The sequence below is a fragment of the Caballeronia sp. LZ034LL genome (assembly GCF_031451215.1).
In the GTDB taxonomy this organism is placed as follows: Bacteria; Pseudomonadota; Gammaproteobacteria; order Burkholderiales; family Burkholderiaceae; genus Caballeronia.
Window position 1 is genome coordinate 1,957,886 of sequence record NZ_JARUXR010000001.1, and the last position, 56,022, is coordinate 2,013,907.

Here is a 56,022-nt window from a genome sequence, read left to right on the forward strand (position 1 = left end):
ATCGTCGCCAGCCTCGTGGCCACGGCAGCCATGACGGGCCTCTTCCCCAAGGCAACCAGCAATTCGGCGCAGAATCCGCAGACCCAATCGGCCGCGGTCGCGCAGCAGCCTGTGGTCGATTCGGCCGCGCCCAGCCCGGCGCAGCAATCGGCCGCGGCACAGCAGCAGGCTGCCGAGCAACAGGCCGCGCAGCAACAAGCCGCACAGCAAGCAGCGCAGCAGCGAGCCGCTCAACAAGCCGCCCAGCAACAACCGCAACCCGCTCAACCGTCCTACGCGCAGCAACCGCCGCAACATCCGGCCTATTGCTCGACGTGCGGCACCGTCGAAGCCATCTCGGCCGTCAAGCACGAAGGCCATGGTACGGGGATTGGCGCGGTTGGCGGCGCGGTGGCGGGCGGTGTCGTCGGCAACCAGTTCGGGCGCGGCGGCGGCCGCACCGCGATGACTCTGCTCGGCGCCCTCGGCGGCGGTCTGGCCGGCAACTCGGTCGAGAAGCACGTTCGCAGCGAAACCGATTATTCGGTCCGCGTGCGCATGGAGAATGGTCACACGCGCTATTTCACCTACAAGAACGCGCCGCCGTTTGGCCAGGGTCAGCGCGTGCGAGTCGAGAACGGCACACTGGTCGCGGGTTGATCGCAATGGATTGAGCGAACCATCGCCAGAAATGCAAAAGGCGGCAAACCTCACGGTTGCCGCCTTTTTGCTTGAAGACGCAGAAACTTCTAATGATCCCGCTGCGAACTGCGCGCCGGATTCTGCCGCCCACGCATCGCGAGATAGCCCCACCAGATGTAACCCGAAAAGCCATACAGCACGAACAGGCAGAACAACATCACCGGAGGATCCGACGACACCAGCACGAACGCCACCACCACCAGCAGCACGCCTGCAAACGGCACGCGATAGCGCACGTCGAGCGCCTTGCCGCTGTAGAACGGCGCATTCGACACCATCGTGACGCCTGCATAGATGGTGAGCGCGAACGCCACCCACGGCAGCCACACGAGCTTCAGCGGCACCCGGTTATCGGTGGCGAGCCACACGAAACCGGCGATCAGCGCCGCCGCCGCGGGAGACGGCAAGCCCTGGAAGTAGCGCTTGTCGACGACGCCGACATTCGTATTGAAGCGCGCGAGCCGCAGCGCCGCGCCCGAGCAGTACACGAACGCCGCGAGCCAGCCCCAGCGGCCGAGATCCTTCAGCACCCACTCATACATCACGAGCGCCGGCGCGACGCCGAACGACACCATGTCGGAAAGACTGTCGAACTGCTCGCCGAACGCACTCTGCGTGTGCGTCATGCGGGCGACGCGGCCGTCCATGCCGTCGAGCACCATCGCGACGAAAATGGCGATGGCCGCAATCTCGAAGCGCACGTTCATCGCCTGCACGACGGCGAAGAAGCCGCAGAACAGCGCGGCCGTGGTGAAGGCGTTCGGCAGCAGGTAGATGCCGCGCTTCTTGAGGAACTGCTGCCGCTTGGCGCGGCGCGTCTCGACGACGCCCACGTCCTGCACGGCCTTGTTGCGGCGGAACGCGCGCGGCGAAGCGCCGTTCACGCGGTTACGGCGCGGTTTGAATGCCGCCATGGAACCTCCGCGTTATTCCGCGAACTCGGCGAGAATCGTCGACGAGGCCGAAACCTTTTCGCCGATCGACACGCGCGGACGGCTTCCCACCGGCAGATAGACATCGACCCGCGAGCCGAAGCGGATGAAACCGTAGCGCTGACCGCGCGTGAGCGGTTCGCCGACATGCACGTAGCACAGGATACGGCGCGCGATCAGACCGGCGATCTGCACCGACGTCACCGTGTGGCCCGCAGCCGTCTGCAGCACGACGGCATTGCGCTCGTTCTCGGTGGAGGCCTTGTCGACGGCCGCGTTCAGATACGCGCCCGGGAAGTACTGCACCTTGGTGATAGCGCCGTCCACCGGCGAGCGTTGCGAATGCACGTTGAACACGTTCATGAACACGCTGATCTTGAGCGCTTCGCGGCCGGCATACGGATCATGCGTGGTTTCGACCGCGACAATGCGGCCGTCGGCCGGACACAGCACGGCGTTGGCTTGCGAGGGAATGGGACGCGCCGGATCGCGGAAGAACTGGACGACGAAAATCACGATCAGCCAGAAGATCCAGGCGAAGCCCAAGCCGCCCATCGCCTGCACGAGGATGGCGACGACAGCCGCAATGGCGATGAACGGCCAGCCTTCGCGGGCGATGATCGGATGAGGATAGTTCATGAACGGGTTCTGTGTTTTTTAAAACCGTAGGATAACAAAAGCCGCCCGGCGCCAAGGGCGTCCGGACGGCTTTTGATGCAGCAAGAAGCGTGACTGACGAAAGACCTTAGTTCTTCGACTGGTCGACCAGCTTGTTCTTCGCGATCCACGGCATCATTGCGCGCAGCTTTGCACCAACCTGTTCGATCTGGTGCTCGGCCGTGATGCGGCGGCGCGATTGCAGCGTCGGCGCGCCGGCGCGGTTCTCGATGATGAAGCTCTTCGCGTACTCGCCGGTCTGGATGTCCTTCAGGACTTCCTTCATCACCTTCTTCGTGTCTTCGGTGATGATGCGCGGACCCGTCACGTACTCGCCATACTCGGCGTTGTTCGAGATCGAGTAGTTCATGTTCGCGATGCCGCCTTCGTAGATCAGGTCGACGATCAGCTTCAGCTCGTGCAGGCACTCGAAGTACGCCATTTCCGGCGCGTAGCCCGCTTCCACCAGCGTTTCGAAACCGGCCTTGATCAGGTCGACCGTACCGCCGCACAGAACCGCTTGCTCGCCGAACAGGTCGGTTTCGGTTTCTTCACGGAAGTTCGTTTCGATGATGCCGGCACGGCCGCCGCCGTTGGCCGCCGCGTACGACAGCGCGACATCGCGTGCCGAACCCGACTTGTCCTGCGCCACGGCGATCAGGTGCGGCACGCCGCCGCCTTGCTGGTACGTGCCGCGCACGGTGTGGCCCGGGGCCTTCGGCGCGATCATGATGACGTCGAGGTCCGCGCGCGGGATCACCTGACCGTAGTGCACGTTGAAGCCGTGCGCGAAGGCCAGCGCCGCGCCTTCCTTGGCGTTGGCGTGCACTTCGTTCTTGTACACCTCGGCGATCTGCTCGTCGGGCAGGAGCATCATGACGACGTCCGCGCCCTTCACGGCTTCGCCCACTTCCTTCACCTTGAGGCCGGCGTTCTCGGCCTTGCTCCACGATGCGCCGCCCTTGCGCAGGCCGACCGTCACGTTCACGCCGCTTTCCTTCAGGTTCAGCGCGTGTGCATGGCCTTGCGAGCCATAACCGATGATGGTGACTTGCTTGCCCTTGATGAGGGAGAGGTCGGCGTCCTTGTCGTAGAAAACTTTCATGGTGGTTCCTTGAGTCCTGATGATGCGTTGAAATAGGTTGCGCTACGTGTGCTGCTGAAGAGATGAACCGCGCCGTTACACTTTGAGGATGCGCTCGCCCCGGCCGATGCCGGAGCTGCCCGTGCGAACCGTTTCGAGGATCGCCGTGGCGTCGAGCGCCTGGATGAACGCGTCGAGCTTGTCGGACGCGCCGGTCAGTTCCATCGTGTAGGTCTTCTCGGTCACGTCGATGATGCGGCCGCGGAAAATGTCCGCCATGCGCTTCATCTCTTCGCGTTCCTTGCCGACCGCCCTGACCTTGATGAGCATCAGCTCGCGCTCGATGTGGGCGCCCTCTGTCAGGTCGACCACTTTCACCACCTCGATCAGGCGGTTCAGGTGCTTCGTGATTTGTTCGATCACGTCGTCCGAGCCAATCGAAACGATGGTCAGCCGCGACAGCGAGCTGTCTTCGGTCGGCGCCACCGTCAGCGTTTCGATGTTATAGCCGCGTGCCGAAAACAGTCCCACGACGCGCGATAACGCGCCCGGTTCGTTTTCCAGCAAAACGGAGATGATGTGTTTCATGTTCGTGTTTCCCGATGTGTTTCCAGAATGGCGCCTGCCCGAAAAACCCGCGCGCGGCGCATGTCCTTTGTGAAGACAGGCGCGCACGAGCCTCGCGAGGCAAACCCGCGTTAAAGATCCTCAGACCCGAGCAGCATTTCCGTGATGCCTTTGCCGGCTTGCACCATCGGGAATACGTTTTCGGTGGGATCGGTCTGGAAGTCGAGAAATACGGTGCGATCCTTGAGACGCAGCGCTTCCTTCAGCGCCGGCTCGACGTCCGCCGTCTTTTCGACACGGATGCCGACGTGGCCGAACGCTTCGGCCAGCTTCACGAAGTCAGGCAGCGCGTCCATGTACGAACTGGAGTAGCGCTTCTTGTATTCGATCTGCTGCCACTGGCGCACCATGCCGAGATAGCGGTTGTTCAGCGAGATGATCTTGACGGGCGTGTTGTACTGCTTGCACGTCGAGAGCTCCTGGATGCACATCTGGATGGAGCCTTCGCCGGTGATGCAGACCACTTCGTCGTCCGGATAGGCCATCTTCACGCCCATCGCCGCCGGCAGGCCGAAGCCCATGGTGCCCAGGCCGCCCGAGTTGATCCAGCGGCGCGGCTTGTTGAACGGATAGAACTGCGCGGCCCACATCTGATGCTGGCCGACGTCCGAGCACACGAAGGCATTGCCGTCGGTGAGTTCCCAGAGTTTCTCGACCACGTACTGCGGCTTGATGACGTCGCTCTTGCGGTCGTAGGCGAGGCAGTCCTTCGCGCGCCAGCCTTCGATCTCGTCCCACCACGTCTTGAGCGCCGCCGTGTCCGGGCCGTGCTCGGCGTGCTGCAGCTGCTCGATGAGATCCTTCAGCACTTCCTTCACGTCGCCGACGATGGGAATGTCCACCTTCACGCGCTTCGAAATGGATGACGGATCGACGTCGATATGGATGATCTTGCGCGGCGAGGACGCGAAATGCTTCGGGTCGCCGATCACGCGGTCGTCGAAACGCGCACCGATGGCGATCAGCACGTCGCAGTTCTGCATCGCCATGTTGGCTTCGTACGTGCCGTGCATGCCGAGCATGCCGAGGAACTTCTTGTCCGACGCACGGTAGCCGCCGAGGCCCATCAGCGTGTTGGTGACGGGATAGCCGAGCAGGTCGGCGAACTGGTTCAGTTCGCGCGACGCGTCGGCCAGGATGATGCCGCCGCCGGTGTAGATGTACGGGCGCTTCGCCGACAGCAGCAATTGCACTGCCTTGCGAATCTGGCCCGAATGGCCCTTGGTGACCGGATTGTACGAACGCAGCGAGACGCTCTTGACCGGCTCGTACTTGCACGGCGCCTTCGACACGTCCTTCGGAATGTCGATCAGCACCGGGCCGGGACGGCCGGTACGGGCGATGTAGAACGCTTTCTTGACGGTTTCGGCCAGGTCGCGCACGTCCTTCACGAGGAAGTTGTGCTTCACGCACGGACGCGTGATGCCGACGGTGTCGCATTCCTGGAAAGCGTCGAGGCCGATGGCCGCGGTGGGCACCTGGCCGCTGATGACGACGAGCGGAATGGAATCCATGTAGGCCGTGGCGATGCCGGTGACGGCATTGGTGACGCCCGGGCCGGAGGTCACGAGGCACACGCCGACTTTGCCGGTGGAACGCGAATACGCGTCGGCGGCATGGACGGCGGCCTGCTCGTGGCGCACGAGGATGTGCTGGATCTGGTCCTGCTTGTACAGCTCGTCGTAGATGTAGAGTACCGAGCCGCCGGGATAGCCCCAGATGAATTCGACGTTTTCATCGGCCAGGGCGCGCATGAGCACGGTGCCGCCGATGGAGTCAGCTTCTGTGGAGGGGGTCGTATCCGACGTGGAGAATTCCGCGCTGGGCATGTTCATTCATCACCTTTCGAATTTTCGGCAAAAAATTGATCGGGTGCTCTCTACCGGGCTTATGGCTCGGGTTCAAGCGGCGCGTCTAGGTTTGACAGGCGTGCTTCTTGGGCTCGCCTCAAAGCAGACATTTCACTGGATGATGCGAGTCAGAAAATGTAACAGCGCCGCAACGGGCGGGTCAAGTAAAAAGTTTCCGCTTCGGCCGCGCGCTTGCGAAAATCTTTCAAGCCGCTGCATGCCGCGGTCATCGCACTGACGATTGTTCCGGCCGCACGCGCAAACCACCGGCCGAGCGTCAGGAACCGCAACAAAACATCCCCAAAGCTCCGGATTCCACGAAAATTTGCTAGCATTCGCAGGTTTTCCCAGAACTCCACGATCCCTCACCGACGCAACCCGGACGCAACTGCAGACGCAGATTCGTTGCCCCGGGTCCCAACGGATGGCCTCAGACAAGGAACTCGCCGACTTCCTGGCGGGCGTCGAAAGACGCGCGTTCAAGCAGACCGTGTACACCGTTCGCGATGACGACGCGGCGCTGGACATCGTCCAGGAGGCGATGATCAAGCTGGCCGAAAAGTACGGCGACCGGCCACCCTCCGAGCTTCCGCTTTTATTCCAGCGTATTCTCCAGAATGCGACGCACGATCATTTTCGTCGCCAGAAGGTGCGCAACACCTGGGTCAGCCTTTTTTCGTCCTTCGGCAACGCCGACGACGACGAATTCGACCCGCTCGAAACCTTCGAATCCGGAGACGGCGCGGTCGGCAGCGAAAGCAGCGAGAACCAGCTGGAGCGCGAGCAGGTCCTCAATCTGATCGACGCCGAGATCCAGAAACTGCCCGCACGTCAACGAGAAGCTTTTCTCATGCGTTACTGGGAGGATATGGATGTCGCCGAGACGGCCGCCGCGATGGGTTGCTCCGAGGGCAGCGTGAAGACACATTGCTCCCGCGCTACGCACGCTCTCGCTCAAGCCCTGAAAGCCAAAGGGATCACGCTATGAGTTCCGCACTTGAAACGAAGGAAAACGAGTTCGCGCTGAAGATTGCGCGCGCACTCGACGAAAACACCGCCGGTCTTCCCGCCGCCACGGTCGACCGGCTGCGGGACGCCCGCCGCGCGGCGATCGCCCGCAAGAAGCCCGAGAAAGTGGCCGTGGCCATCAGCGCACCCGCGTTCACGCCGGCCTTGGCCGGCGCGGGCGCCACGCTGACCACCGGCGGCTCCGGCGAGGAACGCCGCACGCGCGGCCTGTTCGCGCGGCTGGGCGGCCTGGGTCTGGCGTGGCCGCTGGCGGCCCTGATCATCGGCATTGCCGGCATCGCGTACTGGGAAGACCAGCAGCGCCGCGCGGAACTGGCCGAGATCGACGCCGCCATGATGAGCGACAGCCTGCCCATCGACGCCTATCTGGATCACGGCTTCAACGCATACCTGACGCGCAATCACTAAGCACTGAACCAGCAGCACTGAACCAAGCGGGGGAATTTTCGGGTGAGTTACAAGCGCGGTCTCGCGATTGTCTTTGGTTGCGCGATTGCGGGACTGGTCGCGTTCGCCGCAACCTATCCGCGCTTCTACTCCGCCACTCCCGCCGCGCCTTCCGCCGCCGCCGCGCCGGTCGGCGGTTCGGCTACCTCGCCGGACGGCAGCGCCGCTGCGCCCGCCTCCACCAGCCCGCTTTCCTGGAATCACCTGACCGACGCGCAACGCGTCGCGCTCGCGCCGTTCGCCACGCAGTGGGACTCCTTCTCCGACGAACGCAAGCAGAAGTGGCTCAAGATCGCCTCGCGCTTTCATCGCATGTCGCCGGATGCGCAGAAGCATCTGCATCAGCGCATGGAAGAATGGGTGCGCCTCACGCCCGACCAGCGCAAGGTCGCGCGTGAAAACTACCAGGTGTCGAAATCGGTGCCGCTGGAGAAGCGCGAAAAGGCCTGGGACGCTTACCAGAAGCTGTCCGAGGAGCAGAAGAAGAAGCTGGCGGCGAGCGAGCGCACGCGCCGCGGCAACGTCGTTTCCGCGCCGCCCACCGGCAAGACCGAAGTGAAGGACATCAACCGGATCGTCACCGCGCGCGAACAGGGTCATGCTGGCGCTCATCCGGAAGGCGGTTCGGCCGCGGCCCCCGGCACGGCAGCGCCCGCGTCCGGCGCGCCGATCTCGCCGGCCATTCCGAACGCCGCGAGCATCGCACCGGCCACGCCCATTCCGGTATCGCCGCAACAGGCGCCTTCGATGTACAACGGCTCGTGAGCGGCTCATGAGCGCCCCACCTGTGATCCCCGCCGCCGACCCGTTGCGCGCGCCCACGCTGCGCCGCCGGCTCGCCACGATGCTCTACGAGAGCGTCATCCTGTTCGGCGTGGTGTTCATCGCCGGCTATCTGTTCAGCACGCTCACGCAGCAACGCAACGGCCTCACGCATCACAACTGGCTGATGGCGTGGATCGGCATCGTGCTCGCCGCGTATTTCGTGTACTTCTGGACCCACGGCGGCCAGACGCTGCCGATGAAAACCTGGCGCCTCAAGCTCGTCGATACGCACGGTCAGCCCCTTCGTCCCGGCCGTGCCTTCGCGCGCTACGTGCTCGCCTGGCTCTGGTTCCTGCCGCCGCTCGCGCTGCATCCGCTCTTCTCCCTCGCCGTGCCCCAGACGCTCGCGGTCTTCGCCGCGTGGATCGTGCTGTGGGCCGCCGCCGTGCGCCTCGATCCGGCGCGTCAGTTCCTGCATGACCGGCTCGCCGGCACGCGCATCGTCACGGCCCAGGCCGTTGTCAAGTAATAAGAACTTCTCGTGACTGTCACGGCTCGGTAATGGCCGCATGGCGCAATGCGCATACCGAAACCCGATGCGCGAGCCTATGGCCTACCACTCGTCTGTCCGCCCGGCAATCGAGCCTCCTTTTGAACTGACGTCGTCTCCTTTCCGCTTCGGCAACGGCGAGCTGCGCGCCGGACCCACGCTGCGCTCCGAATCCACCGACTCACCGCCAGCCGCACCGGCGGGCGCATCGAACCCCGTCGATCCGCGCACCCTCGCGACCGCGCACGACGGCGACGGCGACGACTCCGCCGACGAACCCCAACGCTATCGCACCATCTGGCTGTCGGACATCCATCTCGGCTCCGGCGGCTGCCAGGCGCCGTATCTGCTCGACTTCCTGCGCCATCACGAGTCGGAGTACCTGTACCTGGTGGGCGACATCATCGACGGCTGGCAGTTGCGCAAGGGCTGGTTCTGGCCGCAGGCGCACAACGACGTCGTGCAGAAGATCCTGCGCAAGGCGCGCAAGGGCACCCAGGTCATCTACATTCCCGGCAATCACGACGAAGCCGCGCGCCAGTTCTGCGACCTCGCGTTCGGCGACATCCACGTGCGCGGCGAGGCGTTCCACACGACGCTCGCCGGCAAGCGCCTGTGGATCGTGCACGGCGATCTCTTCGACGGCGTGATCCAGCACGCGAAGTGGCTCGCCTATCTCGGCGACACCGCCTACACGATGATCCTGCTCCTGAACCGCTGGTTCAATCGCGTGCGCACGAAGTTCGGCTTCAATTACTGGTCGCTGTCGCAGTACCTGAAGCACCAGGTGAAGAACGCCGTCAACTTCATCTCCCAGTTCGAAAAGGTGATGACCGACGAAGCGCGCCGCCGCGGCTGCGACGGCGTCGTCTGCGGACACATCCACAAGGCCGAGATTCGCGACATCGACGGCGTTCTGTACTGCAACGACGGCGACTGGGTCGAGAGCCTGTCGGCGCTCGTCGAGACTTACGACGGTGAACTGAAGATCGTCTACTGGACCGTCATGCGCTCGCCTTCGCAGCGCGCCACGCGAGCGCGCGCGACGGTCTGAACCCCGCGCCGAACCCTTCAAGCGACACCAACTCAGGGCCGAACCGATGAAAATCATGATCGTTACCGACGCATGGCAGCCGCAGGTCAACGGCGTCGTGCGCACGCTCACGCAGACGACGAAGGAACTCACCGCGCTCGGACATCGCGTGGAGTTGCTCACGCCGCTCGAATTCCGGACGATTCCCTGCCCCACGTACCCTGAAATCCGCCTCTCGCTGATGCCGGGCCGCCGCGTCGCGGAACGCATCAACGCGTTCGAGCCGGACGCGCTGCACATCGCGACGGAAGGCCCGCTCGGCCTCGCCGCGCGCGCCTATGCGAAGCGTCACAAGCTGCCCTTCACGACCGCCTACCACACCCGTTTTCCCGAGTACGTGAAGGCGCGCTTCGGCATTCCGCTGGCGCTCACGTATCGCTTTCTGCACTGGTTCCACAAGCCGTCGCAGGCGGTCATGGCGCCCACGCCGGTGGTGCGCAGCGATCTCGAGCGCTACGGCTTCACGAACGTGGTGCTGTGGACGCGCGGCGTCGATCTCGAGATCTTCCAGCCGATGGACTCGAAGGTCCTCAACACCGCGCGGCCGATCTTCCTGTATGTAGGACGCGTGGCGGTAGAGAAGAACGTCGAGGCGTTCCTCAAGCTCGACCTGCCCGGTTCGAAGTGGGTCGCGGGCGAAGGCCCGGCGCTCGCCGAACTGAAGTCGAAATACACCAACGTGAATTATCTCGGCGTGCTGTCGCAGCCGGAACTGGCGAAGGTCTACGCCGCCGCCGATGTCTTCGTGTTCCCGAGCCGCACCGACACCTTCGGCCTCGTGCTGCTCGAAGCGATGGCCTGCGGCACGCCGGTCGCGGCCTATCCGGTGACGGGTCCGATCGACGTGCTCGGCACCGAAGGTCCGGGCGCGCTGAACGACGACCTGCGCGAAGCCTGCCTGCAGGCGCTGAAGATCGAACGCAGCGATGCACGCGCATGGGCCGAGCGCTTCTCGTGGCGCGCGGCGTCGGAGCAGTTTGCCTCGCATCTGCGTCATTTCGGACCGCGCGCGACCTCCGAACGGGCGGCCGCATGACGCGACGCGCGGCGCCGCGGGAACATGCCGATGCGAACGCGTCCGTACGCGATCCGTTCGACGACGAGATCGACGACGACCGGGACGATACGTCGAACCCGATCAAGGGCACGAACGGCGCGAATGGCGCAAGTCCGCCGACCCGCGAACCCCTGAGCCCCGACGACCTGCCCTTCAATCCGTACAAGGGCAATCGCGGCGTGACGCGCGCGTGGCACGCGATGAAGAACTCGCTGTACGGCTTCCAGGTCGCGATCCGCGAGGAAAGCGCGTTCCGCCAGGAACTGACGCTCGCCGCGATCCTGCTGCCGTGCAGCCTGTTCGTGCCGGTCGCGCCGGTGGAACGCGCGGCGCTGATCGCCTCGGTGCTGCTCGTGCTGATCGTCGAGTTGCTCAATTCGAGCGTCGAGGCGGCCATCGATCGCATCTCGCTCGAACGTCACGAACTCTCGAAACGCGCGAAGGATCTCGGCAGCGCGGCCGTGATGGTCGCGCTCGGCACTTGCCTGATCACCTGGGGACTGATTCTTTGGCCGCTTGCATCCGCGTGGTTCGCGCGTATCGTGTAGCGAAGGGACTGCCGCGCGGCGCACGTCCGGTGTGGCCGAACGGCCGGTTTATAATCGTCCGACATTCTCAGTAACAGCAACGGAAGCCGCGCGCGAATGCTCATTCCGAGCCGCAGGCCCGCTGCCAAGGTCGGACGACATGGAAGCCAAACCACCCCGCCGCACGCGCGAACGGATACTCGAGCTGTCGCTGAAACTGTTCAACGATATCGGCGAGCCGAACGTCACCACGACGACGATCGCCGAGGAGATGGAAATCAGTCCGGGCAACCTGTACTACCATTTCCGCAACAAAGACGACATCATCAACAGCATCTTCGCGCAGTTCGAGCAGCAGATTCAAAAGCGGCTGCGCTTTCCGGACGACCATCGTCCGACCATCGACGAGATGTGGTCGTATCTGCAATACATGGCGGACTTCCTCTGGACGTATCGTTTCCTGTATCGCGATCTCAACGACCTGCTGGCGCGCAACCGCACGCTCGAAACGCACTTCAAGCAGATCATCACGCACAAGGTGCGCTTCGCGAGCCGTCTGTGCGAAGCGCTGGTCGCCGATCAGGAAATGGTCGCGACGCCCGAGGAAATCCAGGTGATCGCGACCAACATGGGCGTGATCGCCACCTACTGGCTGTCGTACCAGTACGTGATGAACCCGCGCAAGTACAACGACCAGGAAGCGATCCGCGCGGAGCTGCATCAGGCGAGCCAGCACATCATCTCGATCATGGCGCCGTATCTGCGCGGCCGCTCGCGCCAGCTGTTCGACGACCTCGTGTCGGGCAAGCTGCCGAAGCGCGAGTTCGCCGACTTCCGCGCGCCGCGCGACGAAACACCCGCGCCGCTCCCTGCGGCGAAGAACGAAACCAAGGATTCCAGGCAATGAAAGCAGTATGTGTCTATTGCGGCTCCGCGAGCGGCGCCCGCCCCGTCTATGCCGAAGCAGCCAAGGCCTTCGGCCGCGCACTGGTGAAGAACGATCTCGCACTCGTCTATGGCGGCGGACGCGTCGGCCTGATGGGCCTGATCGCCGATGAAGTCCTCGCCGCCGGCGGCCGTGCGGTCGGCGTGATTCCCGAACTGCTGCTCGCGAAGGAAGTGGGCCACACCGACCTGACCGAACTGCACGTCGTGCCCGACATGCACGAGCGCAAGAAGATGATGGCGGATCTTTCGGACGCGTTCGTCGCGATGCCGGGCGGCGTCGGCACCTTCGAGGAGTTCTTCGAGGTCTATACGTGGGCGCAACTGGGTTATCACCAGAAGCCGGTCGGCCTGCTCGACGTGAACGGCTACTACGATCCGCTGATGGCGATGCTGCGTCATACCGTCGAGGAAGGCTTCATGCGCGCGCCCTATCTCGACATCATCCAGGTTGCGGCCGGGCCGGACGAAATGATCGCGAAGCTCGCAGCCTACACGCCGCCCGTGCACGACAAGTGGGCCCAGAAGCGCGACGCCGTCTGAACGTTCCAACTTAAGGGGAAGCCGTCCGATGTCCAAAGTCATCCTGATTACCGGCGGCAGCCGCGGCATCGGCCGCGCGGCGGCGGTGCTCGCCGGCCGGCGCGGCTGGTCCGTCGGCGTGAACTATGCGTCCAACGCCGCTGCTGCCGAAGAGACCGTCGCGGCGGTCAGCGCGGCGGGCGGCAAGGCGCTCGCCATCGCGGGCGATGTCAGCGACGAAGCCTCCGTCATCGCCATGTTCGACGCCACCGAGCAAGCCTTCGGCCCGCTCGATGGCGTGGTGAACAACGCGGGCATCGTCGCGCCGGGCTCCGCGCTCGCCGACATGGACGTGGCGCGCATGAAGCGCATCTTCGACATCAACGTGCTCGGCGCGTACCTGTGCGCGCGTGAAGCGGCGCGGCGCCTGTCCACTTCGCGCGGCGGCCGGGGCGGCTCGCTGGTGAATGTGTCGTCGGCGGCGGCAAGGCTCGGCGGACCGAACGAGTATGTCGATTACGCGGGTTCCAAAGGCGCCATCGATACGCTGACGCTCGGGCTCTCGAAGGAACTCGGCCGCGAGGGCGTGCGCGTGAATGCGATCCGCCCGGGTCTCATCGACACCGAAATCCACGCGAGCGGCGGCAAGCCGGATCGTGCGCATGTGCTGGGCGTGCAGACGCCGATCGGACGTGCGGGCACGGCGGAGGAAGTGGGTGAATCGATTGTCTGGCTGCTGTCGGACGAGTCGTCGTACGTGACCGGCGCGATTCTCGACGTCGCCGGCGGCCGCTAAGCAGCGCGTTCAGAAGCCGCCGTGCGCGGCGAGCCAGGCTTCTTCCTCGGGCAAGGTCGTGCGCCCGAGAATGCGGTTGCGATGCGGAAAGCGCCCGAACCGCGCGATCACGTCCGCATGCCGTTGCGCCGCTTCGTGAAAGGACGAGATGCCGGTCTCGTCCATCAGCTGCTTGAAGAGACGCAGCGCTTCGTGCTGGCTCGGCATCGATTCATCGTGCTCGAAAGGCATGTAGGCGAACGCGCGGTGCCAGGCGCTCGGCAGTCGCATGTCGTCGCCTCGTGCGACCAGTGTGCGCGCCAGTGACAGCGCGCGGGCATCGCCGGCGAACGCGCGCGGCGTGTTGCGAAAGCAGTTGCGCGAGAACTGGTCGAGCAGCACGATCAGCGCGAGCATCGACAGCGGTGCGCGCTCCCATTCGCGCAGACCATCTTCATGCGCGGTCACGAGCAGTGCGCCGAAGCGCTCGGTGAGTTGCGCGTCGAACGCGCGCTTCTTCTTCCACCACAGCTTGCGATCGGTGCCGAACTCGGCCGAACCTGGCGCGCCGAACCACATGTCGAGCACCGACTGCGCGCGCGGATCGATTTCGTCCGCCACGTTCAGGCCAGTTCCAGCACGAGCCGCCGTGTGCGCGCGCTCTTCTTCTCCAGCTTCGCGATACGCAAAACGCCGATCTCGTTCGTGTTGCGCACATGCGTGCCGCCGCACGGCTGCAGGTCCACTTCGTCGATGCGCAGCAACCGCACGCGGCCGAGACCCATCGGCGGCTTCACGCTCATCGTGCGTACGAGTTCGGGGCGCGCGGACATTTCGTCGTCGGTGATCCATTCGGTGCGCACATCATGCGCGCCGCTGATCAGCGCATTCAGCTTCGCTTCGACTGCTTCCCGCTCGATCGGCTCGACAGTCGCGAGATCGAGGCGCGCGTAGTCGGTCGTGATGCTGCAGCCGTCCACCGGATACGGCAGCACCGCACAGATCAGATGACTCGCCGTGTGCAGGCGCATGCGCCGGTAGCGCTGCGCCCAGTCGATTTCCGCCGTCACCGTGTCGCCGACTGTCAGGCCGGCCAGCGCCGCTTCCTGATCGGGCGCCGGGACATGGACGGCGTCGTCGGGCGTGGCGCCTTCGAACTTCGCCTTGCGCGTATCGGCGATGACGATCGTCGTGCCGTCCGCACGTTTCAGCGTGCCCGCATCGCCTGCCTGACCGCCGCCGAGCGGATAGAACACGGTCTGATCGAGCTGGATGCCCTGCTCGTCGATGGCGGTGATCCTCGCCTCGCAGTGCGTCAGATATGCGTCCTCGCGGAATAGCGCGCGTGTGCCCATGATCGTGCTTCCTTGCTGTATTCGGGGATGAGACGCCTGAGCGCCTGCGAGCGGACATGATGCAGCACACCCGGCGCAATCGAACCGATACAAAAGCCAGCGATTCAACCGGGACGGTTGCGCATCCAGTCGGCCGTGTCGAAGAACGATGTGAGCAGCCGCTCGCGCAAGCCTTCGTCGAGGCCGATGTCCTCCATCGCCCAGGCCATGCAGCGCAGCCATTGATCGCGTTCGCTCGACGCAATCGCAAACGGCAGATGCCGCGCCCGCAGACGCGGATGGCCGAAACGGCTGATGTAGTGATCCGGTCCGCCCATCCAGCCGCACAGGAACCAGAACGTCTTGTTGCGCGAATTGTCGAGCGTCGGCGGATGCAGCGCGCGGATGCCCGCGAACTCCGCTTCGAGGTCCATCAGGTCATAAAAGCGGTCGACGAGCGCTCGCAGGCGCTCTTCGCCGCCGATCAGCTCGAACGCCGTCGGCTGCCGGACTTCGTCTTCGGGAGAAGGAGAGGAGGAATTGACTTCGGTCATTGCTTGAGAATCGGTGAAACACTAGGCATCGCGCAGCGACTGCAACGCGGGACGCGCGAGCACGCGGCGCAGGCTCAGCCAGCCGCTCAGACCCGCGCAGGCGACGCCCGCGACCACGCCCGCCGGCACGAGCCACGGATTGAAATCGATATGGAATTCGAACACGCGCGCGGCCAGCACATAGCCGATGCCCTGCGCGCCGAGCGCCGCCATCAGGCCCGACAACGCGCCCACCGCGACGAACTCCGCAATCTGCACCGCGCGCACCTGCCGGTGCGACGCGCCGAGCGCGCGCAGCAGCGCCGACTCGCGCACGCGTTCGTCGCGCGTGCCGGCGAGCGCCGCATACAGCACGAGCACGCCGGCCGCAAGCGTGAAGATGAACAGGAACTGCACCGCGCCGATCACCTGCGCGAGCGTGCGATGAATCTGCGCGAGGATCGGCGCGACGTCGATGGCCGTGACGTTCGGATAGCGCGCGACCAGCCCGTCGATCATCCGTTGTCCGCTCTCGGGCAGATGAAAGCTCGTGATGAAGGTGGCGGGCAGATCGGCGAGCGCTTCGGGCGGCATCAGCACGAAGAAGTTCACCTTGAACGAATTCCAGTCGACCTTGCGCAAGCTCGTCACCGGCGCTTCCACCGGCAGCCCGGCGACGTCGAAACGCAGCATGTCGCCCTCTTTCACGCGGATCGTCTTCGCGATGCCCTCTTCGATCGACACTTGCGGCTTCGCGTCCGTGCCGAACCACGTGCCCTGCGTCACGCGGTTGTCGTCGGGCAGCTGGGTGGTGTAGGACAGGTTGAATTCGCGATCGACGAGGCGCTTCGCATCGGCCTTGTCGTAGTTGTCGGGATTCACCGGCTTGCCGTTGATCGACACGAGCCGCGCGCGCACCATCGGCGACAGCACGGCGGCCGGCTGACCGTGCGTGTGTAAATAGTCCAGCACGCCGGCGCGCTGGTCCGGCTGGATATCGATGAGGAACTGGTTGGGCGCGTCGGGCGGCGTGGCATCGCGCCAGCCCTTGATCAGATCGTTGCGCGTCATGCCGATCAGCAGCAGGCACATCAGCCCGATGCCGAGCGCGGTGATCTGCAGCGCGCTCGAGCCGCTGCGCCGTTCCAGCGACGCCAGCGCATAGCGCCAGCCCACGCCCGCCCGGCTGCGCTCGCGCCGCACGAAGCGCGCCGCCGCCCAGAGCGCCGCGCGCGCGATCGCGCCGAACACGAGCAAGCCGGCCGCAAAACCGCCCGCGACGATGCCGCCGAGCTTCCACTCGCCCGCCGCGACGATCAGCAGCGCCGCGAACAACAGCACGCCGACGCCATAGGCCGCATGCGCGACCCGTTGCGCATCGCCGAGTTCGCGGCGGATCACGTGGACCGGCGGCACGCGCGTGATCGGCAGCAGCGGCGGCAGCGCGAAGCCGAGCAGCAGCACGAGACCCATCGCGATGCCTTGCAGTGCGGGCCATGCGCTGGCCTGCGGCAATTCGACATCGACCAGCGAGCCCAGCCAGTTCAGCAGCACGAGATGCCCGCCGAAACCGAGCACGACGCCCGTCACGCTGCCGATCACGCCGATCGCGAGGAATTCGTTCAGGAACAGCAAACGCAGCGTGCGCTGGCTGACGCCGAGGCAGCGCATCGCGGCGCAGCCGTCGAGATGGCGGCGCGCGAAACGATGCGCGGCCATGGCGATGGCGACCGCCGCGAGCAGCGCGGTCAGCAGCGACACGAGCGTGAGGAAGTGGCTCGCGCGGTCGATCGTCTGGCGCACCTGCGGCTGGCCGTCCGACAGCGATTCCAGACCGACGCCGCGCAGCTTGCCGCCGTCCACCTGATCGCGCGCAAACTTCGCGAACTGTTCCACCCGATCGTCCGGCCCCGCCACCAGCAGGCGATACGTGACCCGGCTGCCATAGCCGTTCAGGCCAGTGCCCGCGATCTCGTCGGCACGCATCATCAGGCGCGGCGAGAAGTTCACGAACGAGAAACCGCGATCCAGCTCACGCGTGATGACGCCCGCCACCGTGAAGGTGCGTGTGCCGACCTTGAGCGTCCCGCCGACCTTCGTCTTGAGAGCATCGAGCAGCGCGGGATCGGCCCAGACCGTGCCCAGCGCGGGGATGCCGTGGGCGGGGGCGTCGGGCGCATCGACGGCGGGCGCGATGCGCAGCGCCCCGCGCAACGGATAGCCGTCGGTCACGCCCTTGATCGCCGCGAGCCGCGAGGCAGGCTGCGCCGCGGTCGAGCTGATCATGCTCGGGAAAATCGTGGTGCCCGCCGTCTCCAGTCCGAGCGACTTCGCTTCACTGGCAAACTTCGCATCGACGGGATGATCGGCGCGCACGACGAAATCGGCGGCGATCATCTGGCGGCCGTCGCGGGCCAGCCCCTGACGCATGCGATCGGCCAGAAAGCCGACGCTCGACAGCGCGGCCACCGCCAGCACCAGCGCGAGCAGCAGCATGGTCAGCTCGCCCGCGCGCCAGTCGCGTGCGGTCATGCGCCACGCCTGGCGCATCAGCGGCACGAGGCCGAGCCGCACGGGCGCGTGGGCCGCGCCGGCCTTGGGTGTGACGTGGGAAGCGTTGGAACCGGGTTTCGCTGCGGTGCTCAATCGTGCTTGCTCCGCAGCCGGTCGATGCGCGCATAGGTGCCGGGCAGCATGTGCTTGGCCATGCGCGACACGCCGCCGTGCACGCCGCGCGCGAGACGCGGCAAGGCCCAGCCCGCGAGCACGAGGAACACCAGCACAAGGATGAGGAACAGCAGCGGCACGAACAGCGCGAGCGTGATGCCCGCGAGCGCGCCGACATCCTCGGTGGTCGAGGCCGCCCAGTTCGACACCGGTTCCGGCGAAAGATTGATGAGCGCGCGCGTGCCCGCCTTGGCGAAATGCGATGCGCCGGCGAGCGTGCCGCCCGCGAGCGCCGCGATGGTCAGCATGGCGGGATCGGCGTGGCCGAGCGCGCCGGCCGCGAGCACCGCGCCCGCAGGGATACGAATGAAGATGTGGACCGCGTCCCACAGGGAATCGACGGCGGGGATCTTGTCGGCGAGGAATTCGACGACGGTGAGCACCGCGGCGACGCCGATCACCCACGGAGAACTGAGAATGGCGAGGGAATCCGGCAGGTGGACGAGGCCCATGCGCTGGAACATCCCGGCGATGAAGACCGTCAGGTACAGGCGCAGCCCGCTCGCCCATGACAGGCCCGCCGCGAGCGAAAGTGACTCAAGCATTGCCGCCTCCCTTGATGCTGCCTGCCGAGGTTCGCCGCTGGCGGGCGATTGACCGGCTGAAAATTGCGGTCATTCCGGGATGATGAAAAAAACGCCGCCTGCCGGATTAAAGCCGTGCGGCCCGATCATGCGATGGCGCAATGGCGCATCGGGCGGCGCACAGAAGACAGGAATCGGACGAAAACCGGTTGACCTCAGACCATTATATCCACGCAAAACCACGCGGTGCAGCAACAACCCAAGCGATCGGCGTTCCCGGTGCGCCAGCGTACGGCCGCGCCGGCCGTACTTTCAATGCCCTGACGAGAGCTTGAGGCCGATCAGCCCCGCGACGATCAGCACGGCGCTCAGCACGCGCGCCGCCGTGAGCGCCTCGCCCATGAACACGATGCCGAACACGAAAGCGCCGACCGCGCCGATCCCCGTCCAGACCGCGTAGGCCGTGCCGAGGGGAAGTTGCCGCATGGCCATCGCGAGCAGCACGAAGCTGCCGGTGGCGGTGACGAGGGTAAAGACGGACGGCCACAGCCGGGTGAAGCCTTCGGAGGTTTTGAGGCCGGCGGCCCAGGCAACTTCGAGCAGGCCGGCGATGAACAGCAGAATCCAGGACATGGGGTGACTCCCTTGAAAGCGGGGCCGTCCCCGATGGACACGATGCGCAGGCGGTCGTCCGCCGGGCCTTGAAACGAAGACCGGATTTTACCAAAGTGGTGCTTGAAGCTGGTCCATGAGGTGCCGACGCCCCGGATCGGCCGTCCGGTTGACGCCGCGCCCGACCTCCGTCATCAAAAGCGTGTATTAATCACGGAAGCCAGGAACAACCTGCCGGCGCCGGCGCGCGGCGTCGGGTCGCGCCACCCGTCTCAGGAATGCCTCAAAAGGAGCGTTCATGCATGTCGATTCGGTCCTGCTGTCCCGTTTCCAGTTCGCCTGGGTCGTCGCGTTCCACATTCTGCTGCCGGCTTTCACGGTCGGCCTGTCCTGCTTCATCGCCACGCTCGAATTCAACTGGTGGGTGACGAAGCGCGACGTCTACCGCCGCCTGTCGGCGTTCTGGCTCAAGATCTTCGCGGTGTCGTTCGGGATGGGCGTGGTGTCGGGCCTCGTCATGCCGTTCCAGTTCGGCACCAACTGGAGCCGCTTCTCCGATGCCACCGCCAACGTCGTCGGCCCGCTGATGGGCTACGAGGTGCTGACGGCGTTTTTCCTCGAATCGGCGTTTCTCGGCGTCCTGCTGTTCGGCCGCAAGCTGGTGCCGCAATGGGCGCACGTCATGTCGGCGGTGTTCGTCGCGGCCGGCACGGTGATCTCGTCGTTCTGGATTCTCGCCGTGAACAGCTGGATGCAGACGCCGCAAGGCCATCGCATCACGCCCGACGGCCGGTTCGAGGTGGTCAGCTTCTTCGACGTCATCTTCTCGCCCTCGTTTCCGTACCGGCTGAGCCATACCGTGAGCGCGTTCCTCGTGACGACCGGCTTCGTGATTCTCGGCGTCGGCGCGATGTACCTGCGGCAGCGGCGCGCGCTCGAGGAAAGCCGCGTGATGGTGAAGATGTCGCTGATCTTCCTGATCATCATGGTGCCGATCCAGATGGTGCTCGGCGACTCGCACGGCCTCAACACGCTGAAGCACCAGCCCGCCAAGCTCGCCGCGATGGAAGGCCTGTGGGAATCCGGCACGCGCATCCCGGCCAATATCTTCTCGATTCCCGATCAGGACGAGGAACGCAATCACTTCGAGATCTCGATTCCGGTCCTGGGCAGCCTCTATCTGACGCACGATCCGAACGGCTATGTGCGCGGCCTGAAGGATTTCCCGCGCGAGGACCGGCCGCCCGTCGCGGTGGTGTTCTTCGCGTTCCACATCATGGTGGGCATCGCGCTGCTGATGTTCGCGCTCGTGCTGTGGGGCATCGTGCTGTTCGCGCGCGGCAAGGTGGAGACGAGCACGCGCTGGCTGCGCTGCGCGACCTGGTCGATGCCGGCGGGCTTCATCGCGGTGATCGCCGGCTGGACGACCACCGAAGCGGGCCGCCAGCCGTGGACCGTGTACGGCCTGCTGCGCACCAAGGATTCGGTGACGCCGTCCCTGACCGCCGCCGATGTCGGCCTCTCGTGGCTGCTCTATGTGCTCGCCTACCTCGTGATCTTCGGCGCGGGCTTCTTCCTGCTGCGCCGGCTGGTGCGGGTCGGACCGGCGGAAGTCGCGCATGCGCACGAGAAGGACGAGCTCGATACGAAGACGCGCGCCGCACGGCCGCTTTCGGCGGTATCGGCGGGTGCGGGCAGCGCGGCGCGTCCGGTGAGCGGCGACGACATCGTCCCGCCGGGCCGCGGGCGCTCCTGAGCGCCGCCGGACGCACCCGATCGCACTGACAAGAACCGAACCGGAGAACCCGATGCTCGATCTCGTGCCCCTGTGGGCCGCCATTCTCGCGCTGGCGGTATTCATGTACGTGCTGCTCGACGGCTTCGATCTGGGCGTCGGCATCATGTTCCTGCTGCGCCGCGACGGCGAGTCGCGCAACCTGATGATCAACTCCGTCGCGCCGGTCTGGGACTTCAACGAAACCTGGCTGATCCTCGGCGGCGGCGGACTGTTCGCGGTGTTTCCGCTGGCTTTCGCGATCATCGTACCGGCCGTCTATTTCCCCATTCTGTTCATGCTGCTCGGCCTGATCTTCCGCGGCGTCGCGTTCGAGTTCCGCGAGGTGATCGGCGCACGCAAGCGGCTGTGGGACGGCGCATTCGGCGTCGGTTCGCTGGTCGCCACGTTCTCGCAAGGCATCGTGCTCGGCATGTTCATCCAGGGCTTTCCGATCGAAGGCCGCGTCTACGCCGGCACCAGCTGGAACTGGGTCGCGCCGTTTCCGCTCCTGACCGGCGTCGGCATGATCTTCGGCTACGCGCTGCAAGGCACGACCTGGCTCGTGCTCAAGACCGAGGGGGAATTGCAGGAGTGGGGACGGCGCATGGCGCGTTACGCGCTCATCGGCGTGATTGCGTTCATCCTGCTCATCAGCCTGTGGACGCCGCTCAAGGACGCGCGCATCGCGGCGCGCTGGTTCGGCTTTCCGGACAGTCTCGTGTTCGCGCCGGTGCCGGTGCTGACCGTGCTGCTCGCGTGGACGCTGTGGACCAGTCTCGCGAAGGGCCGCGAAGTCACGCCGTTCCTGTGCTCGATGGGGCTGTTCTTTCTCGCCTTCACCGGCCTCGTAATCAGCCTGTGGCCGTTCATCGCGCCGCCGTCGGTGACGTTATGGGATGCCTCGACGGCGCCGCTCTCGCAGCAATTCCTGCTGATCGGCACGATGTTCCTGCTGCCGGTGCTGATCATCTACGTGGTCTGGTCCTACTGGGTGTTTCGCGGCAAGGTGCGTGGCGACATGGGCTACCACGCCGAATGATCAGAGCTTCTGCTGGGTCGCCAGCGTAAGCAGCCGCGCCCACTGGTGCGCCTGCGCGCGATCGCGCATCGGCAAGGTCCACTCACCGTGCTGCGCGTCGCGCACGTCGAGCGCGACCTGCCATGCGCCGCCGCCCGCCGGCTCCAGCATGCGCGCGCCGCGCAGGTCCGCGAAGATGTAGCTGCCGTGCGCCTCGCCCACGCGCACGTCGCACAGGCGCTTGCCCGCCGCCAGCCGCACGCCGCCCCACTCGGCCTTGAGTTCGTGGGTCCAGTCGCCGTGCTCGCCGCGGCTCAGGTTTGGCGCGATCTCCCGACGGCTCGCGAGCCAGCGCATCACCCCGGCCGCGATGAGCGCCAGCACGACCACCGCCGCGCCTATCGCCGCGCCGAGGCCGAAGTGGGCGTGAATGGCATCGAATGACCAGATCGCGCCGTAGATCAGCAGGCCGATAACGATCAGTCCGACAACGATAGGCATGGCGCCTCCAGCGCGTTCAGATCAGACAACCGCAGTGCTTCACTGCGCCTTGTGCTTCGCGTTCCAGTCGCGCAGCGCCTGCAGCGTGTTGCTGACGTGCTGGTCCGGCGACAGGCTCGTGTACTCGTAGATGACCTTGCCGTCCGGCGCGATCACGTACGAGACGCGATTGGCCATCGTGCTCTTCATGGGCATCGAGGCGTCGTACGAGCGGATGATCTTCGAATCGGCGTCGGCGGCCACCGGAAACTTGCTGCGGCATTCGCTGACGGAGAACTGCTTGAGCGTGTCGATGTTGTCGTGCGACACGCCGATGACCGTCGCGCCTTCCGCCTTGTATTGATCGACTGCCTCGGCGAACTCGTGCGCCTCGATCGTGCAGCCCTTGGTGAACGCGGCCGGATAGAAGTACAGCACCACCGGCCCTTTCTTCAGCGCGTCGGCGAGCGAGTAGTCGTACACGTTGCCGCCGAGCGAGGCCTGCGCGGTGAAGTTGGGCGCGGCATCGCCGGGCTTGAGCGTCGCGGACGCGGTGAGCGGCTGGAGCACGGCTGCGCAGGCGATGGCCGCCGCCCACATGCGGGCGCTGCGCGCCGTCCGGTTGAGAGACTTGCTGTTCATGCGCGCTCCTTGCGGTGAATGTCGATGAAATGGGTGCGCCGCGCGCGCCCGTCACGCGTTGCCGGTGTCCTCGTCCAGGCGATGCTCGGCGAACCACGCCGCCGCCTCCACTTGCAGCTTCGCCAGCATGGCAGGCGTGAGCGCGTTGAGGCCGGGTTGCGCCAGGCGGCTCGCGTCGATGGCGGGCGCATCGCCCCGCTCCGACGCCCGCGCGACGCCCAGCAGCGTGCCGAGCGGACCTACGCCCGAGAGGATCGCGGTGCGGATTTCGGCCGCCAGATGGAGCTTATCGAGAATCTCCGCCGGCTGCATGTCGAGCACGACGTGCACCAGCGAAAAGATGCCGGTCATGTAGGCGGCGTCGGCGAGCGCTTCGTCGCCGGGACGCAGCACGCCGGCCGCGAGTTCCAGGAAGCGCGCGCGGGTGCCGACGAGTTGCAGCAGCGGGTCCGAGCGCCACGGCAGGCCGCTGCCGTCCGCATAGAGCAGCAACTGCGCCCAGCGCATCAGCTGGCGGGTGCCGACCGCCGCGATCGCCTCGCGCAGCGATGACACGCGCCGCCCGCGCGTCTGCGCGCTCGAATTGGCGAGGCGCATCAGCTGCACGACGATATCCGGGTTGCGCTTGAGTTCGGTTTCGAGTTCGCGCATGCCGGGTTCGCCGGCGAGCACGGTCATCAGCCGCAGCAGCGCGCCGCGCGCCGGGCTGGCGCGCCGCGCCGACAGCACCTGCGGCCGCGCGAAGAAATATCCCTGGAACAGATCGAAGCCGAGCTTCCTGGCCTGCGAGAAGTCCTCGTGCGTCTCGACCTTCTCGGCCACCAGCTGCTTGCCCTGCAGTTTTACCGCCGCCGCCAGTTCCGGGAGATGCGCGCGATCGGCGGCGAGGAAATCGACCTTGACGATGTCGACCGAGGGCAGCGCCTCGAGCAACGGTTCGTCGAGCCGCACGACGTCGTCGAGCGCGAAGCGGAAGCCCGCCTTGCGCAGCTGTGCGCAGCGCTTGAACAGCACGTCGTCGAAGGTGATGTTTTCGAGCAGCTCCAGCACGAAGCGCTGCGGCTGCATGATGTGCACGATGTCGTCGAACAGCAGTTCGCGGCTCATGTTCACGTAGCCCGGATACGGACCGAGCACCGCCGGCACGCCGATCTCCCCCACCGTACGGGCCACCACGTGGGCGGTGGCCTGCACGTCGTCGTGGACGCGCGCGCGGTTGTCGGGACTGTCGCGGAACAGCAGTTCGTAGGCGACCAGCGCGCCGTCGCCATCGAGAATGGGCTGGCGGCCCACATAGACGCTCTGGCCCCGTCGCCCCAGTATCGAGCGCCTCAGGAACGAATCAGGCATGTCGGGAACCGCGCTTGAGCGTGCCGGAGCGCGAACGTTGCCGTTGGCGTGTGTGAAGGATGCGTGAAGGCCGGTCTGACGATCCGGGCTCGAGCCCGAACCGGCAGCGAAAGGAAGTCGATCATGAGGCGAACGGAAGCTGGGAATTCACAACGCGGCGATGGCTGGCCGTGGGCGGAGAAACCGTTTGCTGCTGAAACCGCGCCACTGTAACCGATAACGCGGACATACATAATATGAAACTCGATATCGACAATCGCTCGACAAGTCTTTAGGGCCAGCATGATTGTGGCGTTCCAGTGACTTGTTAAAGAAACCGCCCGCTTGAGCCGATAACTCGCCTGATAAAGCGTGCCGCGCCCGTTCCGGCACACCCCCGGCGGCAGGCGCGAGCCCGACGTGAGCGCGCCGTCCTTTGCCGGACACGCGCGCCGCCGCCCGAACCCCACTGGAATCATGCAAGCGAACCGGATCACCGCCTCCCGCCGCGCACCGTGGCGCATCGCGCTCGATGCGCTGTCACGCGCATGGGGAAGCGCCGCGCGCCAGCGCCAGGAACACGCCGCGCCGGCCGAAGCGCCGCTGGCCCCCGCGGCCGGAGACGTCGACGCACGTGCCGCGCTCCTTGCCACCGCATCAGCCACCGTAGAAGTGACCCACGCCACGCCCGTTTCACCGGCGCCCGAAGCCATGCTCGGCGCCGTCGATTTCCTCGCCCAGCTCGACGACGCGTTGCGCTTCCAACATGTGTCGGACGCGAGCATCGAGTTCATCGGTTATCACCGCGACTACCTGAGCATGCTGACCCTGCACGATCTCGTCGCCTCCGAGGAGGCCGACGAACTGCATGCGCTCGTCGCCCGGGCGCGCGCGAGCGGCCGGCTCGAGTCGGCGGTGCTGACGGTGGTCAAGTCGCTGACCTATCCGATCTGCGTCGAGCTGCGGCTCATCTCGACGGCCGGGCGCGGCACGCCGGGCTTCGCGCTGGCCGCCTTCGACGTGTCCCACTGGCGCGAACGCGAGGCCGAGCTCAACCATCGGCTGCATCACGATCCCTTGACCGGACTCGAGAACCTGACCGCGCTGAAGACCGCGATCGGCGCGGCGCAGGCCGAAGCCGAGGCCACGCGCACGCACGCGGGTCTCGTGCTGCTGGACATCGACGACTATCAGCGCATCAACCGCGCGCTCGGCTACGATGCCGGCGACGAACTCCTGCGCGAAACGGCGCGCCGCGTCCAGCACACGGCGAGCCATGGTGAACGCGTCGCGCGCGTGGCCGGCGACGAATTCGCCGTGCTGCTGCCGCCCGGCACCACGCCCGAACTCGCGGAAGCACTCGGGCGCCGTCTTCTTACCGCGATCGCGCAGCCGTACCGGCATCGCGGGCAGCATACGCACTTGTCGGCGAGCGTGGGCGTCGCGCTGTATCCGGACCAGACGGGCAAGAACGCGCGCAGCAACGTGCAGACGAGCCTGCTGCGCATGGCCGATCACGCGCTCGCCCAGGCCAAGGAAGCGGGCGGCAACGCGCTCGTGTTCCACACGCTCGACGACGATCCCGCCGACGCCGAACGCCTGAAGCTAGAAGCCGACTTGTACGAAGCCGTGCGCAACGGCGAGTTCTCGCTCTACTTCCAGCCGATCACGAAGATCCTGACCGGCGCGGTCGTGGGCGTGGAGGCGCTGATGCGCTGGAATCATCCGGTGCACGGACTGGTGCCGCCCTCGACCTTCATTCCGCTCGCGGAATCGATCGGCCTGATCAACTATCTGGGCAACTGGGTTCTGAAGGCCGCCTGTATGCAGATCGTGCAGTGGGATGCGATCGGCATCCGGCTCGACTATGTTTCCGTGAACGTGTCGCCGCAGCAGTTCCGCGACAAGCGCTTCACGGCGGCCGTGCAGGAAGCGCTGGCGCTCACCGGCATCGACGCCCGGCGCCTCGTGTTCGAAATCACCGAGAGCCTGCTGATGCACGATCCGGAAGAAGCGACCGGCCTGCTGGAAGCGCTGACCGCGGTCGGCATCCGCTTCGCCGTCGACGACTTCGGCACCGGCTATTCGAGCCTCGCCTATTTGCAGCGTTTTCCGCTTTCCAAGCTCAAGATCGACCGCAGCTTTGTCGAGAACATTGTTACCTCGCGCAACAACCGTGCGATCGTCGGCGCCGTGGTCGGGCTCGCGCAGTCGCTCGGGCTCGAACTGGTCGCCGAAGGGGTCGAGACGGAAGCGCAGCGCGATCTGCTGGCGGAGCTCGGATGCGATCATATCCAGGGCTGGCTGATCAGCCATGCGCTGCCGTCGGACGAGCTGGCGCGCTCTTTCCAGTCGAACTCGCTGGTGTTGTACGAGGCATGAAGCGCGCCCCTTTGTTCGCGTTCCGATTGAGGAACGCGCCGTAACTCCCTAATAACGTGTAAATTTCGTTATCGGGTGCAGGGATTGTAAGTGCTGGACCGCCTCGGGATAGCCGTCGCGTAACGCAGGGTTCTTATTTTTAGCAATGGCACGCACCAAGGCCGAACTATTGGACAAGTTGTGGTCGCGCATGAGCGAGCGCGGGGATTTCCCCATGCTCTCGCAGGCGCTGCGCTCGACCGTGTCCGCCATGAGCGATGACGACCTCGACTTCACGTCCCTCGTGCAAGTCGTGCTGTCGGACGTCGGCCTCACGCAGAAGGTGCTGCGCCTCGCCAATTCCGCGATGTACGTCGCGTTCGGCGGCAACATCACCACCGTCACGCGCGCGCTGATGGTCCTCGGCATGGACGCCGTCGGTCATCTCGTGGTGGGACTGAAGATCGTCGACCACTTTCATCAGAGCGCGCCGCGCCGCATCGACGCCAAGCTGGAACTCAACCGCACCCTCCTGTCCGGCGCGGTCGCGCGCCAGCTCACCGAACACAAGGATTTGCGCTCCGCCGAGGAAGCCGTGGTCTGCACGCTGATGCGGCAGATCGGCAAGCTGCTCGTCGCGTTCTACCTGGAACACGAATGGGATCAGCTGCGCCGCAAGGCCGCGTCGGAAAACATCCCGGACAGCGCGGCGTGCGCGGCTCTGCTGGGCGTGACCTTCGACGAAATCGGTCTCGAGGCCGCCGACCGCTGGCGCCTGCCGGAGACCATCCGCGAAGGCATGCGCGCCACCGACCCGAACGCGCCCGTCGATGAAACCGTGCCGAAGCACGTACGCTGGCTGCGCGCCATCTCGAACTATTCCACCGAAGTCGCCGACGCCCTCACCGCGCAGAACGTGGCGTCGGAAGGGCGCGAGTCGGTGGTCTTCGACATCTCCAGCCGCTACGCCGGCGCGCTCAACACCGACGCCGAACTCCTCACCTCGATGAGCCTCGCGCTCGCCAGCGAGGAAGCCAGCGACGGCGTGATCCGCGAGATCTCCGAACTGCAGGCCAACGCCGACGCCATGGCGCGCGCGAAGATTTCAGCGGAGGCGCGCATCGGCGCGAGCATCGAGGACTTGCGCGCGCTGCCCACCCGGAATGCGCTGGGGCCGGCGCTCGCGCTGGTCTCCGAATCGATCATGGCGAGCCTGCATCTGTCGCGCACCGTGGTCTTCGTGCGCCAGGCCAACAACGAATTCCATGCGCGGCTCGGACTCGGCAGCGGCGTCGAGCCGATGTTGCCGGCACTGCGCTTTTCCGCCGACTTCCGGCCCGACGTGTTCCATCTCGCCATCAGCAATCCGGTGGGCATCTTCATCGAGAACGCGCACGACGCCCGCATCGACGCCCGCCTGCCGCGCTGGTACAAGGACACGCTCGGCGAGGCGCAGGCGTTCGTGCTGCTGCCGGTGAAATCGAACGACTCCACCATCGCGCTCATCTATGGCGACTGGACGCATCCGCAGCACGTGCGCAAGATCTCGCCGCCCGAAATGAGCGCGCTGAACGGCCTCACGAAGGAACTGAGCCGCTTCTTTCTCGGCGCCAACTGGAAGGAAGTCGAGCTGATCTGAAGCGGCTTCTCTCTCTCCGGACGCGCCTTATTCCCGTTTCAGGATCGCCACGGCCTGCTCGCCGTATCGCACGACATAGCCGCCGTGGGCGCGCTGCCACTCGAGCGCTTCCGCCTCGTTCGCAAACCAGTTCTTCTCGAAGTCATTGAACGCACCGGCGTCGAGCCGGTAGCGGTCGATGACCGCATCCGGCTGCATGTCGATCGCGGCCTTGCAGGCGTCCCAGTTGGCGTAGCCCAGTTCGGCGGCGATTAGCGCAAGCAGGTGTTTCAGTTGCAGGTTCGCGCGCCGCGCGTGGAGGTGAGCGAGGCCGCCGGCCGGCAGGATGCGCGCCGCGAGCAGGCGGCGCAGCACCGGCATCGACGCGCTCGTGTCGCCGTCGCGGGCGAGGCGCAGCAGGCGTCGCGCGTGTTCGCGCAGGTAGTTGCCAGGGGAAACGGGGGCAGCGATGGGACAGGATGTAGACCACATGACGTTGTTCCTTTATGGCGCCGTTCTCGCTGCGGCTGAAAAGGTTCGACGTTGCGGTTCGATCCAGGGTGACGGTACGTCGTGGTCAGGTGCGTAGGACTTTCGCGAGAACGGGCGCCCTGCCGCGCCCGTCCGCGATTCTATCCTGCTTTGTGTTCCAGCGGCCGTTTCAGGCGAGCTGGAATTTGCCGACCAGCGCCTTGAGCGCGCGCGCCTGGTCGTCGAGCGATTGCGCGGCGGCCGCTGCCTGTTCCACCAGCGCCGCGTTCTGCTGGGTGCCGGCGTCCATCTTCGAGACCGCGTCGCCGATCGACTCGATGCCGGTCTTCTGCTCGGCCGACGCCGCCGAAATCTCGCCCATGATGTCGGTGACGCGGCGCACCGCGCGCACGACTTCCTCCATCGTCGTGCCGGCTTGCTGTGCGTAGGTGGAGCCGTCGGACACGCGCGACACCGACGTGTCGATCAAGCCCTTGATCTCCTTCGCCGCCGACGACGAACGCTGCGCCAGGCTGCGCACCTCGCCCGCGACGACCGCGAAGCCGCGGCCCTGTTCGCCCGCGCGCGCCGCCTCGACGGCGGCGTTCAGCGCGAGGATGTTTGTCTGGAACGCGATGCCCTCGATCACGCCGATGATGTCGCCGATGCTCTTCGCGCTCGCATCGATCCGCTGCATCGTCTCGACGACACGGTTGACCACCGCGCCGCCCTTCTCCGCGATCTCCGACGCGCTCTGCGCCAGCGTGCTCGCCTGCATGGCGTTGTCGGCGTTCTGACGCACGGTCGAGGTGAGCTGCTCCATGCTGGTTGCGGTCTTTTCCAGCGCGACCGCCTGTTCTTCCGTGCGGCGCGACAGATCCACGTTGCCGGTCGAGATTTCGCTCGATGCCGAGGCTATCGCCTCCGCGCTCGCCGCGATGTCGCCGACGGTCGCCGAGAGGCCGGCCCGCATGTCGGCGAGCGCGTGCAGCATGCTGTCGTCGTCGCGGCGCTTGAGCTTGATTTCGTGGGCCAGGTCGCCCGCCGCGATGCGCCGCGCGATGTCCTTCGCGTAACCGGGTTCGCCGCCGAGCTGTCCGGCGAGCCGCCGCACGACCCATTCGGAGACGCAGATCGCGAGCGCGCACAGCGCGAGCGTCAGCACGGACACCATCACGAACGACGAATGGAAGATGAACGCGGCGGCATCGATGGTGGCGCGCGCGGCGGCGCCCCGGCGCGCGACGAGCTCGTCGACGCGCTTTTCGAGCTTGCCGGTCTCGACCAGCAGCGACACGTCCTGCGTGCCGACCTGCCAGTTCATCTGCGACAGATCGAGCGGCTGTTCCTTCACGAGCTTGACGAAGGTCCGCAGGTTGTTGCTCCAGGTGCCGACCGCGCCGGCGAAGGCCTTCTGCTGCGCGAGTGCGTCGTGGTCGGCGTGATCGACGTACTGCGCCAGTTGCGCCTGTTCCCGGCCGATGCCCGCGAGCGCCTGCTCGATTTCCGCGCCGAGGTCGTCGCGTTCCTTCGCGGTGCTGGCAGTGAGCAGCATCTTTTGCGAGCGGCTCGCGCGCAGCAGATAGCCGCGCGTTTCCTCGGCGGCGCGGCTCGCGACATAGCCCTGCGTGTAGATGGATTCGGTCGAGCCGTTGAGGCGGCTGATCTGCGTCAGCGCCAGGGCGCCGATGACGAGCGTGCCCGCGAGGACCACGCCGAACGCCAGCCTGAGCGACGCCTTGACGGACAATCCGCGTGGCCGGGCCGTGGCTGTGGAGGATGCGCGCTGGGCGCCCGCCGGAAAGCCCGCGGCCTGTGCGCCGCGTAGCGAAAACAGTTTCATCGATCGAATCCCCGCTGATGGTCTGCGGACGGTGCCGTCGTGTGGCGCGTCCGGTTCTGGTCCCGCCGGTAGTACGGCAGTTGGCCGGCTTTCTTGAGCCGCGCTTCTACGGATAGCGAACAGGCGTTCGCTGCCGCTTTATACGGTTATAGCGTGCCAAAATTGATTTTTGTCAGCTGAATGATCGATCGCGGTGCACCAGGCTGTCCGATTCGCGACAAAGCTTGGCAGGACAACGCGTCGGGGACAGCCTACACTTGTCAGAAATTCAGTCAGCGCATAAATGGCTGACTTGAAACAACAAAAACAGAGACGATTCCGCTTACCTCAGCCATTCACCATGCAAACCAGCATCGACAAGGGCGCGTTGTCGCCCGCCGGCGCGACGGCCGGCACTTCCGATTCCCAGACGGCCAAGCCCGTGGCCGCCGCGCAGCGCACCGTCTATTCGGTACTCGGCGCAATCAGCTTCTCGCATCTGCTGAACGACATGATCCAGTCGCTGATCCTGGCTATCTACCCGATGTTCAAGAGCGAGTTCGCGCTCTCGTTCGGGCAGATCGGCCTCATCACGCTGACCTACCAGATCACCGCGTCGCTGCTGCAGCCGCTCGTCGGGCTCTATACCGACAAGCATCCCAAGCCCTACTCGCTGCCGGTCGGCATGGGCTTCACGTTGGCGGGGCTGCTGCTGATGTCGGTGGCGGGCAGCTTCGGCATGCTGCTGGTCGCAGCGGCGCTGGTCGGCTGCGGTTCGTCGGTGTTCCATCCGGAATCGTCGCGGGTGGCGCGCATGGCCTCGGGCGGCAAGCACGGCCTCGCGCAGTCGCTGTTCCAGGTGGGCGGCAATGCGGGTTCGTCGCTCGGACCGCTGCTCGCCGCGCTCATCATCATTCCGCACGGCCAGCGCAGCATTGCGTGGTTCTCGGCGGCGGCGCTGGTGGCGATGTTCGTGCTGGCCAACATCGGCCGCTGGTACAAGCGTCATCCCGCCACGAAGAAAGGCCGCGCCCAGGTGCAGCACGCCACGCTGCCGCGCAAGACCGTCATCATGGCGATGAGCGTGCTCGTGCTGCTCGTGTTCTCGAAGTACTTCTACCTCGCGAGCATCAACAGCTACTTCACCTTCTATCTGATCAACAAGTTCGGGCTGTCGGTGCAGTCGGCGCAGATCCATCTGTTCGTGTTCCTCGCGGCGGTTGCGGCGGGCACGGTGGTCGGCGGTCCGATCGGCGACAAGGTCGGACGCAAGGCGGTGATCTGGGTGTCGATTCTCGGCGTCGCGCCGTTCACGCTGCTGATGCCCTATGCGAACCTGTTCTGGACCAGCGTGCTGTCGGTGATCATCGGGCTGGTGCTGGCGTCGGCGTTCTCGGCCATCCTGGTGTATGCGACCGAGCTGATCCCCGGCAAGGTCGGCATGGTCGCGGGCCTGTTCTTCGGCTTTGCGTTCGGCATGGGCGGCGTCGGCGCCGCGGTGCTCGGCCAGCTGGCCGATGTGACGAGCATCGACTTCGTCTACAAGGTCTGCGCGTTCCTGCCGCTGATCGGCGTGCTGACGGTGCTGCTGCCGAAGACGCATGACGAGCACGCGAAGGCTTGATTGACGCGGTTGATGCGTACTGATGACGGCGGGCGCTTGCGCCCGCCGTTTGCATTGGCGCCTCAGGATCCCAGCGCCTCCCGCACCTGCGCCAGCGCGCCCGGGTCTTCGATGGTCGGCAGTTCGCCCGGATCGCGCCCTTCCGCCAGCGCCGCAATCGCGCGGCGCAGCAGCTTGCCCGAGCGCGTCTTCGGCAGCATCGTCACGAAGTGCACACGCGCCGGACGCGCGATCGCGCCCAGCTGACTATCCACCGCGCGGCACAACTCCGCTTCCATCCCGTCGCGCGCGCCCGGCGCCTCGATGCACGCCGCATCGCGCAGCACGACGAAAGCCGCCGCCGCCTGCCCCTTGACCGCATCGGCGATGCCGACCACCGCCACTTCCGCGACCGCCGCGTGCGCCGACAGCGCTTCCTCGATCTCCCGCGTCCCCAGCCGATGGCCCGCGACATTGATCACGTCGTCGGTGCGTCCGAGGATCGACACATAGCCGTCTTCGTCCTGTACGCCCCAGTCGAAGGTCGAGTAGACGAGCTGGTTCGGCACGCTGTTCCAGTAGGTATCGACGAAACGCTGGTCGTCGCCCCACACGGTCTGCATGCAGCCCGGCGGCAGCGGATAGTCCAGCGTGACCACACCCTTTTCGCCCGGCGCGCATTCGTCGCCGCTCGCTTCGTTGCGCAGCTTGAGCCCAAAACCCAGCGACGGCACGCCCGGCGAACCGAGCTTCGACGGCAAGGCCTCGATGCCGCGCGGGATCGCGATCATCGGCCAGCCGGTTTCGGTCTGCCAGTAGTTGTCGATGACGGGCTTGTGCAGCGCGTCCTGGATCCAGCGCGCGGTGGGTTCGTCTAGCGGCTCGCCGGCGAGGAACAGCGTGCGCAGGCTCGACAGGTCGTAACGCTCCATCAGCGCCGGGTCCTGCTTCTTGAGCACGCGGATCGCGGTGGGGGCGGTGAACATCAGGTTGATGCCGTATTGCTGCACGAGCCGCCACCAGATGCCGCCGTCGGGACGGATGGGCGTGCCTTCGTACATGACGGTCGTACAGCCGGCGATCAGCGGTGCATAGATGATGTAGCTGTGCCCCACCACCCAGCCGATGTCGGATGCGGTGAACATCGTGTCGCCGGGCTGGCCCTCGAAGATGTGCTCCATCGACGCGGCGAGCGCCACCGCATAACCGCCGACGTCGCGCTGCACGCCTTTCGGCCGGCCGGTCGTGCCGGAGGTGTAGAGCACGTACGACGGTTCATTGGACTCGAGCCATTCGCACGGCACGTGGGCGTCGAAGTAACGCTCGCGCAACGGTTCGTAGGCGACGAGATAGCTCGCTTGCAGACGCTCCGGCGCCAGTTGCCGGTCGATCAGCAGCACCTGCGGCACCTTGAACTGCGCGCGCGAGAGCGCTTCGTCGACGAGCGGCGTGTAGTCGATCACGCGGCCGCCGCGCGCGCCGGCATCCGCCGTGACGATGAGCGCAGGCTCGGCATCGTCGATGCGCGCGGCCAGGTTCGGCGCCGCGAAACCGCCGAACACGACCGAATGAATCGCGCCGAGACGCGCGCAGGCGAGCATCGCGAAGAGCGCTTCGGGGATCATCGGCAGATAGATCAGCACGCGATCGCCCTTCTTCACGTGCAGGGAACGCATGACAGCTGCCATGCGGTTCACTTCGGCATGCAGCTCGGCGTAGGTATAGCGACGCTCGATGCCCGTTTCCGTCGATACGTACACCAGCGCGTCCTGCTCCGCGCGCGAAGCGAGATGGCGATCGACGGCGTTATGACAGAGATTGGTCCGGCCGCCGACGAACCAGCGCGCGAATGGCGGACGGCTCCGGTCGAGCACCTGGTCGAACGGCGTCTGCCAGTGGATGCGGCGGGCCTGTTCGGCCCAGAAGTCTTCAGGTTGCTCGATCGACCGGCGATACGCTTCTCGGTAACTCGGCATGCGCGTCGTCCTCTGCAAGGCGGCTTTTTGGCTCCTCAGAATAGAGCAGCCGTAAAACCCCTGCTAGACAGGGCGCGCCCTGATCGGTTCCGGGCGCGGCGCGCTTCAGAGCGCCTTGCTGCGCGTGCGCGTCGCGGGGAACGGCGCCGCCGCGGACGCGGAATGCTTGAGCAGCACGGGCGCGAGTTCGCCCGCCACCCGCAGGCTCGACACGACGACCGTGCGCACGCCGCAGCCTTCGGTCAGCGCGCGCTGCTTTTCGCGGGTCGTCGCGCGCGCCTCGATGCGCGGCTCCACGACGATCAGCCCGCGGCAGAAGGTGGCGAGCACCGCGCGATGGGTGCGCATCCACGCGGCGCGCAGGCGCGCGTCGTCGGCGGATTCGCGCTCGTCGTGCTCGACGGCCAGCACGAACGGCGTCGCGAGCGCCAGCAGGCGGCTCATCTGTGCGCTCCACGCGAACGCATAGCCGGTCCGCACCGCGCGCGGCCGCAGCCGCACGAAAGGAAAACGGCTGGTGTCGAAGAAACGCTCGTCGAGCACGAGCGACGGAATTTCGACGGATCTCGTCACGGAATCGGCGGCATTCACAGCGGTTTCGGACTCCAGTAGTTCAATGCGGCGATCAGGCTCGGCCAGCGCGAAAGCCGCGGCACCACGCGCCGTTTCGATTGCGCGGCGCGTTTCGGGCGGCGCTCGGAATGAGCGTGCGTTGGGCTCGCGGCGGCTTCGCTCCACGCGCGGCGCGTCGTGTCGAGCACGCGCTCGGCATTCACCGATACGGCGCATGCGTCACTGCGTGCCTCACTGCGTGTTTCCCGCGCGTCCGTCGCGCAGGCGGGGCTGGCCGCGCCCGCTGCGCCGATGGCGGTGAAATCGTTGGTCATGGTCTCGGGACCTCCCGTTTTGTTGCCTCAGGTTCTGGAAAGTCATTGTATTGAGAATCATTCTCAACTACAAGCGGGATTTGGCCGATCCGGGAGAAATGCGGGAAAGCCCTGCCCGTCTGGAACCGGGCAACGTTCAGCGACTGGCGGGCAGAAAGCGTGCAACGATGCCCGACGAATAAGTCGCGGCGATCGCCGTCAGGAACTCGAGGAAGGAGGTGGGCGCGGCGGCGTCGGCGGTATCTGAGATGGTGCGCACGACGGCGCACGGGACGTCGTGCTCGAAGCAGACCTGCGCGAGCGCCGCGCCTTCCATTTCGACGGCAAGCGCATCCGGCAACGCGTCGCGCAAGGCATGCAGCGCGTCATGGCTGGCGATGAAACGATCGCCACTGATGATGAGACCGCGATGCACGCGCGGCACCGCGATGCCGAAGCGGTCCGCGAGCGCGACGCCCTGTTCGGCGACGAACGAGGCGGCCGCGGCGGCGAGTGCATCGCTCAATGCAGCATCTGGCTCGAAACGCGCGCGTTCGAGCAGCGGCACTTCATAGCGCGGAAACAGCGGCGAGGCATCGAGATCGTGTTGCAGCAGCGCATCCGCAACGACGATGTCGCCCACGTTGACATCGCCCCGCACGCCGCCTGCGACGCCCGTGAAGACGATGGCATCGACCTCGAAGACGTGGATCAGCGCGCTGGCCGTCGCGGCGGCTGCGACCTTGCCGATGCGCGCCAGCGTCACGACGACCGGCACGCCATGCGCCTGGCCGATGTGATACTCGCGCCGCCCGAGCGTCACCGTGCGGAATTCGCCGGCCGCCTGCATCTGCGCGATCAGGTCGCCCAGTTCCTGCGGCAGCGCGGCCATGATGCCGAGCCGCTTCATTCGACGGCCTGCAGCTTCGCGACCGCCAGCGCGAGCCATTTCTCGCCGTGGCGCTTGAAGCGCACTTGCGCGCGGGCATCGCCGCCGGCGCCTTCCAGCGCGGTCACGGTGCCTTCGCCGAACTTCGTGTGGAACACGGCCTGACCGACCTTGAAGCCGGCGTCGGCGGCGCGCTGTTCGTTGGCGAACGACGGCAGCGCCGCGCCCGAGGCCTGCTGGTCGCGCGCATACGACGAACCGCCGCGCTCCTGTCCGGGCCGCGCGAACCAGTCGCGGCCCCACCCGGCGTTGTCGGAGCGGCCGCCCCAGCGTGCGCCCGCCTCGACCTTCGGCGTGAGCCACTTGAGCGTGCCTTCGGGCAGTTCGTCGAAGAAGCGCGAGCGGATGTTGTAGCGCGTCTGGCCATGCAGCATGCGGCTCTGCGCGAACGACAGATACAGCCGCTCCTTGGCGCGCGTGATCGCCACGTACATGAGGCGCCGCTCTTCCTCCAGCCCGTCCGATTCCTGCGCACTGTTCTCGTGCGGGAACAGCCCTTCTTCCAGCCCGGTGATGAACACCGCCATGAATTCGAGGCCCTTGGCCGCGTGCACGGTCATCAGCTGGACGGCGTCCTGGCCCGCCTGCGCCTGGTTGTCGCCGGCTTCGAGCGAGGCATGCGACAGGAAGCCCGCGAGCGGCGTCATCGTGTCGGGATTCTGCGCGGGGTCGGCGATGCCGGGCGCGTCGAGCACTTCGATCTCGCCGTCTTCGCTCACCGCCGTGATCTCCGGCGCCGCCGTTGCGCCCGGGCGCAGCGGAATGGACCGCGCCGGGGTGTCGAGACCGTAGCCTTCCTCGCTCACGAACGCCGCCGCCGCGTTCACGAGTTCCTGCAAGTTTTCCAGCCGGTCCTGGCCTTCGCGCTCGGTTTCGTAGAACGCCGCGAGACCGCTCGCGCGCACCACGTACTCGACCGTCTCCGGCAGGCTCATCTGCTGCGTCTCCGCGCGCATCTTCGCGACCAGCGTCGCGAACGCGCCGAGGCTCGAGCCCGCCTTGCCGGTGACGTAGGGCACGGCGGCCGCCATCGAACAGTTATAGAGGCGCGCCGCGTCGGCGACCTGCTCGATGGAACGCGCGCCGATACCGCGCGTCGGGAAGTTGACGACGCGCGCGAACGCGGTGTCGTCGTTCGGGTTGTCGATGAGGCGCAGATACGCGAGCGCGTGCTTCACTTCCTGGCGCTCGAAGAAGCGCAGGCCGCCATACACGCGATACGGAATGCCCGCGTTGACCAGCGTGTGCTCGATGGTCCGCGACTGCGCATTGCTCCGATACAGCACCGCGATCTCGCCGCGCGCCGCGCCCGCATGGATCAGCGCCTTGATTTCCTCGACGATCCAGCCCGCTTCCTGCGAATCCGTCGCCGCCTCGTAGACGCGCACCTGCTCGCCGTGTCCCGCGTCGGTCCGCAGGTTCTTGCCGAGCCGGTTGGCGTTGTTGGCGATCAGATAGTTGGCCGCGTCCAGAATATGCCCGTGCGACCGGTAGTTCTGCTCCAGCTTGATCAGGTTGCGCACGCGGAACTCGCGCTCGAAGTCGTGCATGTTGCCGACGTTCGCGCCGCGAAACGCGTAGATGGACTGGTCGTCGTCGCCGACCGCGAAGATCGCGTTGTGCTCGCCCGCCAGCATCTTGAGCCACGCGTACTGGAGCTTGTTGGTGTCCTGGAACTCGTCGACGAGAATATTGCGGAAACGCGCCTGGTAATGCGCCCGCAGCGGCGGATTGTGCGCCAGCAGCTCGAAACAGCGCAGCAGCAGTTCCGGAAAGTCGGCCACGCCCTCGCGCTGGCATTGCTGCTCGTAAGCCTGATAGAGCTCGACGAACTTGCGGTTGAAGTCGTCGGTGGCGTCGACGTCCTTCGGCCGCAGCCCTTGTTCCTTCGCGTTGTTGATGAAGTACTGGAGATTCTTGGCCGGATACTTCTCGTCGTCGATATTCAGGCCCTTCATCAGCCGCTTGATGGCGGACAGTTGATCAGCGGTATCGAGGATCTGGAAGGCCTGCGGCAGGCCAGCATCGCGGAAATGCGCGCGCAGCATGCGGTTGCACAGCCCGTGAAACGTGCCGATCCACATGCCGCGCGTGTCGATGGGCAGCAGCGCCGAGAGCCGCGCCATCATCTCTTTCGCGGCCTTGTTCGTGAAGGTGACGGCCAGCACCGTGGGCGGCGACGCATAGCCCTGCTGGATCAGCCACGCGATGCGGGTGATGAGGACGCGCGTCTTGCCGCTGCCGGCGCCCGCGAGAATGAGCGCGGACTCGTCGGGCAGCGTCACGGCGGCGTGCTGTTCGGGATTCAGGTTGGCGAGCAGTTCGGGCATGGAAAAAGGCGGCGCGGAGGGGTCGAGGCAAGCCGGTCATTATAAGACCGCGCTGCCGGCGACGTTCGGGGGCACGGGCGGCGCGCTCGGCCGAATTCGTCCGATGGCCCGTGCCGAACCTTATAATTGGCGATTCTCCGCATCTTTTCACGCATTTTTCGGCAGATTCCACCATGAGCGACAGCACGCTTGCCAAGAGCTTCGAGCCTCAGCAGATCGAATCCCAATGGGGCCCGGAATGGGAACGACGCGGCTATGCCGCCCCCACGTTCAAGGAGGGCGCGAAGAACTTCTCCATCCAGTTGCCGCCGCCGAACGTCACCGGCACGCTGCACATGGGGCACGCGTTCAACCAGACCATCATGGATGGCCTGACGCGCTATCACCGCATGCTCGGCGAGAACACGCTGTGGGTGCCGGGCACCGATCACGCGGGCATCGCCACGCAGATCGTGGTCGAGCGCCAGCTCGACGCCCAGGGCATCTCGCGTCACGACCTCGGCCGCGAGGAGTTTCTGAAGCGCGTATGGGCGTGGAAGCAGCAGTCGGGCTCGACCATCACGAACCAGGTGCGCCGCCTGGGCGCGTCGATCGACTGGTCGCGCGAATACTTCACGATGGACGACAAGATGTCGGCCGCCGTGCGCGATGTCTTCGTGACGCTCTACAAGCAAGGCCTCATCTATCGCGGCAAGCGCCTCGTGAACTGGGATCCGGTGCTCGGCACCGCGGTCTCGGACCTGGAAGTGGTCAGCGAGGAAGAGAACGGCAACCTCTGGCACATTTCCTATCCGCTGCCGGACGGCTCGGGCCATCTGACCGTCGCCACCACGCGGCCCGAGACCATGCTCGGCGACACCGCCGTGATGGTGCATCCGGATGACGAGCGCTATCAGCATCTGATCGGCAAGACGGTGGTGCTGCCACTGTGCGACCGCGAGATTCCGGTCATCGCCGACGAATATGTGGATCGCGAATTCGGCACCGGCGTGGTGAAGGTCACGCCCGCGCACGATTTCAACGACTACGCCGTGGGCCAGCGCCACACGCTGCCGATGATCGAGATCCTCACGCTCGACGCGAAGATCAACGACAACGCGCCCGCGAAGTATCGCGGCATGGACCGCTTCGATGCGCGCAAGGAAGTCGTCAAGGATCTCGAAGCGCTCGGCCTGCTGGAATCCGTCAAGCCGCACAAGCTGATGGTGCCGCGCGGCGACCGCACCGGCGTGGTGATTGAGCCGATGCTGACCGACCAGTGGTTCGTCGCGATGAGCAAGGCCGCGCCGGAAGGCACGTTCAACCCGGGCAAGTCCATCACGGAAACCTCGCTCGATGTCGTGCGCAGCGGCCAGATCAAGTTCGTTCCGGAGAACTGGACCACCACGTATTACCAGTGGCTCGAGAACATCCAGGACTGGTGCATCTCGCGGCAGTTGTGGTGGGGCCATCAGATTCCGGCGTGGTACGGCGAGAACGGCGAGATCTTCGTTGCGAAGACGGAAGACGAAGCCCGCGCCGAAGCCGACGCGCAAGGCTACACAGGCGCGCTGCGCCGCGACGAGGACGTGCTCGACACGTGGTTCTCGTCGGCGCTGGTGCCGTTCTCGTCGCTCGGCTGGCCGAACGAAACGCCGGAACTGAAGGCGTTCCTGCCCTCCTCCGTGCTCGTGACAGGCTTCGACATCATCTTCTTCTGGGTCGCCAGAATGGTGATGATGACCACGCACTTCACCGGCAAGGTGCCTTTCGACACCGTCTATGTGCATGGCCTGGTGCGCGACGCCGAAGGCCAGAAGATGTCGAAGAGCAAGGGCAACACGCTCGACCCGATCGATATCGTCGACGGCATCGGTCTCGAGGAGCTGGTCGCCAAGCGCACCACGGGCCTCATGAATCCGAAGGCCGCCGCGCAGATCGAGAAGAAAACCCGCAAGGAATTCCCGGAAGGCATTGCGTCGTTCGGCACGGACGCGCTGCGCTTCACGATGGCGTCGATGGCCACGCTCGGCCGCAACGTCAACTTCGACCTCGCGCGCTGCGAGGGCTATCGCAACTTCTGCAACAAGCTGTGGAACGCCACGCGTTTCGTGCTGATGAACTGCGAAGGCCACGACTGCGGCTTCGCCAACCCCGGCGCGTGCAAGCCGGGCGATTGCGGCCCCGGCGGCTACACGGATTACTCGCAGGCGGACCGCTGGATCGTCTCGCTCCTGCAGCGTACCGAGGCGGAAGTCGAGAAGGGTTTCGCGGACTATCGTTTCGACAACGTCGCCAGCGCGATTTACAAGTTCGTATGGGACGAGTACTGCGACTGGTACCTGGAACTGGCGAAGGTGCAGATCCAGACCGGCACGCCGGAACAGCAGACCGCCACGCGGCGCACCTTGCTGCGCGTGCTGGAGACGGTGCTGCGCCTCGCCCATCCGGTCATTCCGTTCATCACGGAAGCGCTGTGGCAGAAGGTGGCGCCGCTGACGGACGCCTTCCCGGCATACGCGAAGGAAGGCGAAGTGTCGATCATGACGCAGCCCTACCCGCGCGCCGAGCAGAAAAAAATCGATGAATCGTCTGAACAGTGGGCGGCCGAACTGAAGAGTGTCATCGATGCATGTCGTAATCTGCGTGGCGAGATGAATCTGTCGCCGGCCACCAAGGTGCCGCTGCTCGCGCACGGCGATGCGGCGCGGCTCGCCACGTTCGCGCCGTATGTCGCGGCGCTGGCGCGTCTGTCGGAGGTGAAGATCATCGACGACGAAGCCGCGCTCGATCGCGAGGCGCATGGCGCGCCGGTCGCGATTGTCGGCGGCAGCAAGCTGGTGCTGAAGGTGGAGATCGACGTCGCCGCCGAGCGCGAGCGTCTCGGCAAGGAAGTGGACCGACTGAGCGCCGAAATCGTCAAATGTAACGCGAAGCTGGGGAATGAAAGCTTTGTTTCAAAAGCGCCGGCGGCTGTCGTGGAACAGGAGCGGAAAAGGCTGGCAGAATACGAAGCCACGGTTGAGAAGCTTCAGGCCCAATTATTGCGGATGGCTGTTTGATTCGGGGTCTGGATTTCGGGCCCCTTCGGTTATCTCGACGTTCAAGTGTTTTTAAGAGGATCAGGGTTATCACATGCTAAAAGTTACCAAAGCGGTATTCCCCGTCGCGGGTCTGGGCACGCGGTTCCTTCCCGCGACCAAGGCCAGCCCGAAGGAAATGCTGCCTGTCGTTGACAAGCCGCTGATTCAATATGCGGTCGAGGAAGCCATGGCGGCCGGCATTACCGAAATGATCTTCGTGACGGGCCGCAGCAAGCGTGCCATCGAGGATCACTTCGACAAATCCTATGAGATCGAGGCCGAACTCGAAGCGCGCGGCAAGGCGAAGCTGCTCGAACTCGTGCGCAGCATCAAGCCGAGCCATGTCGATTGCTTCTACGTGCGTCAGGCGGAAGCGCTCGGTCTGGGTCACGCGGTGCTGTGCGCCGAAAAGCTGGTGGGCGACAACCCGTTCGCCGTGATCCTCGCGGACGACTTGCTGTACGGCAAGCCGCCCGTCATGTCGCAGATGATCGAAGTCTTCGACCACTATCACAGCTCGGTGATCGGCGTCGAAGAGATTCCGCCGGAAGACTCGAAGTCGTACGGCATCATCGACGGCAAGGAGTGGGAAGACAACATCTTCAAGCTGTCGGGCATTGTCGAGAAGCCGGAGCCGGCGGTGGCGCCGTCGAACCTGGGCGTGGTCGGCCGCTATGTGCTGAAGCCGCGTATTTTCGATCACATCCGCGCGCTGAAGCCGGGCGCAGGCGGCGAGCTGCAACTGACGGACGCGATTCAATCGCTGCTGTCGGATGAGCAAGTGCTGGCGTACAAGTACCACGGCACGCGTTTCGATTGCGGCAGCAAGCTGGGCTATCTGAAGGCGACCGTCGAATTCGCGCTGCGCCATCCGGAAGTCAAGGCGGAATTCGAAGAGTATCTGCGCAATCGCGCGCCGATTCTCGAAGGCTGAAGCCGCGGTTGAGCGGTTCGCGTAGTTTGTAAATGAAAGGCCCGTCACGGTGTGACGGGCCTTTTTTGCTTATTTGCGGTCCTGGCTTTTTTAGCGCCGGCGCATGAGGAAGACGAACGTCTTGTCCTGCGCCGTTGCCTCGACGATCTCGTTGCCAGTCTGCTTGGCAAACGCGGCGAAATCGCGCTGCGATCCTGGATCGGTGGCCAGAACCTTCAGGATCTGACCGCTCGTCATGTCGGCGAGCGCCTTCTTCGCCCGCAGGATCGGCAACGGACAGTTGAGCCCGCGCGCGTCGACTTCCTTGTGAACTTCCATCGCGATTGAACCTTTGTGTGTGGCTGGGTGAGTGCGCTCTGATCGAAGGATTTTAACTTAGTGGGCGTTCCGGCATCCCGTAACACGGCTCGCATGTGGGTTCGCATCGCTTGTGGGATGGTCGGTGCGGACCTCCTCTTACGTCCGGCATAGCACCGTTTCGATCATTGTGCGGCGGGCCACCGCATGTCTAAACGCCTCATATGTTTGGCAAATCAGAGTTTTCTGCCTAATATATATGGCATTATGCCCAAGTCCACGCTACCCATGTTTCCTGCGGCGCTTCGCCAGCTTGAGGCACTGGGCGAACGTCTGCGTCTCGCCCGCCTTCGTCGGCAACTGACGACCGAACTGTTTGCCGAACGCGTCGGCGTCTCGCGCGAGACATTGAGGCGGCTCGAGAAAGGTGATCCCACCATTGCTATCGGCACCTACCTGCGCACGCTGCGAGTGCTCGGACTGGAGCACGATATCGACTCAGTCGCACGTGACGACGAACTCGGCCGCAAGTTGCAGGACCTCGGCCTGCCTCGCCCGCGGCCACGTGGACGTACAAGGACGGGGACGAACTAACCCATGTGAAGCAATCCATGTCGAAAAAGAAGGAACGCGCGGAATACGAAGTGCATCTGCAAACACCAGAGCTGGACGTGAGCCAGCGGGTGGGCACCTTGTTTCCGCACGAAGCGATCACTGCGTTGGCTGCATCATTCGAGTACGACACAACGTGGCTCGCGAGCGGAGCGGCGTTCATGCTGGACCCGCGACTGGCGCTCTTCGCCGGCGAACAACATCCACACAATAAGGCGCCCGCTTTCGGCATTTTCATGGACTCCTCGCCAGACCGATGGGGCCGCGTCCTGATGGAGCGTCTCGAAGCCGCAGCCGCTGCAAAGCAAGACCGCAAGATGCGCAAACTGCGGGAGATCGACTACCTGCTCGGCGTGTACGATCACACCCGGATGGGCGGCCTGCGTTTCCGGTCTTCAACAGGGCCTTTTCTTGACGACAGCAATAACGCTGCACCACCGGTATCGTCGCTGAAGGAACTGGCGTATATCAGCCGCCGCGTTGAAGAACCCGGCGTCGAGAACCTTCCGGAATATGAGCAATGGCTCGCGATGCTGGTGGCCCCAGGATCCTCACTTGGCGGCGCGCGTCCCAAGGCAAATTTCACTGATGACGATCGGCGACTCTGGATTGCAAAGTTTCCTTCCCGAGAGGATCGCTACGACGTCGGGGCCTGGGAGTTTCTGATGCATGTGCTTGCCGCCGCGGCGGGCATCATCCTGCCCGAGGCGCGCCTGGAACAGCTCTCGGAGCGGTATCGCACGTTCTGTGCGCAGCGCTTCGATCGTTCCCCTCGTGGGCGCCGCATGTACGCCTCGGCAATGACGTTGCTGGAACGTCAGGACGGCGATGCAGGTGCGAGCTATCTTGACTTGGTGCAGTTCATCTCGGACACCGGTGCGCAAGGGCATATCAACGAAGACCTTGAGCAGCTGTTCCGGAGGCTGCTGTTTAACGTCATCGTCGGCAACCGGGACGACCATCTTCGCAATCACGGCTTCATTCGCGAGCTTTCCGGTTGGCGGCTGTCCCCGGCGTTCGATGTCAACCCCAACCCGTACAAGGCCGACCATGCGCTGACGCTCGACGGTCTGAACGCTACGCCGGACGTAAATGCAGTGATGGCGACGGCAGCGCTCTATCGCCTGACTGATCAGCGCGCAGAAGTCGTCCGGAAGCAGGTCGAATCCGCGGTGACAGGCTGGCGCGAGGAAGCCAGAAGGCTCTCGATTCCATCATTCGAGGTCAAGCAAATGGAGAACGTCATTCAGATTTGAGCGTTGGTGACGCTCGCAATAGGCATTCAGGTTGGAAGCCACTCACCGCTCGACCGCTGCCACCTGGCCCTCATGAAAAATATAGAGACAAGCATCCGGCACGTAACGAAGCCCGGCACCAACCTGTTCGCCGAGCTAGGTTTTCCGCCAGACGAAGCGCGGCACTACCAAGCCAAATCGCTGGCCTTGATCGGTCAGACGCTGGAACTGAAAGAGCAACTGACGAGCGATACATCGCACCGATCGACATTCACCACTTGAAGCAGGCCTGACCCGCTGACCTCTCGAACGTCGCAGGTGTCAGTTCGCCTCGTCATCGGTTAGAAACGAACCCCAGCTCAAACCTCCACCCCCCGCCCCTCCTCAAACGCCCGCCGCAACGCCACCCCGATGCGCGTCGCCTCGCGCGCATCATCCAGCGTGAGCCCCGTCTGCGTGCCCTCCCGCAACAACCCCACAAACGCCCGCGCCTCGCGCAGAAACGCGTCCTCGAAGCGCTCGAAGAATGTCGGCGTGCATACGTTGCGCATGCCGTGCCCATCGGCAATCTCGACCCGGTTCAGCCGCGGATTCCGCCCCACCGACAACGCCCCCTTCGTGCCGATCACCTCAGTCTGCGTATCGTGCCCGTGCGCCATCGTCCGCGATGCATACAGCACCGCCAGCCGCCCGCCGTCGAACTCGATGGTGCCCACGCCGTTATCGATGTCATTGCACGCGCGCAAGCCCTCGTGAATCGCAATCGTGCCGCTCGCATACACGCGCTTCGCCTTCGGATTACCAAGCAGCCAGCGCGCGAGATCGATATCGTGGACGCTGCAATCGAGAAACAGCCCGCCCGACGTCGGCGCAAAACGCACGAAGAACCCATCGGGGTCGTTCATGTCGCAGGTCTGCGAACGCACCATGAAGGGCCGTCCGATCGCACCGTGCGCCACCTGATCGAACGCATCGCGATAGCTCGCATCGAAGCGCCGCACGAAGCCGATCATCACGTGCAGATGCGGATGACGCGCATGTTCCTCGATCACCGCATCGCATTCCGCGAGGTCCAGCGACAGCGGCTTCTCGCAGAACACGTGCTTGCCCGCGCGCAACGCAGCGATGATCTGCGTCGCATGCAGCGAGGTCGGCGTGACGAGCCACACTGCATCGATATCCGGATCGGCGAGCAACGCATCGTAGTCCGCGTGCAGCGCCAGTTCGGGCAGCCGCTGCCGCGCCCACGCGCGCTCTTCTTCCACCGGACTGCACGCGGCGACGAGCCGCGCCCCCGGCACATGCCACGCCAGATTCTCCGCATGACGCCGTCCGAGCCGTCCCAGCCCGACGATCCCGCAACGCACGGCGCTCATATGGCCTGCTCCCCAAGCCTGACGATGCGCTTCTCACGCCAGGACAGCGTGGCGGCTTCGGCGAGTTCGAGCGCCTTCAGCCCGTCGGCCACGGTCGTGCGCACCGGCTTGCCATGATTGATCGCATCGAAGAAATGGGCGATCTCGGCCGCATACGCCGCGCGATAGCGCTCCAGAAAGAATGCCTCGGGCTTGTCGTTCGATACCGCGGCTGCCGTGTACGCCGTGACTTCAGTCGGCCGCACATTGCCCGCCTGCAGCATGCCCAGACTGCCGAGCAATTCGAAGCGCTGATCGTAGCCATACGCCGCGCGCCGCGCCGTGTTGATCTGACACAAGCGACCACGCTTCGTGCGGATCGTGACGGCGGTCGAATCGATGTCGCCGGCCTCGGCGATGGCCGGATCGGAGAGACAACTGCCGGTGGCATGCAGCGTGTCGGCTTCGTCGTCGAGGATCCAGCGGAAGATATCGAAGTCGTGAATCAGCATGTCCTTGAAGATGCCGCCCGAATGCGCGATGTACTCAACAGGCGGCGCACCCGGATCGCGGCTCGTCACGATCAGCATCTCGGGCTCGCCAATCTCGCCGGCATCGATGCGCGCCTTCAATGCCGAGAAGGTCGGATCGAAGCGCCGCTGGAAGCCGATCATGCAGACCACGCCGGCCTGCTGCACGGCGTCGGCGCACGCGCGCGCACGTTCGACCGTCAGGTCCACCGGCTTCTCGCAGAACACGTGCTTGCGTTGCGCCGCCGAGGCAAGGATCAGGTCGGCATGCGTATCCGTGCTCGAACAGATGACCGTCGCGCCGACCGATGCATCGCCCATCGCGCCATCGATATCGGCGGCCATCGCGCCGTGCTCCTTCGCGAGCGCCGCTGCCGCCTCGCGGTTCACATCGACGACATACTTCAACCGCACGCCCGGCTGCCGCGCGAGATTCGCCGCGTGAATCCTGCCGATGCGCCCTGCCCCGAACACCGCCACGTCAATCGTCATAGCCGCTTGTCTCCTTGGATTCCTCGACGTTCAATTCGAGCCGGTACGCGAGCGCGATGAACAACGCCTGGCACAGGCAGATGGTGCTCGTGAGCGAACGGAACGCAAACGCGCTGCCTTCCTTCACGAACAGACTTGCGCTCGCGTGACGCGCGAGCGGCGAAAGCTGGCTGTCGGTGATGACGAGTGTCTTCGCGCCATGATGCTGCGCGGCGCGCACGCAATACTGCGTTTCCTTGCCGTAGGGCGCGAAACTGATCGCGATCACCACGTCACTCTTCTTCACGCTGCGGACCTGCTCGCGGAACATGCCGCCCAGTCCGGAAATGAGATGCACGCGCTTGCGCGTGTGCTGCAACGCATACACGATGTAGCTCGCCACCGCGAACGACCGGCGCACGCCGATCACATAGATGTTTTCTGCCTGCGACAGCATCTCGACCGCGGCTTCGAACTGCGCGTCATCGAGACCGGCTTCGAGCTCGGACAGCCCGGTGCGGCTCGCCGCGATGAACTCGCGCGCCACCGAGACACCCGAAGCCTCGCCGGCTTTCTCGTCGATCAGCTTGCGAATGCGCTCCTGATAACTCTGCGGCGATCCCCCGCCCGCATAGGCCTGCCGGAACACGGCCTGCAAATCCGAAAAGCCCGAGAAGCCGAAGCGCTGCGCAAAACGCACCACGGCGGAAGCATGCACGCCGCAGGCGGCCGCGATGTCGCTGGTGCGGTCCATCATCACGCTGCTGCGATGCTGTTCGATATACGTCGCCACGTTCTTCAACTGACGCGGCAGCGAGTCGTAGGCATCGGTGATCCGCTGCATCAGTTCCTCGACGCCCTGCACTTCGTTGCTGGTCTCTTCCATGTCCACGCTCGTGTTGTGCGCGCCGGATGCCGCGCGCCGTGCAACCGATTATAGGAACGACGGAAGCAAATTGGAATGTATTTTCCATTTGAATCGCGGGTGAAATATCTATTGCAGACCCTTGGAAACTGACCTACTCTTGGTCCTGAACGCGACGTTCGGGCGGTCAGAACCCGGCGCCGCGTTCGCCAAAACATCACACCAGACAACAACCGAGATAGGTGGAGACAATGACCTTTTGCAACGGTCGGGCCGCGCTGCGCGCGCTGGCGGCTGCTGCTGCGTTGTGCAGCGCGGCGTGGATGTCGGCAAGTCCCGCTCAGGCAGCGCCTGACGCGAAGTTCGTGTTGATCAGTCACGCGCCGGACTCGGATTCCTGGTGGAACGTCATCAAGAATGCGATTAAACAGGCGGATGAAGACTTCAACGTACAGACTGACTACCGCAATCCGCCGAACGGCGACATCGCGGACATGTCGCGGCTGATCGAGCAGGCGGCGGCGCGCAACTACGACGGCGTGATCACCACCATCGCGGACTTCGACGTGCTGAAGAGCGCGATCAGCAAGGTCACGGCGAAGAAGATTCCGCTCGTCACCATCAACTCCGGCACCGAAGAACAGAGCGCGCAACTGGGCGCGATCATGCATATCGGCCAGCCGGAATATGTCGCGGGCAACGAGGCCGGCAAGAAGGCGAAGGCCGCGGGCGTGAAGTCCTTCCTGTGCGTGAACCACATCGCCACCAATACGGTTTCCTTCGATCGCTGCAAGGGCTTCGCGGATGCACTGGGCATCGACTACAAGGCCTCGACCATCGACTCGGGCCAGGACCCGACCGAGATCCAGTCGAAGGTTTCCGCCTATCTGCGCAACCATCCGGACACGCAGGCGATCCTGACGCTCGGACCGACGCCCGCCTCGGCGACGCTCAAGGCCGTCACGCAAATGGGCCTGCAAAACAAGATCTACTTCGTGACATTCGACTTCTCGGATGACATCGCGAAGGGCATCAAGGACGGCACCATCAAGTTCGCGATCGACCAGCAGCCCTACTTGCAGGGCTACATTCCGGTCGCGGTGCTCGCGGTGGTTCACAAGGAACACACCACCGATCCGGCGAAGATCCGTCAGATCCTCGAAGCCAATCCGAAATTCAAGGCACGCCTCGAAACCTATGGTTTGCAGCCCTCGTATGGCCCGAAGAACATCCGCTCGGGTCCGGGCTTCATCACGAAGGAGAATCTCGACAAGGTCGTGAAGTACGCCGGTCAATATCGTTGACCGTCACCTGACCTGTTTCGGGCAGCCGTCCTGGCCTGCCCGCTTTTATCCGCTCGACCCGTCTCCCCCGCCGCCCTTCATGGAAGCGGGTGGAGACGCGCAACTCGCCACAGGATCGATGTACGTTTCAAGGAGCCATCATGGGCGTAGCCGGCAAGCATTACCCTCCCCACGCGAACCCGCATCAGGACACCGTCGACACACCTGACACGGTCAAGCCGTCGGACGAACGCGTGCGTCGCCAGTCGTGGTTCGGCCATCTGCTCAACCGCCCGGAATTCGCCGCCATCTCCGGCACCGTGCTGGTGTTCCTCGTGTTCGGCTTCGGCGCCGGTTCCTCGGGCATGTTCAACCTCGACGGCGTGATGAACTGGTCGCAGGTCGCCGCCTATCTCGGGCTGCTCGCCGTGGGCGCGTGTCTGCTGATGATCGCCGGCGAGTTCGACCTGTCCATCGGCTCGATGATCGGCTTCGCCGGCATGATGGTCGCGCTGCCCGCCGTGTATCTGCACTGGCCGCTGTCGCTCGCCATCCTCTTCGCGTTCGTCACGTCGATGCTGCTCGGCGCGCTCAACGGCTATCTCGTGATGAAGACGCGCCTGCCGTCGTTCATCGTCACGCTCGCGTTTCTGTTCATCCTGCGCGGCCTCACGCTCGCGCTCTCGATCATGTTCGCGGACCGCACCATCATCTCCGGCGTCGGCGATCTCGCCCAGAGCGATCCCGTCGCCAACACGCTGTTCCATGGCGTCGCGCTGCACGGCGTGTTCACGTGGCTCGCGCACATGGGCGTCGGCAAGCTGCTCGACAGCGGCGAACCGCTCGTGCCCGGCATCCCGAAGGTCATCATCTGGTGGTTCGCGCTCGCGGCGGTCTGCGCGTTCGTGCTCGCCAAGACCCGCTACGGCAACTGGATCCTCGCGGTCGGCGGCGATTCAAATGCCGCGAAGAATGTCGGCGTGCCGGTGCGGCGCGTGAAGATCTCGCTGTTCGTGCTCACCGCGTTCTGCTCGTGCCTGTTCGCAGTGCTGCAGGTGTGCGACATCGGCTCGGCCGCGGCGGATCGCGGCCTGCAGAAAGAGTTCGAAGCGATCATCGCGGCCGTGATCGGCGGCACGCTGCTGACGGGCGGTTACGGCTCGGTGGTCGGCGCCTGTTTCGGCGCGCTGATCTTCGGCGTCGTGCAGATCGGCATCACCTACACGAACGTGAGCTCCGACTGGTTCCGCGTGTTCCTCGGCGTGATGCTGCTGCTCGCCGTGCTCTTCAATCACTACGTGCGCCGCCGCGTGTCGCAGGCTCAATGAGGAGGACATCATGAACGACGACAACATCCTCGCGCTCGAAAACGTCAGCAAGTACTTCGGCAAGGTGATCGCGCTGAACGGCGTCACCTTGCGGCTCAGGTGCGGCGAAGTGCACTGCCTGCTGGGCGACAACGGCGCCGGCAAGTCCACGCTCATCAAGACGCTGGCGGGCGTGCACGCGCCCTCGTCGGGCGACTATCTCGTCGACGGCAAGCCGGTCCGGTTCGAGTCGCCGAAGGACGCGCTGGATCTCGGCATTGCCACCGTGTACCAGGATCTCGCGCTGGTGCCGCTGCTCAGCGTCGCGCGCAACTTCTTCATGGGCCGCGAGCCGCAGAAGAAGCGCTTCGGCGTCTTCACGGTGATGGATCTCGATCTCGCCGCCGAGACCTCGCGCGCCAAGCTGGCCGAGATGGGCATCAACGTGCGCGATCCGCATCAGCCGATCGGCACGATGTCCGGCGGCGAGAAGCAATGCCTGGCGATTGCCCGCGCGATCCACTTCGGCGCGCGCGTGCTGATTCTCGACGAACCCACCGCTGCGCTCGGCGTGAAGCAGAGCTTCAACGTGCTCAAGCTGATCCACAAGGCGCGCGAGAAAGGCATCTCGGTGATCTTCATCACGCACAACGTGCATCACGCCTATCCCATCGGCGACTCGTTCACGCTGCTCAATCGCGGCCGCTCGATGGGCACCTTCACGAAGGACACCATCAGCAAGAACGAGGTGCTCGACATGATGGCGGGCGGCGCCGAAATGCAGCAGATGATGAGCGAACTCGAAGGCGCGACGATCTGAGGACCCCGGCATGACCACACTCTCCCCCTCTCGTTTTGCTGCGGACCGCGAGCGCGACATCGTGTGCCTCGGGCGGCTCGCCGTCGATCTGTACGCGCAGCAGGTCGGCGCGCGGCTCGAGGACGTTGCGAGCTTCGCGAAGTATCTCGGCGGTTCGTCGGCGAACATTGCGTTCGGCTGCGCGCGGCTCGGTCTCTCGTCGTCGATGCTCGCGCGTGTCGGCAACGATCACATGGGCCGCTTCCTCACCGAAACACTCGCGCGCGAAGGCTGCGATGTCAGCCATGTGCGCGTGGATCCGGAGCGGCTGACCGCGCTCGTGCTGCTCGGGCTCGAAGACCGCGACACCTTTCCGCTGGTGTTCTATCGCGAGAACTGCGCGGACATGGCCGTCGACGAAGCGGATTTTGACGAAGCGTATATCGCGTCTTCGAAGGCGCTGCTCATCACCGGCACGCACTTCTCGACCGAACAGGTGAACCGCACGAGCCGGCGCGCGCTGGAAGTCGCGCGGCGTCACCAGGTGCGCACGGTGCTCGACATCGACTACCGGCCCGTGCTGTGGGGACTCACCGGCAAGGCCGATGGCGAGACGCGCTTCGTCGCCAACGAAGGCGTCACCGCGCATCTGCAACGCATCCTGCCGCTGATCGATCTTGTGATCGGCACGGAAGAAGAGTTCCGCATTGCGGGCGGCAAGGACCGTCTGACCGATGCACTCGCGATGGTGCGCAAGGTCACCGGCGCGACGCTCGTCGTGAAGCGCGGGCCGCTCGGCTGCTCGAACATCGAAGGGGAAGTGCCCGCTTCCATCGACGACGCCCCGGTGCACGGCGGCGTCGAAGTGGAAGTGCTGAACGTACTCGGCGCGGGCGATGCGTTCGCGTCGGGCTTTCTCTCGGGATGGCTGCGCGACGCGCCGCTCGAGGCCTGTGCGCGTGCGGCGAATGCATGCGGCGCGCTGGTGGTGTCGCGGCACGGCTGCGCGCCCGCGATGCCCACGCCCGCCGAGCTCGACTACTTTCTGGCAGCCGCGCAAGAGGATCCGGTTCGCATGCGCCGGCCGGATCGCGATGCGACGCTGGCGCGCCTGCATCGCGTGAGCCCGAAGCGCAAACCATGGGACGAAGTGCTCGGCTTTGCCTTCGATCATCGCAACCAGTTCTTCGATCTCGCGCAGCAGACCGGCGCGAGCGAGACGCGCATCGCGACGCTGAAGAACCTGTTTGTCGAGGCCGTCGCACAGACCGAAAAGGAGCTTGGACTCGAAGGCCGCATCGGCGTGCTGATCGACGACCGCTACGGGCAGGATGCGTTGAACGCCGCGACGGGCCGTGGCTGGTGGATCGGACGTCCGGTCGAGTTGCCGGGCTCGCTGCCGCTGGTGTTCGACCATGGCCGCTCGATCGGCACGACGCTCGTGCAGTGGCCGCGCGAACAGGTCGCGAAGTGCCTCGTGCAGTATCACCCCGATCATCCGCACGAACTGCGGCTCGAACAGGAAGCGCAAGTGCGCGCACTCTACGACGCCGTGCAGGAGAGCGGCCATGAACTGCTGCTGGAAGTGATCGTGCCGAAGAACGGACCGCCCGTCGCGGACGACACGGTGGTTCGCGCGTTGAAGCGCTTCTACAACCTGGGCATCTACCCCGAATGGTGGAAGCTCGAAGCGATGAACCCGCAGCAATGGCAAGCCGTCGATGCCCTGATCGCCGAACGCGATCCGTATTGCCGCGGTGTCGTGCTGCTCGGTTTGTCGGCGGGTGTCGAGCAGTTGCGCGACGCCTTCAGGGCCGCGGCGGACTCGGCGACCTGCCGGGGCTTCACGGTCGGTCGAACCATCTTTCATGAACCGAGCCGCGCGTGGCTCTCGGAGCAAATCAGCGACGACGAACTCATCACGCGCGTGCGGCACACCTTCGAGACGCTGATCGCCGCGTGGCGCGAGACGCGCGATACGTCGACGGCGTCCCTCCACACCCGACAGGAGCAGATCGCATGAACCAGCGAGCCACGCAACCGGAGACCGAGCTGTCGTCCACGGTTCGACTGACCGCCGCGCAGGCGGTCGTGCGCTATCTCGCGGCGCTGCGCACGAAGCATGGCGAGCCGCTGTTCGGCGGCGTGTTCGCGATCTTCGGGCACGGCAATGTCGCGGGGCTCGGCGAGGCGCTGTATCGTTATCGCGACGAACTGCCGACCTATCGCGCGCACAACGAGCAGGCGATGGCGCACAGTGCAATTGCCTATGCCAAGGCGCACATGCGCCGCCGCATGATGGCGGTGACGACGTCCATCGGCCCGGGCGCGACCAATCTCGTCACCGCGGCGGCGCTCGCGCATGTGAACCGCTTGCCGGTGTTGCTGCTGCCGGGCGATATCTTCGTGTCGCGCGCGCCGGACCCGGTGCTTCAGCAACTCGAAGACAGCCACGACGGCGGCGTTTCCGCCAACGATGCGCTGAAAGCCGTGTCGCGTTATTTCGATCGCATCGTGCATCCGGCGCAATTGCTGAGCGCCCTGCCGCGCGCGATCCGCGTGCTCACCGACGCGGCGCAATGCGGCCCGGTGACGCTCGCGCTGCCGCAGGACGTGCAGGCGATGGCCTTCGATTACCCTGCTTCGTTCTTCGCGCCGCGCGTCGTCGAGTTTCATGCGCCTGCGCCGCTGCCGCGCGAGATCGAACGCGCCGCCGCGCTGCTGCGCGAGGCGCGCGAACCGTTGATCGTGACCGGCGGCGGCGTGCTGTACGGTCTCGCGGGAGAAACGCTGCGCGCGTTCGCACACCGGCACGGCGTGCCCGTGGCGGAGACCCAGGCCGGCAAAGGCGCGCTGGCGTGGGACGATGCGTTGAATGTCGGCGGCATCGGCGTGACGGGCGGCTCGGCCGCGAACGAACTGGCGCACGCGGGCGATTGCGTGCTGGCGGTCGGCACGCGGCTGCAGGATTTCACGACGGGTTCGAACACGCTCTTCAAGCAGGCGCGGCTGGTCGCCATCAACGCCAATCCGTTCGATGCGCTGAAGCAGGACGCCGTCGCCGTGCAGGCGGACGCTCGGCTCGCGCTGGAGGCGTTGTCGGCGGCGCTCGGCGACTGGCGCGCGGCGCCGCAGTGGACCACGCGTGCGCATCGTCTCGCCGACGACTGGCGCGCGACCGTCGCGCACGTGACGAATACGCCGCCCGACGCCGGCCAGTTGCCGCGTGAAGCCGATGTGATCGGCGCGGTGCAGCGCTCGGACGAGGCCTCGCCCACGGGCGATATCGTCGTGTGCGCGGCCGGCACGCTGCCCGCCGACTTGCAGAAACTGTGGCGCACGGGCGCGCCGGGCGGCTATCACGTCGAATATGGCTATTCGTGCATGGGCTACGAGATCGCCGGCGGCCTCGGCGTGAAGCTGGCGCGTCCGGAGCGCGAGGTGATCGTGATCGTCGGCGACGGCAGCTATCTGATGATGAACAGCGAGCTCGCGACGTCCGTGATGCTCGGGGCCAAGCTGATCGTCGTGCTGCTCGACAACCGCGGCTTCGGCTGCATCAACCGGCTGCAGCTGGCATGCGGCGGCGCGCCGTTCAACAATCTGATCGACGACTGCAGGCAAGGCGCGCTCGGTGCACCTGCGATCGACTTTGCGATGCATGCGCGCTCGCTCGGCGCATTGTCGGAACATGTCGCGAACATCGACGAACTGCAGGCCGCGATGCAGCGCGCACGCGCCGCGGACCGCAGCTATCTGATCTCCATCGACACCGATCCCGCCCGGCCGACCGAAGAAGGCGGCTGGTGGTGGGAAGTCGCGGTGCCGGAAGTATCGGAACGCGCGGCGGTGGTGGTGGCCCGGGAAGCCTATGAGCGCGCGCTCAATGCGCGCGCCGGCGATGTACCCAAAAACGGTGAGGATCCGACATGTCCTTGAACGTACGTATCGGCGTCAATCCGCTGTCGTGGATGAACGACGACCTGCCTTCGCTCGGCGGGGAGACGCCTTTGTCTACCGCGCTCACGGAAGGCAAGCAGATCGGCTATGCGGGCTTCGAGCTCGGCAACAAGTTTCCGCGCGAGCCGCAAGCCTTGAAGACGCTGCTCGCGCAGTACGATCTCGCGCTCGTGTCCGGCTGGTATTCGGGGCGGCTTGCGGCGCGCGGCGTCGAGGAAGAGATCGAAGCGGTGGGTCCGCATCTCGATCTGCTGGCGCAGAACGGCGCGACGGTCATGGTGTACGGCGAGGTCGCCGACTCGATCCAGGGCGCGCCGCGGCCGCTGTATCAACGCCCGCGTTTGTTCTCCGATGCCCGCTGGAACGAATACGCCGAGCGGCTCGACCGCTTCGCCGAATACACGCTCTCGCGCGGCGTGCGGGTTGCCTATCATCATCACATGGGCGCGTATGTCGAAACGCCTGCCGACGTGGATCGCCTGATGGCGCTCACGAGCAATGCGGTGGGCCTGCTGTTCGACGCCGGCCACATCACCTTCGCAGGCGGCGATGCGCTGACGGAACTGAAGAAGCATATCGGACGCGTATGCCATGTGCATTGCAAGGACGTGCGGCCGGAGATCGTGAAGCTCGCGCGCAACCGCAACTGGAGTTTTCTGGATGCGGTCATCAACGGCGCGTTCACCGTGCCGGGCGATGGCGCGGTGGATTATCCGGGCATCATCGCGTGTCTGGCGGCGCATGATTACGCGGGCTGGCTGGTGGTCGAGGCGGAACAGGATCCGGTGATCGCGCCGAG

General features: G+C 65.3%; 53 protein-coding genes (2 of these 53 only partly in view). 27 read left to right on the forward strand and 26 right to left on the reverse strand.

Going from position 1 to position 56,022, the window contains the following annotated elements; all coding sequences use genetic code 11:
• Window positions 1-639, forward strand: partial view of a glycine zipper 2TM domain-containing protein gene (locus QCE83_RS08970; protein WP_309808873.1) — the 3' portion only. The gene continues 105 nt to the left of window position 1, outside the view; only the last 639 of its 744 coding nucleotides appear in the window; its start codon lies off the left edge, out of view; it ends in the stop codon at window positions 637-639.
• Window positions 640-728: 89 nt separating this feature from the next.
• Here QCE83_RS08970 and pssA read toward each other — a convergent pair whose 3' ends face one another.
• From pssA to QCE83_RS09000, 6 genes are all read right to left on the reverse strand, one after another.
• Window positions 729-1,595: a CDP-diacylglycerol--serine O-phosphatidyltransferase gene (gene pssA, locus QCE83_RS08975; RefSeq protein ID WP_309808874.1), complete on the reverse strand. Its 867-nt coding sequence runs from the start codon at window positions 1,593-1,595 to the stop codon at window positions 729-731.
• Window positions 1,596-1,607: 12 nt separating this feature from the next.
• Window positions 1,608-2,252, reverse strand: a complete 645-nt coding sequence (locus QCE83_RS08980; protein WP_309808878.1) for a phosphatidylserine decarboxylase — start codon at window positions 2,250-2,252, stop codon at window positions 1,608-1,610.
• A 106-nt stretch (window positions 2,253-2,358) separates the two neighbouring features.
• Window positions 2,359-3,375 carry a ketol-acid reductoisomerase gene (ilvC, locus tag QCE83_RS08985; RefSeq protein WP_309808880.1) on the reverse strand — a complete coding sequence of 339 codons (1,017 nt, stop codon included), beginning with the start codon at window positions 3,373-3,375 and terminating at the stop codon, window positions 2,359-2,361.
• Between the two features lie 75 nt (window positions 3,376-3,450).
• Window positions 3,451-3,942: an acetolactate synthase small subunit gene (gene ilvN, locus QCE83_RS08990; protein WP_008341906.1), complete on the reverse strand. Its 492-nt coding sequence runs from the start codon at window positions 3,940-3,942 to the stop codon at window positions 3,451-3,453.
• A gap of 110 nt (window positions 3,943-4,052) precedes the next feature.
• Window positions 4,053-5,816, reverse strand: coding sequence for an acetolactate synthase 3 catalytic subunit (locus QCE83_RS08995; protein ID WP_309808882.1), 1,764 nt, complete (start codon window positions 5,814-5,816; stop codon window positions 4,053-4,055).
• 143 nt (window positions 5,817-5,959) lie between these two features.
• Window positions 5,960-6,190 carry a hypothetical protein gene (locus tag QCE83_RS09000; RefSeq protein WP_309808884.1) on the reverse strand — a complete coding sequence of 77 codons (231 nt, stop codon included), beginning with the start codon at window positions 6,188-6,190 and terminating at the stop codon, window positions 5,960-5,962.
• A gap of 65 nt (window positions 6,191-6,255) precedes the next feature.
• Here QCE83_RS09000 and QCE83_RS09005 point away from each other — a divergent pair, with 65 nt between their 5' ends.
• The 10 genes from QCE83_RS09005 to QCE83_RS09050 all read left to right on the forward strand — a co-directional run bounded on the left by QCE83_RS09005 (window position 6,256) and on the right by QCE83_RS09050 (window position 13,562).
• Window positions 6,256-6,819 (forward strand): RNA polymerase sigma factor, encoded by a 564-nt coding sequence (locus tag QCE83_RS09005; RefSeq protein ID WP_309808886.1) that lies wholly within the window; start codon window positions 6,256-6,258, stop codon window positions 6,817-6,819.
• Window positions 6,816-7,268: a DUF3619 family protein gene (locus QCE83_RS09010; RefSeq protein WP_309808888.1), complete on the forward strand. Its 453-nt coding sequence runs from the start codon at window positions 6,816-6,818 to the stop codon at window positions 7,266-7,268. The genes QCE83_RS09005 and QCE83_RS09010 overlap by 4 nt, the downstream gene beginning before the upstream one ends.
• A 42-nt stretch (window positions 7,269-7,310) precedes the next feature.
• Window positions 7,311-8,072: a DUF3106 domain-containing protein gene (locus tag QCE83_RS09015; RefSeq protein ID WP_309808890.1), complete on the forward strand. Its 762-nt coding sequence runs from the start codon at window positions 7,311-7,313 to the stop codon at window positions 8,070-8,072.
• 7 nt (window positions 8,073-8,079) lie between these two features.
• Complete coding sequence (locus tag QCE83_RS09020) at window positions 8,080-8,601, forward strand: RDD family protein (protein ID WP_309808892.1); 522 nt, start codon at window positions 8,080-8,082, stop codon at window positions 8,599-8,601.
• A gap of 67 nt (window positions 8,602-8,668) precedes the next feature.
• Entirely contained in the window at window positions 8,669-9,676 is a 1,008-nt protein-coding gene (locus QCE83_RS09025) for a UDP-2,3-diacylglucosamine diphosphatase (RefSeq protein WP_309808895.1), read from the forward strand.
• A 46-nt stretch (window positions 9,677-9,722) separates the two neighbouring features.
• On the forward strand, window positions 9,723-10,751 hold the full coding sequence (locus QCE83_RS09030; RefSeq protein ID WP_309808897.1) for a glycosyltransferase family 1 protein: 1,029 nt from the start codon (window positions 9,723-9,725) through the stop codon (window positions 10,749-10,751).
• Entirely contained in the window at window positions 10,748-11,320 is a 573-nt protein-coding gene (locus tag QCE83_RS09035; protein ID WP_309808899.1) for a diacylglycerol kinase, read from the forward strand. Before QCE83_RS09030 ends, QCE83_RS09035 begins: the two co-directional genes overlap by 4 nt.
• A 139-nt stretch (window positions 11,321-11,459) precedes the next feature.
• Window positions 11,460-12,206 carry a TetR/AcrR family transcriptional regulator gene (locus QCE83_RS09040; protein WP_309808901.1) on the forward strand — a complete coding sequence of 249 codons (747 nt, stop codon included), beginning with the start codon at window positions 11,460-11,462 and terminating at the stop codon, window positions 12,204-12,206.
• The gene (locus QCE83_RS09045) at window positions 12,203-12,787 is read left to right on the forward strand and encodes a TIGR00730 family Rossman fold protein (RefSeq protein ID WP_309808903.1); all 585 of its coding nucleotides are present in this window, start codon (window positions 12,203-12,205) and stop codon (window positions 12,785-12,787) included. The genes QCE83_RS09040 and QCE83_RS09045 overlap by 4 nt, the downstream gene beginning before the upstream one ends.
• Before the next feature lie 28 nt (window positions 12,788-12,815).
• Entirely contained in the window at window positions 12,816-13,562 is a 747-nt protein-coding gene (locus tag QCE83_RS09050; protein ID WP_309808905.1) for an SDR family oxidoreductase, read from the forward strand.
• Between the two features lie 9 nt (window positions 13,563-13,571).
• Here the strand turns inward: QCE83_RS09050 and QCE83_RS09055 are convergent, their stop codons facing one another.
• From QCE83_RS09055 to sugE, 6 genes are all read right to left on the reverse strand, one after another.
• Entirely contained in the window at window positions 13,572-14,120 is a 549-nt protein-coding gene (locus tag QCE83_RS09055) for a DUF924 family protein (protein ID WP_309811580.1), read from the reverse strand.
• A 44-nt stretch (window positions 14,121-14,164) separates the two neighbouring features.
• Window positions 14,165-14,896, reverse strand: coding sequence for an alanyl-tRNA editing protein (locus QCE83_RS09060; protein WP_309808907.1), 732 nt, complete (start codon window positions 14,894-14,896; stop codon window positions 14,165-14,167).
• Between the two features lie 104 nt (window positions 14,897-15,000).
• Window positions 15,001-15,429, reverse strand: coding sequence for a group II truncated hemoglobin (locus tag QCE83_RS09065; RefSeq protein WP_309808909.1), 429 nt, complete (start codon window positions 15,427-15,429; stop codon window positions 15,001-15,003).
• A gap of 21 nt (window positions 15,430-15,450) precedes the next feature.
• Window positions 15,451-18,054 carry an ABC transporter permease gene (locus QCE83_RS09070; RefSeq protein ID WP_404984374.1) on the reverse strand — a complete coding sequence of 868 codons (2,604 nt, stop codon included), beginning with the start codon at window positions 18,052-18,054 and terminating at the stop codon, window positions 15,451-15,453.
• Window positions 18,051-18,680, reverse strand: coding sequence for a DUF4126 domain-containing protein (locus tag QCE83_RS09075; protein WP_309808911.1), 630 nt, complete (start codon window positions 18,678-18,680; stop codon window positions 18,051-18,053). Before QCE83_RS09075 ends, QCE83_RS09070 begins: the two co-directional genes overlap by 4 nt.
• A 291-nt stretch (window positions 18,681-18,971) precedes the next feature.
• On the reverse strand, window positions 18,972-19,292 hold the full coding sequence (gene sugE / locus QCE83_RS09080) for a quaternary ammonium compound efflux SMR transporter SugE (protein WP_309808913.1): 321 nt from the start codon (window positions 19,290-19,292) through the stop codon (window positions 18,972-18,974).
• 277 nt (window positions 19,293-19,569) lie between these two features.
• Between sugE and QCE83_RS09085 the strand changes: the two genes are divergently transcribed.
• On the forward strand, window positions 19,570-21,027 hold the full coding sequence (locus QCE83_RS09085; protein WP_309808916.1) for a cytochrome ubiquinol oxidase subunit I: 1,458 nt from the start codon (window positions 19,570-19,572) through the stop codon (window positions 21,025-21,027).
• Between the two features lie 52 nt (window positions 21,028-21,079).
• A complete protein-coding gene (cydB, locus tag QCE83_RS09090) occupies window positions 21,080-22,087 on the forward strand; it encodes a cytochrome d ubiquinol oxidase subunit II (RefSeq protein ID WP_309808919.1) in 1,008 nt (335 codons plus the stop codon).
• Here the strand turns inward: cydB and QCE83_RS09095 are convergent, their stop codons facing one another.
• The 3 genes from QCE83_RS09095 to QCE83_RS09105 form a co-directional block, all read right to left on the reverse strand.
• On the reverse strand, window positions 22,088-22,567 hold the full coding sequence (locus tag QCE83_RS09095; protein ID WP_309808921.1) for a hypothetical protein: 480 nt from the start codon (window positions 22,565-22,567) through the stop codon (window positions 22,088-22,090).
• A 39-nt stretch (window positions 22,568-22,606) separates the two neighbouring features.
• A complete protein-coding gene (locus QCE83_RS09100) occupies window positions 22,607-23,146 on the reverse strand; it encodes a peroxiredoxin (protein WP_309811586.1) in 540 nt (179 codons plus the stop codon).
• A 93-nt stretch (window positions 23,147-23,239) separates the two neighbouring features.
• Entirely contained in the window at window positions 23,240-24,538 is a 1,299-nt protein-coding gene (locus QCE83_RS09105; protein WP_309808923.1) for an EAL domain-containing protein, read from the reverse strand.
• Between the two features lie 456 nt (window positions 24,539-24,994).
• Between QCE83_RS09105 and QCE83_RS09110 the strand changes: the two genes are divergently transcribed.
• Window positions 24,995-26,899, forward strand: a complete 1,905-nt coding sequence (locus QCE83_RS09110; protein ID WP_309808925.1) for an EAL domain-containing protein — start codon at window positions 24,995-24,997, stop codon at window positions 26,897-26,899.
• A 145-nt stretch (window positions 26,900-27,044) separates the two neighbouring features.
• Window positions 27,045-28,517, forward strand: a complete 1,473-nt coding sequence (locus tag QCE83_RS09115) for an HDOD domain-containing protein (protein ID WP_309808928.1) — start codon at window positions 27,045-27,047, stop codon at window positions 28,515-28,517.
• Between the two features lie 27 nt (window positions 28,518-28,544).
• Here the strand turns inward: QCE83_RS09115 and QCE83_RS09120 are convergent, their stop codons facing one another.
• Entirely contained in the window at window positions 28,545-28,988 is a 444-nt protein-coding gene (locus QCE83_RS09120; protein ID WP_309808930.1) for a hypothetical protein, read from the reverse strand.
• A gap of 169 nt (window positions 28,989-29,157) precedes the next feature.
• Complete coding sequence (locus tag QCE83_RS09125; RefSeq protein ID WP_309808932.1) at window positions 29,158-30,810, reverse strand: methyl-accepting chemotaxis protein; 1,653 nt, start codon at window positions 30,808-30,810, stop codon at window positions 29,158-29,160.
• Window positions 30,811-31,150: 340 nt separating this feature from the next.
• Between QCE83_RS09125 and QCE83_RS09130 the strand changes: the two genes are divergently transcribed.
• A complete protein-coding gene (locus tag QCE83_RS09130; protein WP_309808935.1) occupies window positions 31,151-32,413 on the forward strand; it encodes an MFS transporter in 1,263 nt (420 codons plus the stop codon).
• Window positions 32,414-32,475: 62 nt separating this feature from the next.
• On the opposite strand, the gene QCE83_RS09135 is transcribed toward QCE83_RS09130, so the two are convergent.
• The 5 genes from QCE83_RS09135 to QCE83_RS09155 all read right to left on the reverse strand — a co-directional run bounded on the left by QCE83_RS09135 (window position 32,476) and on the right by QCE83_RS09155 (window position 38,513).
• Window positions 32,476-34,386, reverse strand: a complete 1,911-nt coding sequence (locus QCE83_RS09135) for a propionate--CoA ligase (RefSeq protein WP_309808937.1) — start codon at window positions 34,384-34,386, stop codon at window positions 32,476-32,478.
• An 87-nt stretch (window positions 34,387-34,473) separates the two neighbouring features.
• The gene (locus QCE83_RS09140; protein ID WP_309808939.1) at window positions 34,474-34,941 is read right to left on the reverse strand and encodes a hypothetical protein; all 468 of its coding nucleotides are present in this window, start codon (window positions 34,939-34,941) and stop codon (window positions 34,474-34,476) included.
• A 14-nt stretch (window positions 34,942-34,955) separates the two neighbouring features.
• Window positions 34,956-35,255 (reverse strand): hypothetical protein, encoded by a 300-nt coding sequence (locus QCE83_RS09145; protein WP_309808941.1) that lies wholly within the window; start codon window positions 35,253-35,255, stop codon window positions 34,956-34,958.
• 136 nt (window positions 35,256-35,391) lie between these two features.
• Entirely contained in the window at window positions 35,392-36,144 is a 753-nt protein-coding gene (locus tag QCE83_RS09150) for a 5'-methylthioadenosine/adenosylhomocysteine nucleosidase (RefSeq protein ID WP_309808943.1), read from the reverse strand.
• A complete protein-coding gene (locus QCE83_RS09155; RefSeq protein WP_309808945.1) occupies window positions 36,141-38,513 on the reverse strand; it encodes a UvrD-helicase domain-containing protein in 2,373 nt (790 codons plus the stop codon). The genes QCE83_RS09150 and QCE83_RS09155 overlap by 4 nt, the downstream gene beginning before the upstream one ends.
• A 173-nt stretch (window positions 38,514-38,686) precedes the next feature.
• Here QCE83_RS09155 and QCE83_RS09160 point away from each other — a divergent pair, with 173 nt between their 5' ends.
• Entirely contained in the window at window positions 38,687-41,554 is a 2,868-nt protein-coding gene (locus QCE83_RS09160) for a valine--tRNA ligase (protein ID WP_309808947.1), read from the forward strand.
• Window positions 41,555-41,627: 73 nt separating this feature from the next.
• Entirely contained in the window at window positions 41,628-42,509 is an 882-nt protein-coding gene (gene galU / locus QCE83_RS09165) for a UTP--glucose-1-phosphate uridylyltransferase GalU (protein WP_006999749.1), read from the forward strand.
• A gap of 90 nt (window positions 42,510-42,599) precedes the next feature.
• Here galU and QCE83_RS09170 read toward each other — a convergent pair whose 3' ends face one another.
• Entirely contained in the window at window positions 42,600-42,827 is a 228-nt protein-coding gene (locus tag QCE83_RS09170) for a sulfurtransferase TusA family protein (RefSeq protein ID WP_309808949.1), read from the reverse strand.
• Between the two features lie 186 nt (window positions 42,828-43,013).
• On the opposite strand from QCE83_RS09170, the gene QCE83_RS09175 reads away from it, so the two are divergent.
• Genes QCE83_RS09175 through QCE83_RS09185 form a run of 3 tightly spaced genes read left to right on the forward strand, consistent with a single transcriptional unit; the run spans window position 43,014 to window position 44,935 of the window.
• Entirely contained in the window at window positions 43,014-43,400 is a 387-nt protein-coding gene (locus tag QCE83_RS09175) for a helix-turn-helix domain-containing protein (RefSeq protein ID WP_309808951.1), read from the forward strand.
• Window positions 43,401-43,417: 17 nt separating this feature from the next.
• On the forward strand, window positions 43,418-44,674 hold the full coding sequence (locus QCE83_RS09180; RefSeq protein WP_309808953.1) for a HipA domain-containing protein: 1,257 nt from the start codon (window positions 43,418-43,420) through the stop codon (window positions 44,672-44,674).
• A 6-nt stretch (window positions 44,675-44,680) separates the two neighbouring features.
• Window positions 44,681-44,935, forward strand: a complete 255-nt coding sequence (locus tag QCE83_RS09185) for a hypothetical protein (protein WP_309808955.1) — start codon at window positions 44,681-44,683, stop codon at window positions 44,933-44,935.
• A gap of 77 nt (window positions 44,936-45,012) precedes the next feature.
• On the opposite strand, the gene QCE83_RS09190 is transcribed toward QCE83_RS09185, so the two are convergent.
• From QCE83_RS09190 to QCE83_RS09200, 3 genes are read right to left on the reverse strand one after another with little or no spacing between them, the layout of a single operon-like run.
• A complete protein-coding gene (locus QCE83_RS09190; protein WP_309808957.1) occupies window positions 45,013-46,029 on the reverse strand; it encodes a Gfo/Idh/MocA family oxidoreductase in 1,017 nt (338 codons plus the stop codon).
• Window positions 46,026-47,030, reverse strand: coding sequence for an inositol 2-dehydrogenase (gene iolG, locus QCE83_RS09195; protein WP_309808959.1), 1,005 nt, complete (start codon window positions 47,028-47,030; stop codon window positions 46,026-46,028). Before iolG ends, QCE83_RS09190 begins: the two co-directional genes overlap by 4 nt.
• Entirely contained in the window at window positions 47,020-47,895 is an 876-nt protein-coding gene (locus QCE83_RS09200) for a MurR/RpiR family transcriptional regulator (RefSeq protein ID WP_309808961.1), read from the reverse strand. Before QCE83_RS09200 ends, iolG begins: the two co-directional genes overlap by 11 nt.
• A gap of 230 nt (window positions 47,896-48,125) precedes the next feature.
• Between QCE83_RS09200 and QCE83_RS09205 the strand changes: the two genes are divergently transcribed.
• The 6 genes from QCE83_RS09205 to iolE form a co-directional block, all read left to right on the forward strand.
• Window positions 48,126-49,178 (forward strand): sugar ABC transporter substrate-binding protein, encoded by a 1,053-nt coding sequence (locus QCE83_RS09205; RefSeq protein WP_309808963.1) that lies wholly within the window; start codon window positions 48,126-48,128, stop codon window positions 49,176-49,178.
• Window positions 49,179-49,318: 140 nt separating this feature from the next.
• Window positions 49,319-50,485, forward strand: coding sequence for an ABC transporter permease (locus QCE83_RS09210; RefSeq protein ID WP_309808965.1), 1,167 nt, complete (start codon window positions 49,319-49,321; stop codon window positions 50,483-50,485).
• 10 nt (window positions 50,486-50,495) lie between these two features.
• Complete coding sequence (locus QCE83_RS09215; protein WP_309808967.1) at window positions 50,496-51,284, forward strand: ATP-binding cassette domain-containing protein; 789 nt, start codon at window positions 50,496-50,498, stop codon at window positions 51,282-51,284.
• A 10-nt stretch (window positions 51,285-51,294) separates the two neighbouring features.
• On the forward strand, window positions 51,295-53,286 hold the full coding sequence (gene iolC, locus QCE83_RS09220; protein ID WP_309808969.1) for a 5-dehydro-2-deoxygluconokinase: 1,992 nt from the start codon (window positions 51,295-51,297) through the stop codon (window positions 53,284-53,286).
• Complete coding sequence (gene iolD / locus QCE83_RS09225) at window positions 53,283-55,202, forward strand: 3D-(3,5/4)-trihydroxycyclohexane-1,2-dione acylhydrolase (decyclizing) (protein ID WP_309808972.1); 1,920 nt, start codon at window positions 53,283-53,285, stop codon at window positions 55,200-55,202. The genes iolC and iolD overlap by 4 nt, the downstream gene beginning before the upstream one ends.
• Window positions 55,193-56,022 carry the 5' portion of a myo-inosose-2 dehydratase gene (iolE, locus tag QCE83_RS09230; protein WP_309808973.1) on the forward strand. It continues 73 nt past the right edge of the window, so only the first 830 of its 903 coding nucleotides appear in the window; its start codon is at window positions 55,193-55,195; its stop codon lies off the right edge, out of view. The genes iolD and iolE overlap by 10 nt, the downstream gene beginning before the upstream one ends.

What these genes read in the sequence shown, in the direction of transcription:
- pssA (WP_309808874.1), bottom strand. Translation starts at nt 1,595, where the DNA reads ATGGCGGCATTCAAACCGCGCCGTAACCGCGTGAACGGCGCTTCGCCG.
- QCE83_RS08980 (WP_309808878.1), bottom strand. Translation starts at nt 2,252, where the DNA reads ATGAACTATCCTCATCCGATCATCGCCCGCGAAGGCTGGCCGTTCATC.
- ilvC (WP_309808880.1), bottom strand. Translation starts at nt 3,375, where the DNA reads ATGAAAGTTTTCTACGACAAGGACGCCGACCTCTCCCTCATCAAGGGC.
- ilvN (WP_008341906.1), bottom strand. Translation starts at nt 3,942, where the DNA reads ATGAAACACATCATCTCCGTTTTGCTGGAAAACGAACCGGGCGCGTTA.
- QCE83_RS08995 (WP_309808882.1), bottom strand. Translation starts at nt 5,816, where the DNA reads ATGAACATGCCCAGCGCGGAATTCTCCACGTCGGATACGACCCCCTCC.
- QCE83_RS09005 (WP_309808886.1), top strand. Translation starts at nt 6,256, where the DNA reads ATGGCCTCAGACAAGGAACTCGCCGACTTCCTGGCGGGCGTCGAAAGA.
- QCE83_RS09010 (WP_309808888.1), top strand. Translation starts at nt 6,816, where the DNA reads ATGAGTTCCGCACTTGAAACGAAGGAAAACGAGTTCGCGCTGAAGATT.
- QCE83_RS09020 (WP_309808892.1), top strand. Translation starts at nt 8,080, where the DNA reads ATGAGCGCCCCACCTGTGATCCCCGCCGCCGACCCGTTGCGCGCGCCC.
- QCE83_RS09025 (WP_309808895.1), top strand. Translation starts at nt 8,669, where the DNA reads ATGCGCGAGCCTATGGCCTACCACTCGTCTGTCCGCCCGGCAATCGAG.
- QCE83_RS09030 (WP_309808897.1), top strand. Translation starts at nt 9,723, where the DNA reads ATGAAAATCATGATCGTTACCGACGCATGGCAGCCGCAGGTCAACGGC.
- QCE83_RS09035 (WP_309808899.1), top strand. Translation starts at nt 10,748, where the DNA reads ATGACGCGACGCGCGGCGCCGCGGGAACATGCCGATGCGAACGCGTCC.
- QCE83_RS09040 (WP_309808901.1), top strand. Translation starts at nt 11,460, where the DNA reads ATGGAAGCCAAACCACCCCGCCGCACGCGCGAACGGATACTCGAGCTG.
- QCE83_RS09045 (WP_309808903.1), top strand. Translation starts at nt 12,203, where the DNA reads ATGAAAGCAGTATGTGTCTATTGCGGCTCCGCGAGCGGCGCCCGCCCC.
- QCE83_RS09050 (WP_309808905.1), top strand. Translation starts at nt 12,816, where the DNA reads ATGTCCAAAGTCATCCTGATTACCGGCGGCAGCCGCGGCATCGGCCGC.
- QCE83_RS09055 (WP_309811580.1), bottom strand. Translation starts at nt 14,120, where the DNA reads ATGTGGTTCGGCGCGCCAGGTTCGGCCGAGTTCGGCACCGATCGCAAG.
- QCE83_RS09060 (WP_309808907.1), bottom strand. Translation starts at nt 14,896, where the DNA reads ATGGGCACACGCGCGCTATTCCGCGAGGACGCATATCTGACGCACTGC.
- QCE83_RS09065 (WP_309808909.1), bottom strand. Translation starts at nt 15,429, where the DNA reads ATGACCGAAGTCAATTCCTCCTCTCCTTCTCCCGAAGACGAAGTCCGG.
- QCE83_RS09075 (WP_309808911.1), bottom strand. Translation starts at nt 18,680, where the DNA reads ATGCTTGAGTCACTTTCGCTCGCGGCGGGCCTGTCATGGGCGAGCGGG.
- sugE (WP_309808913.1), bottom strand. Translation starts at nt 19,292, where the DNA reads ATGTCCTGGATTCTGCTGTTCATCGCCGGCCTGCTCGAAGTTGCCTGG.
- QCE83_RS09085 (WP_309808916.1), top strand. Translation starts at nt 19,570, where the DNA reads ATGCATGTCGATTCGGTCCTGCTGTCCCGTTTCCAGTTCGCCTGGGTC.
- cydB (WP_309808919.1), top strand. Translation starts at nt 21,080, where the DNA reads ATGCTCGATCTCGTGCCCCTGTGGGCCGCCATTCTCGCGCTGGCGGTA.
- QCE83_RS09095 (WP_309808921.1), bottom strand. Translation starts at nt 22,567, where the DNA reads ATGCCTATCGTTGTCGGACTGATCGTTATCGGCCTGCTGATCTACGGC.
- QCE83_RS09100 (WP_309811586.1), bottom strand. Translation starts at nt 23,146, where the DNA reads ATGTGGGCGGCGGCCATCGCCTGCGCAGCCGTGCTCCAGCCGCTCACC.
- QCE83_RS09105 (WP_309808923.1), bottom strand. Translation starts at nt 24,538, where the DNA reads ATGCCTGATTCGTTCCTGAGGCGCTCGATACTGGGGCGACGGGGCCAG.
- QCE83_RS09110 (WP_309808925.1), top strand. Translation starts at nt 24,995, where the DNA reads ATGCAAGCGAACCGGATCACCGCCTCCCGCCGCGCACCGTGGCGCATC.
- QCE83_RS09115 (WP_309808928.1), top strand. Translation starts at nt 27,045, where the DNA reads ATGGCACGCACCAAGGCCGAACTATTGGACAAGTTGTGGTCGCGCATG.
- QCE83_RS09120 (WP_309808930.1), bottom strand. Translation starts at nt 28,988, where the DNA reads ATGTGGTCTACATCCTGTCCCATCGCTGCCCCCGTTTCCCCTGGCAAC.
- QCE83_RS09125 (WP_309808932.1), bottom strand. Translation starts at nt 30,810, where the DNA reads ATGAAACTGTTTTCGCTACGCGGCGCACAGGCCGCGGGCTTTCCGGCG.
- QCE83_RS09130 (WP_309808935.1), top strand. Translation starts at nt 31,151, where the DNA reads ATGCAAACCAGCATCGACAAGGGCGCGTTGTCGCCCGCCGGCGCGACG.
- QCE83_RS09145 (WP_309808941.1), bottom strand. Translation starts at nt 35,255, where the DNA reads ATGACCAACGATTTCACCGCCATCGGCGCAGCGGGCGCGGCCAGCCCC.
- QCE83_RS09150 (WP_309808943.1), bottom strand. Translation starts at nt 36,144, where the DNA reads ATGAAGCGGCTCGGCATCATGGCCGCGCTGCCGCAGGAACTGGGCGAC.
- QCE83_RS09155 (WP_309808945.1), bottom strand. Translation starts at nt 38,513, where the DNA reads ATGCCCGAACTGCTCGCCAACCTGAATCCCGAACAGCACGCCGCCGTG.
- QCE83_RS09160 (WP_309808947.1), top strand. Translation starts at nt 38,687, where the DNA reads ATGAGCGACAGCACGCTTGCCAAGAGCTTCGAGCCTCAGCAGATCGAA.
- galU (WP_006999749.1), top strand. Translation starts at nt 41,628, where the DNA reads ATGCTAAAAGTTACCAAAGCGGTATTCCCCGTCGCGGGTCTGGGCACG.
- QCE83_RS09170 (WP_309808949.1), bottom strand. Translation starts at nt 42,827, where the DNA reads ATGGAAGTTCACAAGGAAGTCGACGCGCGCGGGCTCAACTGTCCGTTG.
- QCE83_RS09175 (WP_309808951.1), top strand. Translation starts at nt 43,014, where the DNA reads ATGTCTAAACGCCTCATATGTTTGGCAAATCAGAGTTTTCTGCCTAAT.
- QCE83_RS09180 (WP_309808953.1), top strand. Translation starts at nt 43,418, where the DNA reads ATGTCGAAAAAGAAGGAACGCGCGGAATACGAAGTGCATCTGCAAACA.
- QCE83_RS09190 (WP_309808957.1), bottom strand. Translation starts at nt 46,029, where the DNA reads ATGAGCGCCGTGCGTTGCGGGATCGTCGGGCTGGGACGGCTCGGACGG.
- iolG (WP_309808959.1), bottom strand. Translation starts at nt 47,030, where the DNA reads ATGACGATTGACGTGGCGGTGTTCGGGGCAGGGCGCATCGGCAGGATT.
- QCE83_RS09200 (WP_309808961.1), bottom strand. Translation starts at nt 47,895, where the DNA reads ATGGAAGAGACCAGCAACGAAGTGCAGGGCGTCGAGGAACTGATGCAG.
- QCE83_RS09205 (WP_309808963.1), top strand. Translation starts at nt 48,126, where the DNA reads ATGACCTTTTGCAACGGTCGGGCCGCGCTGCGCGCGCTGGCGGCTGCT.
- QCE83_RS09210 (WP_309808965.1), top strand. Translation starts at nt 49,319, where the DNA reads ATGGGCGTAGCCGGCAAGCATTACCCTCCCCACGCGAACCCGCATCAG.
- QCE83_RS09215 (WP_309808967.1), top strand. Translation starts at nt 50,496, where the DNA reads ATGAACGACGACAACATCCTCGCGCTCGAAAACGTCAGCAAGTACTTC.
- iolC (WP_309808969.1), top strand. Translation starts at nt 51,295, where the DNA reads ATGACCACACTCTCCCCCTCTCGTTTTGCTGCGGACCGCGAGCGCGAC.
- iolD (WP_309808972.1), top strand. Translation starts at nt 53,283, where the DNA reads ATGAACCAGCGAGCCACGCAACCGGAGACCGAGCTGTCGTCCACGGTT.